Origin of the sequence: Gudongella ferriphila (assembly GCF_046224405.1) — a bacterium.
Lineage (GTDB): Bacteria > Bacillota > Clostridia > Tissierellales > Tissierellaceae > Gudongella.
This window is the reverse complement of the sequence record NZ_JBJXRK010000019.1, coordinates 1-46,229: the sequence shown is the minus strand read 5'-3', so window position 1 is coordinate 46,229 and position 46,229 is coordinate 1. Positions and strand designations below refer to the sequence as shown.

Genomic DNA, 46,229 nt, shown 5'->3' with positions numbered 1-46,229 from the left:
TGATCAATATACAATGAAAACACCTGTATTTGAAGCACTTAAGAACCTTATGGAGGAAAACAGCACCCACTTCCATATGCCAGGCCACAAGGGGAAAAATTCACTGATAGAATGGGGTAAATACGTTCCCTATATAGACACCACCGAGACTGAGGGAATGGATTACCTTCTGGAACCCAGGGGAATAATCAAGGAGTCCCAGGAAAATGCAGCCAAGGTTTTTGGATCAAAGGCAACCTATTACGGGGTAAACGGATCCACTGGAAGCATATATATTGCATTGGCTACAATAACAAAGCCAGGTGACAAGGTCCTCATACAGAGAAACTGTCACAAGGCTGTTTATAACGCCTTGATCCTGAACAGGCTTCAACCTGTTTATGTTTACCCAAACTATAATGAAAATCACAATGTACTAACAGGTCTATATCCTGAGGATGTTGATCAGGCTCTGACTGAAAACCCTGAAATCAAGGCAGTTGTCATGACCTATCCAAATTATTACGGAGTTTGCTCCGATGTGAATAAAATCGCTGAAATAGTTCACAAGCACAACAAGATCCTTATGGTGGACGAGGCCCATGGACCACACATGAGCTTTTCCGACAAGCTGCCCATTTCTGCGATCCAAGGTGGAGCCGACATTGTAATCCATTCAACCCACAAGACGATGCCAAGCCTGACCCAAACATCCTTGATCCATGTGTGCTCAGACAGGGTTGACCTTAACAAGCTAAGGGATAGATACCAGCTTTACACAACCACAAGTCCGTCATACCTCTTCACCCTATCCAACGAGATAGCAACTGCATACATGGATGGAGAAGGAAGGGAGAAGCTTGACTGGAGCATCAAGAAGATTGACCAGGTTATTGAAAGGCTGAACAAAAATCCCAGGATAGAGGTATTTACAGGAGATCCAGAGGATGAAACCATTTTTGACAAGGACAATACCAAGATCCTCATCAACATTGATGGAATAAGGGGAACTGTCCTAAAGAAAATGCTCCTGAGGGACTACAACATAAGAATCGAAATGTCAGATTTCTACTACGCCCTGATCCTGACAAGCGTAATTAACACAGAGGACGAATATGAAACCATAGTAAGTGCATTGGAGGACATTGCAGAGAAGGCACCCTATGAGGAAATAAACTGGGTGGATGTAAAAATGCCCACTCCAAAGATAATCATGCGACCATCAGAGGCATACTACAGCAAGAAGGAGCAGATAAAGCTGGCTGATTCAATCGGAAGAGTTTCTGCCTCACCCATAATCCCTTATCCACCTGGAATTCCACTACTGGTTCCAGGAGAGGAAATAACCCAGGAAATCTACGAGCATCTTCTCTTCCTTATGGAGAACGGTATGGATATCGTTGGCTTAATGGGGTATAATAAGGACTATGTAGTAGTTACTGAATAAGGAGCTGATGGATATGAGGGGCAAGTTTATTGCACTGGAGGGACCGGACGGGTCAGGAAAGTCAACCATGATGAATCTAATAAATCAATACTTGGTTGAGCATCACATTGACCATATTATAACCCGGGAGCCCGGTGGGACAGCAATAGGAGAGAAGATCAGACATCTCATAGTAGACCGGGACAACGCAAACATGGGCCCTGAGACAGAGGCGCTTTTATTTGCGGCATCCAGAGCCCAGCATATCCATGAAAAGATACTCCCTGCCCTTGAGCAGGGGAAAACTGTAGTTTGTGACAGATTCCTACTTTCCAGCCTGGCCTATCAGGGAGTCGGAAGAGGGCTGGGGATCGGGGAGGTCAAGGCCATAAACGACTTTGGTCTTCGGGGAATATACCCGGACCTTATACTATTTTTCCATGTTGATCCTGAGATCACCCTCCTGAGAAAGACAAAGGAAGGTGGAGACAGGCTTGAGGCTGAAGGGGGAATCTTCCACAGGGAGGTCTACGAAGGCTATATGACCCTCTTGAAGAAGTATCCGGAGAACATTACCCTGGTAGATGCGGCAAAGCCCATAGAAGAGGTATACAAACAGACAATAGAAGCCATTGACAACCTTTTGAGATTCAAGGAGGAGAAAAGATGAAACTGATTGTAGCTATAGTTCAGGACCAAGACGCACAAAACGTAATTAATGAGCTGACTGAAAAGGAATATAGGGTCACAAAGCTTGCTTCCACCGGTGGATTTCTTAAGGCTGGGAACACTACTCTTCTAAGCGGTGTCGAAACCGAACAGGTGGATGAGGTTATAGAGATAATTGAAAGAAATTGCAAGACCAGGGAAATCACAACATCACTTTTGACTGTGACCATGCCGGGTGACACATATATACCATATCCTCTGGAGGTAAAGGTAGGAGGAGCAACGGTGTTTGTTCTGGATGTGGAGCAGCATATAAAGATTTAGGAGGTCCCATATGAAGCTTATAATCGCCATCATTGATGAACAATATTCAAACAAGGTAGTAAGAAAGCTTATGTCTGAAAAGATCAGAACCACAAAGCTGGCTTCAACCGGTGGATTCCTCTCCAAGGGGAACACAACACTTCTAATAGGTGTAAATGACGACCAGGTGGATGTGATAAGCGAGCTTATAGCTGGAATTTGCAAGAAGCAGAAGGTTCAGAATGGAGACGAGCAGGTCACTGTGGGAGCCAATCTTTTTGTGGTACCAATTGACAGTTATCAGAGGGTGTAGTCTGGAGGAAGAACATGGATTACAAGGATATAGTGGGCCATGAGCTTGTGGTCCAAAGCCTTAAAAGAGCAGTAAAAAACAATAATATAAGTCACTTCTATCTGTTTGAAGGAGAGGAAGGTCTTGGGAAAAGAACATTAGGTAGGACTTTTGCCAAGACTCTTTTGTGTGAGGAAAAGGGGGAGGAGCCCTGTAACAGCTGCAGCTCTTGCATTAAATTTGACCACCTGAATCATCCTGACTACCATGAGATTGAACCTGAAAAGGGAATCATAAGGAAGGGTCAGGTGGAGGAAATTATTCGGGGTATGTCAATGTCACCGTTTGGGGGGGACAGGAAGGTCTTTCTCATGGACCAGGCACACCTCATGAACAAGGAAGCCCAGAATGCAATGCTCAAATCCCTTGAGGAGCCTCCCATATACGTACATATGATACTGGTCACATCCAGCTCCAAGAATCTTCTGCCAACCATAGTTTCCAGGGGACAGCAGATAAGATTCGGACAGATCCCCATAAGCCTGGTGGCGGAATACCTGGTTCAAAGGGAAGGAATGGCAACGGATGAAGCCAGATTTATTGCGGAGTTTTCCAAGGGCTCCCTGGGGAGGGCCGTCCAGCTGTGCAGCTCCGAAGATTTTTTCCAGATAAGGGATTGGATTATTGAACTTATGGATCTTTTGATAAGGGGTGAGAGTTGGAAGATCTTTTCTGCGGTTGAAAGGTTCACCGAAGAAAAGGAAAGGGTTCAGGAGCTTCTGGACATAATGCTGTTCTGGTTCAGGGACCTTATGGTGTACAAATCCACAGGAGACTTAAGTCTTGTTATTAACAGCGATAAAGAGAAATTGTTATCAGAACAATCTTTCCTGGATTTAGATAGAATAAATGATATAATAAAGAAGATACAGGATACGTCCATGAATTTACAGCTGAATGTAAACTATCAGCTGTCCATAGAGACTATGTTGTTTAAAATACAGGAGGAGTTTTGATGATTAAGGTAGTAGGAGTTAGATTTAAAAAAGCCGGGAAGATTTATTATTTTGATCCCGATGAAATAGAGGTTCAAAACAACGATTTTGTAATTGTTGAAACCGCAAGGGGAATTGAATTCGGTCATGTGGTTGTTGGACCTAAGGAGGTAACTGAGGATGAAATAGTGTCTCCTTTAAAGAAGGTACTTAGGATAGCTCTGGATGAGGACTTTGATACCCACAGGGAAAACAAGAAGAAGGCAAAGGAAGCCCTTGAAATATGTGAAAAGAAGGTGGCTGACCACAATCTGGAGATGAAGCTTGTGGATGTGGAATATACCTTTGACAACAACAAGGTTATTTTCTACTTCACTGCAGACGGAAGAGTTGATTTCAGAGATCTTGTTAAGGATTTGGCATCAATATTCAGAACTAGGATAGAGCTTAGACAAATCGGCGTTAGGGATGAAGCGAAAATGATCGGTGGAGTTGGACCCTGTGGACAGATAACTTGCTGCACCAGATTCTTGGGAGAATTTGCACCTGTATCGATCAAAATGGCAAAAGAACAGAGTCTATCCCTAAACCCAACAAAAATTTCAGGACTCTGCGGAAGGCTGATGTGCTGCCTTAAGTACGAGCAGGACACCTATGAGGAGCTCCTCCAAAAGATGCCCAATGTGGGGGATATAGTCACAACTCCTCAAGGACGAGGAATCATTGTTGATACCTACACACTTCTTGAGAGGGTGAAGGCAAAGGTCAAGCTGGAGGATGGCACGGAGGATATCCTGCAATTTCAGGTTGATGAGATCAAGAGGACCGGAAAGTATGATTCAAGCTATCAAAGATACCATGGCAACAATAACAGAAATTCCAAGGATGAGGATGTAAGAGGCCTTGAGGATTAGCAAGTTTTTAATATATTTTAATGTAATATCTTTTAAAAGGCAGTGATTTCTGTTAAAATATAACCAAAGCAATTTCATTTACAGGAGGTGAAAAGAATGGCTTATGTAATTAGTGATGATTGTATCGCATGTGGAGCATGTGAACCAGAATGCCCAACAGAAGCAATATCTCCTGGCGATATCTATGTTATCGACGCAGATAAATGCATTGACTGTGGCGCTTGTGCTGCTGTATGTCCAGTAGACGCACCAAAGCCAGAGTAGTACTTAGAAGCCTAAAAAGACCCGTATATGGGTCTTTTTTAGTACACATAGAGAATTAGCAAGAGAGGACTTTCCCATGAGAAGAATCGACCAGGTTCCAGGAACTGAATACAAGATAATACAGGACAAGGGTCTCTTTTCCTATGGAATCGATGCAATTCTCCTTTCCCATTTCAGCAAGCCAAGGGGAGTGGTTGTGGACCTGGGAACCGGGACGGGGATCATACCATTGAGAATAGCTGATAAAAAGGGTGTGTCCTTGGTCTATGGAGTTGAGATCCAGACAGAGGTGGCCAGGATGGCCCAGGAAACAGTAGAAATAAATTCCCTTCAGGACAGGATAAGGATTCTTAACACTGACATGAAGGAGCTGCCTGGGATTCTTGGTAAAGCAACAGTGGATACGGTTATCACCAACCCTCCCTACATGAAGCCCGGTGGGGCAATAGTAAACAGGGAGGACAACTTTGCAATCTCGAGACACGAAATAGCGGCAACATTGGAGGACATTGCGGCTGTTTGCGAATACATATTAAAGCCCCTTGGCAAGCTCTACATTGTACACAGGCCAAACAGACTGGTTGATGTATTGTGCACCCTGAGAAGCCATGGACTCGAGCCTAAATACATGCAGTGGGTCTATCCAAAACCTGGAAAGCAGGCAAACCTATTTCTGCTTGAGGCTGTCAAGGGTGGGAGGAGCGACTTTAAGTACAGAGAGCCCATTGTTGTCTATGATGAGAAGGGAAAGTACAATGAAGAGATTTATGAAATCTATGGAATGAGCAGGTGAGATTATGGAAGCAGGAACACTGTATATTTGCCCGACTCCAATAGGAAACCTTGACGATATAACCTTAAGGGTCTTGAAAATCCTTGGAGAAGTGGACCTTATTGCGGCTGAGGATACCAGACATACCCTTAGGCTTCTCAATCACTTTGAGATCAAAAAGCCCATGACCAGCTACCACGAGCACAACATCAGGGAAAAGGGACCCCAGCTTGTACAGCAGATGCAGGAGGGAAGGTCAATTGCCCTTGTATCTGATGCTGGAATGCCGGGGATATCAGATCCGGGACAGGACCTGATCAGGCTGGCCATTCGAGAGGGGATTGAGGTTGTTGGGCTTCCAGGACCGTCAGCAGCACTTCTGGCCCTTGTAATATCAGGGCTGCCCACGGAAAAATTTGCATTTGAGGGATTTCTCCCTTCAAAGGGCACAGATAGAAAAAAGGCCTTGGAAAGGATAAGGGATGAAAAGAGAACCTTGATTTTTTATGAAAGCCCTCACAGAATTGCCAGTAGCCTAAAGGATATGCTGGATATTCTTGGAGACAGACAGGCCTCTCTTTCAAGGGAACTGACCAAGCATTTCGAGGAGACCATGAGAGGTGGACTGGAGAAACTGCTGTCAGTTGCAGAGGAAAGAAACCTTAAGGGAGAGATGGTGGTTGTGGTCAGTGGTGCTGAGGAAGTTGAACCTGAAGAGGTGGATGTAAAGAGGGAGCTTAGGAAACTTCTGGATGGTGGAATGAGCAAGAAGGAAGCCGTCAAGGAGGTTGTTAGGGTTCATGGAGTCCCCAGAAACCAGGTTTATCAGGATAGCCTGGATCTGGATTAGGAGATGAAAATCAGTATAAAAAAACACTCGGAATCACCCGAATGCTTTTTTATGTGGTTCTATTTTGCCGAAAGCTCCTCTAGGCAGCCTTGGCAGATGTTCTTGCCTTTGAAATCCTGAACACCCTTGGATTCGCCACAAAAGATACATGATGGGGAAAACTTCCGAAGAATAACCTTATCCTCATCTACAAATATCTCAAGAGGGTCCTTAACCTGGATGTCTAGATTTCTTCTGAGCTCGATGGGTATAACAACTCTACCCAGCTCATCCACTTTACGGACTATACCTGTGGATTTCATCTAACCACCTCCCAATTAGGTTAACATAATAACCTAGCCAAAATATTACCATACTTACCAAAAAAAGTCAATAACTTTGAAGTGGTATTACAATGAAGTGAGGGAAAAAATGTACTCATTAAACAGTGAACTGAAAACAAAGCTACAGGTCATAAATACCGCCATACAGGAAAAGTATGGATTGATCCTTGATGGCCACAAGGAAAGACTCAGGGATTTTATTGGGGCTGAAATAGGCCTTATAAATGAGATTGAACCCTTGTCGCCAGAAGAGCTTGCAGGACTTGAAAAAAGGGGCGGAATTTGCGGCGTCGACGGGTCAAGCAACCGTGCAGGAGGTAACTACCCGCATTTTATCGAGGTTTATCAGGCCCTTGCCTTGACCACAACTAGGAGAGACGACCCTCTATACCTGGCTGAAATATACACTCCTGTCATCACGGATGAAGAGGATGAGGACGGTGAAAGGAGGGAGGAGCAGAAGAACCAGAAGCTGGCAGGTCTTGAGGTTCAGGCGGCAATAAAGGCAATCCAGCTTCACAGGCCCTATGCAATACTCATGGACGGTGGCCTTATCAGGTACAACATATATGCAGGTGAAGTATGGGATGAGCTGGTCCAACTGTGTGAGGACACTGGAACCATCCTTGTGGGTATCATCAAGGACATAAAGACAGGAGTGATAGGAGAGCAGCTTAAAAGGGACTACCCTGAGCTTAAGGGAAACATCTACGATAGGGAGCTCCTGTTCGGACTTCTGGATTACAGAGAGCTGCTTCTCATAGATGAAGCCGTAAGCAAGAAGGAACCCATGGGCTACAGCTCGGCATTCCTAAGAAGCTCAATTTCTCCAATGACCATTGGTCTTGATATCATCGAGAGCCAAAGAGGACACCTTACTGACATGGCCAGGCTTGTCCTGACACTGACGCCACAGAACAGCCGGGGAGTCCCCCTTTGGATCGATATCGTTGACAAGGAGGTCAAGATTTCCGACCAGATGATGAAGGGTATGCTTGAAAGGTATCTTGATCGGGGAGTCTATGAAAGGTTCTTCGTGTCGGAGAGGGATAAGAGAAGCTGAAAAGACAATTCTCAATTGAGATCCCTCCACTACGGTCGGGATGACAACTCCCTGTCATTTCGAGCTTAGTCGAGAAATCTAAAGTTTTTAAATGGAGGCAATATGTACTACGTCTATATTCTTACCAACAAGAGCAATAAAGTACTTTACATAGGAGTAACCAACAATATTGCTAGAAGGGTATATGAGCATAAAACCAAGATGATTGAAGGATTCACTAAAAAATACAACTTGGACAAGCTGGTCTATTTAGAGGAGACAGATAGTATTGAAAGTGCAATATTGAGAGAAAAACAGTTAAAAAAGTGGAGAAGAGAAAAAAAGATTGCACTTATTGAAAGGCTTAATCCCAATTGGGAAGAACTGATTTGAGATGTCTCGACTACGCTCGACATGACAACACGTCATCCCGACCGAAGTGGAGGGATCACATGACCCGGATTGGAATCCTGAATAGTCTTAACTCTTACTTCTTAATTCTTATATCTTAACTAAGGTAGCTAGATGTTCGGCTACGCTCGACATGACACTAAAAGCCACTATCCATTATTTTACTAACGAAGGAGAATATGTATGAAGGTTGTAGGAATAACAACACAGCAGGAATTTTACGTAGGCTCAAAGGAGAGGAACTTCCGTATCAACGAGTTCCTCTTAATCCAGGATCCCTTCCAGGAGGATTTGATCGGCGAGGTGGTGGAGGCCAGGACCTTCAACCGCTACATTCCCCTGGACATTGGAGGGGACTTTGTGGACAATGCAGTCCTTGAAAGCCTCAGAGCCCTTGGCTATGATGTGGATGAGGACACAATCTACATTGCAAAGGTCAGGCTTTTAAACGAAGCCCTCTATCCAGTGCAGACAGGCTCTGATGTCAGGCTTCCCAAATTCCATGAGATAAGGGACATCATGCTTAAGACAGACCCTGAAAACGGCTTGGTACTGGGAGTCATAAGAAACACTGACGACGTTGCCCAGGATATGGACGAGCACCTGAAGAACATCCTTTATACCTTTGAAGAGGGAGGCCTGAAAAAGCAGCGGGAGCTGCCCTTTATAATGGACTACAGGTCAATGCACCACTATCCTCACATAGGCGTGTTCGGAGGCTCGGGTTCGGGAAAATCCTTTGGACTGAGGGTACTCCTGGAAGAAATCATGAAGAAGGGAATTCCCACTATCGTACTGGATCCTCACTTTGAAATGGATTTTTCGGATACTCCTGAGTACATGAAGGAGGGAGAAGAGGATTTCACTTCCATGTTTTCATGCCTTCAGGTGGGTGCCCATGTTGGTGTAAGGTTTGAAGACCTTTCTGCAGGAGACCTGAAAAACCTTCTGGATGCGGCAAGTCCCCTTTCCGATGCCATGAATGGTGTTGTTGATGTAATGTTCAAAAGAAGGGACTCCTTCACAAGCTTTCTAGGTAGGCTTGAGGGCCTAACCGAAGCCCAGGAGGAGGGCTCTGTGGAGCGTATTGAGAAAAGGATGGCAGCAGCTGGCTCCCAGGGTGAAAGGGATTCATGGGAGGACAAGAAAGACCTGTATCTGTCCTACGACAAGACCTGTCCCTACAATTCAGTCAAGGGAGTTCTCTGGAGGCTTAGAAGACTATCCAATGAAGGTATCTTCTCCAAGGACAGCAGGGATATCGAAAACAGGCTCCAGGACGGAAAGCTAGTGGTAATCCAGGGAAGCACAAGGATTCTGCAGGTATACAGCACATATCTCTTGAACAACATCTACCACAAGAGAAGGGACTACAAGGATTCCCTGTACAAAAGGGAGGCTGGTGACTATTTCCCTCCATTTATAATCGTAACGGACGAGGCTCACAATTTTGCCCCCAAGGGCTATGATTCACCCTCCAAATCAATACTTCGGGAAATTTCACAGGAGGGTAGGAAGTATGGAGTCTTTCTAATACTTGCGACCCAGAGACCGACGCTACTTGATGAAACCATAACAGCTCAGCTGAACACCAAGTTGATTTTCAGGACAGTGCGTGCCTCTGACATAGATACAATCAGGGAGGAAACTGACATAACACACGAGGAGGCTAAAAGACTGCCATATCTAAGGACGGGAGATGTATTCATATCCTCTGCCCTAATGGGAAGAACCCTGTTTGCAAGGGTGAGGGCTGCTTACAGCTCAAGTCCACATACCCTGAACCCCTTTGACGAGCTTGAGAGGCAGACCAAGGAGGATGAGGGAAAATACCTCCAGCTGATTATGAGCAAGCTTCCCATCATGGAAACGGACCTTCTTGGAGTAATCCAGGAGCTTGAAAAGGAGGAGGGAGTGATTCTCACCCTTGGGAGATTGGAAGAAAAGCTCCAATTGTTGGCAAAAAAGAATTATATCCAGAAAGAAGACACATTTTTGGGGTATAGATATACAAAGGTATAACTATACCTTTCTTTGTAATCGTGTAAATTGCAGTGAATGATAACCTGGAAATCGAATGGAGGGCTGGATATGACCGAAAGGAATGAAGTTCAATACTTCTACATAGATGACGGAGAGCTGGATGCGTACCTTTTCCACGAGGGTACCTTCTACAGGGCATATGAATTTATGGGAGCACACCCCTACAAGAAGGGAAGGAAAAAGGGGCATAGGTTTGTGGTCTGGGCTCCAAGGGCCAGAGAGGTTTATCTTACAGGGGACTTCAACGAATGGCATGAGTGGAGTCTCCCAATGGAGAGGATTCCCGGTAGCGGACTCTGGTCAATAGTGGTCCAGGATGTTCAGGAATACGATAAATACAAGTACAGGATAATTGCAGAGACTGGAGAGGTTAGATACAAGGCTGACCCCTTTGCCTTTCATGCAGGGACAAGACCTGAAACGGATTCCAAGGTCTACGATATCAAGGGCTTCAACTGGCAGGATAAAAAGTGGATGAGAAGCAGGAATGAAAATCACCATAATTCCCCTGTTTCAATATATGAAGTGAGCCTGCTCTCCTGGAAGCAGAAGGAGGGAGCGATACCATACTCCTATAGGGAGCTGGCCGACGAACTGGTGAGATATGTTAAGAAAATGGGCTATACCCACATTGAGCTGATGCCCATTGCAGAGCATCCCCTTGACGCATCCTGGGGATATCAGGTCACCGGTTACTTCGCTCCAACCAGCAGATTCGGGACTCCAAAGGATTTCATGTACCTTGTGGACCAATGTCACCAGAACGACATAGGGGTAATCCTTGATTGGGTACCTGCCCATTTCACAAGGGATGACCACGGTCTGGCCAGATTCGACGGAACCTACTGCTTTGAATCACTGGACAGGAACAGGGCAGAGAACGATCAGTGGGGCACATTAAACTTCGACTATTCAAAGCCTGAGGTCCTGAGCTTCCTGATTTCTAACGCGCTGTATTGGCACGACTACTATCATATAGATGGACTTAGGATAGATGCGGTTGCCTACATGCTCTACCTTGATTTTGGTGGGAAGGACATTAGGAACCAATATGGCGGAAGGGAAAACATCGAAGCCATAGAGTTCATAAAGAGGCTTAACTCGATAATATTTGAGAAATATCCCGGCACCATGATGATAGCCGAGGAATCAACTGCCTGGCCAAAGGTAAGCCATCCACTTGATGAAGGTGGACTGGGCTTTAACTACAAGTGGAACATGGGATGGATGAACGATACCTTGAAGTACATGGAGCTTGACCCCATATACAGGAAGGACCATCACCAGGCCCTTACCTTCAGTATGATGTATGCATTTTCCGAAAGGTTCATACTTCCCTTAAGCCATGATGAGGTGGTTCACGGGAAGAAGTCACTCCTGGACAAGATGCCAGGCTTCTATGAGGATAAATTTGCAAATCTTAGGCTGCTTTACCAATATATGTACGCCCACCCAGGAAAGAAGCTCCTGTTCATGGGAGGAGAATTCGGTCAGTTCATTGAATGGAGGGAGTACGAGGGACTTGACTGGCACCTGTTGGATTACGACATGCACCAGAAGCTTCACAAATACGTCAAGGATTTGAACAAGCTGTACATGGAGGAGAAATGCCTGTTTGAGGTGGATACATCCTATGATGGATTCCAGTGGATTGAACACCAGAACTGGCAGGAGAGCATCATCTCCTTTGAAAGAATAGATAAGGAAGACAATAGACTTGTATGCATATTCAATTTTACGCCTGTACCAAGACCCAACTACCCAATAGGAGTATTGGAGAGTGGTACCTATAGGACGGTATTTACAAGTGACCATCAGAGATATGGTGGAAATACCAAGAGAATAAAAAGCTACAAGGCAACAGATGAGAAATTTCACGACAGACCGTACAGCATTAGAGTTGAGCTACCCCCTCTTGGGGCAATGTATCTGAAGCTGAAGGAAGAAAAAAGGACAGGAGGGAAGTAATATGATTGAAAGCAAGGTAGTTGCAATGCTTCTGGCCGGAGGTCAGGGCTCCAGACTAAAGACTTTGACGAAAAAAATAGCCAAACCCGCAGTGCCCTTTGGTGGCAAGTACAGAATCATAGATTTTGCGTTGAGTAATGCAGCGAATTCAGGTATTGATGACATCGGAATACTTACCCAGTACAAGCCCTATCTTCTCAACTCCCACATTGGAATAGGCTCATCATGGGACTATGACAGGAATATGGGTGGGCTAAGGATACTTCCACCATTCACTTCAGAGGACGGTGGACGGTGGTACACAGGAACCGCCAATGCAGTTTATGAGAACATTGACTTCCTGGATGAGATGAATCCAGAGTATGTGCTTATACTTTCAGGGGACCACATCTACAAGATGGACTATTCACAGCTTCTTGTGGCACACAAGGAAAAGGGTGCCGATGTTTCAATCGCGGTTATGGAGGTGCCATGGGAGGATGCATCAAGATTTGGAATAGTGAATGTGAACCAGGAGAACAAAATCGTGGAATTCGAGGAGAAGCCTGATAATCCAAAGAACAATATGGCATCAATGGGTATCTACATGTTCAACTGGAAAGAACTGAGGGAGTACCTCATTAAAGATGACGAGAATCCGGATTCCGACAATGACTTCGGAAAGAACGTGCTTCCAATGATGCTTGAGGAAGGCAAGAAAATGTATGCCTGGGTCTTTGACGGCTACTGGAAGGACGTAGGGACAGTCAAGAGCTATTGGGAAGCAAACATGGACCTTTTGGATCCACTGAATACCTTGGACCTTTACGACAAGAACTGGAGAATCTATACAAGAACAAGAAATCTTCCACCACAATACCTTGCAAGAGGTTCAGCTGTTAAGAATGCCCTGGTAAACGAGGGCTGCTACATCAGAGGGACCCTAAGAAACAGCATACTTTTCAGTGATGTCATAATTGAGGAGGAGGCTGAAGTAATCGACAGCGTGGTCCATTCGGACTGTGTCATCGAAAAGGGTGCCAAGGTCTACAGGGCTGTAATATCAGAGGGGATGAATGTCAAGGCAGGAGAGGTAATCGGACAGAAGGACTCAGAGAAGATTTATCTTGTCTCTGAGGAAGGAATTTCAGTGGAATAAGGAGGCGAAAAGGATGGAAAAATGTCTAGGAATAATTAGCGGTGCAAACATAGAAAACAACTTTGGAGCCCTTTGTGTCCACAGGCCGGTATACATGCTTCCCTTTGCAGGAAGATACAGGCTTATCGACTTTAGTCTATCAAATATGGTCAACTACGGAATCAGGACGGTTGCAGTATATACAGGGGAGAAGGTTAGGTCCACAATGGACCATGTGGAGGATGGAAAGGCATGGGATCTGAACAGGAGGTTCAACGGACTATTCCTTTTTCCTCCCGTAAGCCACGGCTTGTCAGCAAAAAGGACAGGAGAGATTCCCCAGTACTACACCACAAAGGATTTCTTCGAACAGACCAAGGAGAAATATGTATTCATAAACCATCCCAACATACTGGCCAAGGTCAATCTAACAGAGGCCTTCAGGTTTTTCAGGGAGAGCGATGCTGATATAACCTTCATATACAAGAAGCAGCAGGACCCCTTTGGAGAGTATGTAAACACAAACAAGATGAACATCGGGGATGACGGAATGGTTCTTAACATAGGAACAAACCTGGGCACTGAAAGGGAGTTCAACATGTACCTGAAAATGGGCTTTCTGAAGAAGGAGGTTTTCATGAAGCTTGTGAAGGAAGCCATTGAGAGAGGTGAATCCGACAATCTTCTGGAGACCATCCTCATGAACAAGCACAAGTACAAGATCAACAGCTACGAATTCAAGGGACACGTTGAAAACATTAGAAACCTAAAGAGCTTCTATGACGCAAACCTGAACCTGCTGAAAAAAAATATAGCAAGAGAGCTCTTCTACAGTAATGGTACAATATTCACCAAGACAAAGGACGAGCCTTCAACACTCTACACTGAGGATTCCATAGTCCAGAACTCACTTGTTGCAAACGGGTGCGTGATTGAAGGGACAGTTGAGAATTCCATAATCTTCAGGGGTGTTAAGATCAAGAAGGGTGCAATAGTCAAGAATTCAATAATCATGCAGAAATCTGAAATTCATGAAAATGCAGCAGTGATAAATTCCATTATGGACAAGCAGGGAATAGTTGGAGAGGACGTAAGAATAGCCGGAAGCATGCTTATGCCGTTTATAGTGGAGAAAAAGCAGGAAATCAGAAAGGATTGATGGGGAATGAAAATATTATTTGTAGCCTCTGAAATGGCTCCCTTCGCAAAAACCGGAGGGTTGGCAGATGTGGCGGGCTCGCTGCCCTTTGCCCTTCAGAGGGAGGGTCACCAGGTGTCTGTTGTTCTTCCCCTCTATTCAAAGATTGGAGAGAATTTCAGGCAGAAGATGAAAAAGGTCAAGGAGTTTTATGTGGATCTGGACTGGAGACGCCAGTATGCCGGAATTTACCTGTATCAGGAGGATGGTCTGGATGTGTATTTCATAGACAACGAGTATTACTTCCACAGAAATGCCCTTTATGGAATGTATGACGATGGCGAAAGATTTGTATTTTTCAACAAGGCTGTAGTGCATATGATTAAGGAGCTGGACCTTGAAACTGACATAGTCCATGCAAATGACTGGCATACTGGTCTGATTCCCTTGTATATAAGGGACTTTGGAAAGGGTGACCAGTACTACAAAAACATCAAGACTGTTTTTACAATACACAACCTTAAGTACCAGGGGATATTCCCCCCTGAAATTCTTGGGCTTGCGGGGATATCCACGGATTATTTCCACGAGGAAGGTCTGAAGTACTATGAAATGGTCAATTTCATGAAGGCTGGAATCGTCTACTGCGATGCCCTTACAACCGTGTCGCAATCCTATGCCCAGGAGATAAAATACGAATTTTACGGGGAGAGCCTCCAGGGGATAATCAGAAGGCACGAGTACAAGCTGATGGGAATAGTTAATGGAATAGATTACGATTTATACAATCCTGAAACCGACAAGAGGATACCCTATCACTATTCGGTGGAGGATCCAGCCGACAAGGCAAAAAATAAGGAAGTCCTTCAAAGGTCCTTCGGACTTCCCGTCAATGAGGATGTTCCGGTTCTTTCAATGGTATCAAGGCTTGTGGACATGAAGGGACTTGACCTTGTAAGATACATCCTGGATGAGCTTTTACAGGAGGATATCCAGGTTGTTGTCCTTGGAACCGGTGAGAAGGAGTACGAGGATATGTTCAGGCATTTCCAATGGAAGTATCCCGACAAGATGTCAGCACACATCTACTTCAATGAGGAGGAAGCCCATCTGGTATATGCAGGTTCTGACATTTTTCTGATGCCTTCAATGGCAGAGCCCTGTGGAATATCCCAGCTTATTGCCCTAAGGTATGGAACAGTACCTGTGGTGAGGGAAGCGGGGGGACTCAAGGACACCGTGATCCCTTACAACGAGTTCACCCAGGAGGGGACAGGCTTCTCCTTTTCAAACTACAATGCACACGAGCTTCTCCATACAATCAGGAGAGCCCTGGAGGTATATTCCGACAAGGATTCCTGGGATGGCTTGGTAACAAGGACAATGAAAGCAAAACATGATTGGGAAAAGTCCTCAAAGGAATACACCAAGCTGTACAATACACTACTGCACCAGAGGTGGTAATATGACTATTATAGATGAGAAACCGGAGGAAGAAATTCAGAAGATACTTTACCAGCATGGGGCTGTCACCATAGAGGAGGCATCGTCCAAGGAGCTATACAGAGCTGTAAGCTACCACATCAGGGAAACCATAGGAAGGCAGATGTCCCGGACTGAAAAAAACAGCAGAGAGGGAATGACCATGGTGTACATGTCCATGGAATACCTTCCGGGAAGTCTCATGAGAAAAAACATAGATTATCTTGATAAAGGAAAATCCCTCCAGGAAGCCCTTGAAAAAAGAGGCTGTAATCTTCGTGACCTTATTTTGGAGGACAGGGAGCTGGGTCTTGGGTATTCTGATATAGGGTACCTTTCCAACGGACTTATGGATACATTTGCAAGTGGTTCATACAATGCAATCGGCTATGGCCTTCTCTACCGGGAAGGCTATTTCCGTCAGGAAATAGAAAATTTCCAGCAGCTGGAAAAGCCGGACAGCTGGTGGGTAAGGGGCAAGAACTGGCTGTACAAGGGAGACAGAAAATACAGGGTCACAACTGGTGGAAGGGTTGACATATCAATGGGGGACAAGGGTCTGGTCTTTACTCCTGCAGATACAAAGGAGCTGACCCTAAGGTACTATGACCTTCCATATTTAGGCTACAGAAATGGATTTTGCAATCGACTCAGGCTATTTGACCATGAAACCATAACAAGAAGGATAAAGCCTCTTGATGCAACTGCTGAAAACAGAAGGGAAAGGTTCAAACAGGAATATCTACTGGTTTCAGGAGCTCTTCAGGATGTCATAAGTACCCACCTTTCAAATGGGAGGGAGCTGGAAAGCCTCAACGACCACTTCGTCTTCCTGATGATGGACACGAATCTTCTATTGGCAATTCCAGAGATGATGAGGATACTTGTTGACCAATACAAGCTGGAGTGGGACGATGCCTGGGAGATTACATCGGATGCATTTTTCTACACCCCCCTTGTACCTCTTGAGGATACTCTGCTGACCCTGGAAGGAAAGACCTTCAGGGAATGGCTTCCAAGGCTATGGATGGTTCTTGAGGAGATTCACCACAGATACCTTGACAGGCTGAAAAGCACGGGGAAGGCTGAGGATGGAGGCGTAGAGTCATCAGGAATACTCTGGGATGACCAGGTAAGGCTATACAACATACCTGGTGCTGGAGTATATGAAGGACCGCCAATTGGATATCCCTTGGCTGTATCCCACAGAAGGTGGATCCTGTCGGGGAACCCTCCCCTAAGGGACCTTATTGAAGCCTATTTGGGTCAGGACTTTGTTGAGAATCCTGGAGTTGTCAAAGAGCTTCTTAAAAAGGAGGAAGACAGGGAATTCCTGGTTAGGATTTCTGAGGTGAAGGAGAGGAACAAGGAGCTCCTATGCCAGGAGCTGTACAGAAAAGAGGGAATAGTTCTAGATTCAAACACCGTATTTCACGGATATCTCAAGGATGTTTCAGCATCAAACAGGCAGCTTCTCATGCTCCTTTGGATTCTGGACCAATACCTGATGCTAAAGGACAATCCAAACATTGACATGATTCCAAGGACCATATTCATTGGTGGCAAGGCAGCGGCAAATGATTTTGAAGGCAAGGACATAATCAGGCTGGCCAGCAGATTGGCCCATGTAATCAACAGGGACAGGACAATCAAGGAGAAGCTGAAGCTCATATTTGTTCATGACCTTTCCCTGAAGAAGGAGGAATTTGTTTATCCTGCCCTGGATATAACCCACTCCCTTACCACGCCAACAAAGGGAGGACTCCATCTGGCTGGACTAACGGCAATGATTAACGGAGCGGTTGCAATAGGAAGCAATGAAGAGACCAATATACTTCTTGGAGGTCACACAAAGGACAGCTCAATGGAGCTTTTTGGAATAACTGCAGAAGAAGTGGAAAGATGCTATAATACCAAGGAATACAATTCTCAGGAATACTACTATTTGAACAGGGATATCAGGAGGGCTGTGGATGCTCTTCTAGGCAAGAAGGATTTAATAGATGAAGGAGAATTTAGGGGAATCCACGACATGCTCCTTAAGTACAACGACAATAATTTCGTCCTAAGGGACTTTAAAGAGTATAAGAAGAGGATACAGACCATGGAAGCGGACTACCTGACCGGTGATAAATGGACCGCAAAGATGCTGTATAACATAGCCTTGATCAGCGAATTCGCATCAGATGTCGTTGTGGCAAGGTATGCGAAAAAAATGCAGCAGACATCCAAATAGGAGGATCAGATATGTCAGTACACATGAAGATAACAACAGACAAGAAGCTTGGGATGGATTACAGCCCGGAAATGACCATTTTCAGGGTATTCTCCCCTGTAAGAAGTGACATAACCCTGAGGGTCTATGAGGATTCCAAAAGCATCAGAAGAAAGGAATACCCAATGAAAAAGGATGAGGATGGAACCTTTTTCATAGAGATAGAAGGTGACCTGAAGGGCAGATACTACACTTATGTAGTTGAAGGAAAATATGAGGTGACCGACCCCTACAGCATCGGGTCATCCTGCAATTCCTTAAGGTCAGCCATAATAGACCTTAGGGATACTGATCCCGAGGGGTGGCATGACCACCGTGAACCTGGGGAGATATCCCCTGTGGATGCATTCATCTATGAGACCCACATAAAGGATTTTTCGGGAGATGAAACCTCAGGGGCAGGTCGAAAGGGAACATATCTGGGTATGGCTGAAGGAGGAACAAGGTATAAGGACCTGAAGACCGGAATCGATCACCTTGTTGAGCTTGGGATAACCCATGTGCACCTGATGCCTGTTAATGATTTTATTTCCGTTCGTGAGGAAAGGGAGTATGCCAACAGGGATGACAACTATAACTGGGGCTATGACCCGGAGCTATACAACGTGCCTGAGGGGTCCTATTCAATGGATCCTCACAGGGCAGAAACCAGGATCATGGAGTTCAAGACCCTTGTCATGGCACTTCATCAGGCAGGGCTGAAGGTGGTTCTAGATGTTGTTTACAACCACACCTTCAGGAGCAGGGATTCAAACTTCAATATTCTGGTTCCGGATTATTATTACAGAATAACCGAGGACGGTTCCTTCTCAAACGGGTCAGGTGTTGGTAACGAGCTGGACACACAGAACCCCATGACCAGAAGGTTTATACTGGACAGCCTTGAGTATTGGCTAAAGGAGTACAGGGTTGATGGTTTCAGGTTTGACCTGATGGCACTTATTGATATAGATACGGTTGAAATGGCTGTTGAAAGGCTCAGAAAGATAAAGAAGGACGTCCTGATATACGGAGAGCCCTGGATGGGTGGAATAACCACCCTACCTTCACAAAAGACAACCTCTAAGGGTAAGCAGGGACGGCTTCACTTCTCCCTTTTCAACGACAACTTCAGAAATGCAATAAAGGGTGACAACGACGGGTATGAGCTGGGGTTTGCCCAGGGTAATCTGGACCATAAGAGGGCAACTGAAACCGGGATCGCCGGGTCCATATTCTATGACGAGTCAAGGATTGGTTTTGCCTCAATGGCAAGGGAGACCATAAACTATGCCAACTCCCATGACAATCTGATTCTCCAGGATAAGCTCCTTAAGGTGTTTCCAAACAAGACCGGGGAAGAAATCAAGGATTACAACAAGTTTATCCATGCAATCCTGATCCTCTCCCAGGGCGTCCCCTTCATTCATGCAGGAAACGAGTTCCTCAGGACCAAGGGAGGCAGGGAGAACACCTACAATGCCCCACTTTCCATAAATGGAATTGACTGGTCTCTTAAGGAGGAGAACCTGGATTTTTTCAACTACATCAAGGACCTGATCAGCTTCAGAAAGGACAGGGCCGAGTTCAGGATGGACGATCCGGAAGAAATCAGGGAAAAGCTAAGGTTCATAGAGGATGGAGCAAGCTGTCCTGTTATAGCTTATACCATAAGGGGGAATGGAGGGTATCTTCTGGTGATCCACAATGCCACCCAGGCATCCTGCCTCTTGCCCCATTCAGTCATAAAAAGGCACATTCAGGCACAGGATGAGCGGAAGGTCGCTGACCTTTCCATTCGATGTCTTTTCGATCAGGAAGGCCTTGCAAACGGGGGAGGGGAGTTCAGGCACCCCCATGGAATTGAAAACGCCCCTGTCAGCACAAAGGTGTTTGAGCTGAAAATTAGGGAATGAAAAAATAGATATCGCAAAAGCGATATCTATTTCAGTTTAGTCCAGAATATAGACCTTTACATCTCTTCGTCCGAAGCTCATGGCAGCGGCGTTAGAATTGTAAAACAGGTCGATCTTATATCCCTTAATTGCTCCTCCAGTATCTTCAGCTATAGCAAATCCATAATCTCTCGATCCATCCAGGGACTCCACATAAAGCTTGGTCCCCAAGGGAATGACGCGAGGGTCAACTGCCACGGTTCCAGGTCGTGCAGTTGTTCCTGAGGCTGTAATTCCATAGCCCGGGTCACCAGGTCTCTTTCCAGTGCTTGCAAAGGAAAGATCATAGGCGCTGGCATTTAAGATTAGTGCCTCTTTAAATCGCACATCTCCTCTTGATGTGGATACCACATCGTTGACTCCTCTCTCGATTACCTGAGAGACGGGCTCCGACACTACGGTATCAAGGACTACGACAGATGAAGACATTTCACCATTAATGTATATATCCTTAATGTGTGATCTTTTTGATCCGTCTTTTCCTTCCTGGAGAGTATTTGTAATACCCTTGTCCAGTCTTATGTTATTTATTACCTCTGTCTCAAATGGAATAGAGGTGTTTTCCACCCTCAGCTTTTCCTCAACCTGGAAAAACTCTATCGTGGTATTTGTCCTTACTTCTGAATCCAAGGCAGGTGTTGAAAAATCCTTGGGTCCGATATTTATGTCTGCGTCTTCAAGAATGTCTTCAACCCTCGTGTTGTAGGATTTGAGTTCATACACATCATCCTTGAAAACAACTGTGTACGTTTTTGGGTCTGTTACGGTAATCTTTAATCCTGGTGTCAATAGTGTGTCCAGACCGGGCTCAACAAGTGTATCCTTGCCAAACTCAATCTCCTCGTCCATTAGAAGCTCCTCAACTGTTGCTGAATATGAGACCATCTGAACCGTCTCACCCTCCACTGTGAGTGTTATTTCTGCCCCCTGGTAGGAACTAACTCCCAATGATATTGTCATTACTATAGCTAGAAGTAAGAGGACCACTACCTTTTTAGCCGAGTTGGCTCTGGTATTGTCCATAATTCTCCTCCTTTAATTTTGTTACAGATTGTAACCAATTTGTAACTATTTGTGATGCTCCATGTATAATAAACCAAAAAATCCAACTTGTCAAATTTTTGCTAATATATCCGGAATATTCTGACAATGAGATTGGTGTAAAGGTGGCTGTAAGCATTGGTATTGCAACGGTTTGAGGGCATTTAAGCAAAAAACTAATCTACAGGAGATATTGCGATTTCTCAAAAACTTGACTAATTCACCAAATAGGCTATAATATTTAGTAATCGAGACTTAAAGGTAATGAAGGGAAGAGTAGAGGTCTACTTTCTTAAGAGAGCCGGGGATGGTGGAAAACCGGTGAAAGGAAGCTTGTCGAAGATGGTCCCTGAATTTTCCGGCCGATATGTAGGCCGGGACGGCGGCAGTCGTTAAGTTGCAAGGTTAAGAACCTGCTGAGGTCAGCATTGCGAGATGCTGATAATTAGAGTGGTACCGCGAAGTAGCCTTCGTCTCTATTGAGATGGAGGCTTTTATAATTTAAAAATATATTAAGGAGAGGAAGAGGCAGATGAAAAAGACGTTTTATTTGACCACACCCATTTACTATCCCAGTGACAACCTTCATATCGGACATACCTACACTACGGTTGCAGCGGACAGCATAAAGAGATATAAGAAGCTCCAGGGGTACGACGTATTCTTTACAACAGGCTCAGACGAGCACGGCCAGAAGATCCAGGAGAAGGCTCAGGAGAACAACATGACTCCAAAGGCGTATGTTGACAAGATAGTTGCGGACATCAAGGACCTGTGGAAGATGCTTGAGATCGACTACGATTCATTCATAAGGAGCACCGACGAGCACCACGAAAAGGCCATAGCTGACATCTTTACAAAGCTTTATGAAAAGGGAGAAATCTACAAGGACCAATACGAGGGGGCATACTGCACACCTTGTGAATCCTTCTGGGCTGAGTCACAGCTGGTTGATGGCAACAAGTGCCCGGACTGTGGAAGGGAGACCCACCTTGAAAAGGAGGAGGCATACTTCTTCAAGCTTTCCAAATACAGGGACAAGCTTCTTAAGCTTTACGAGGACAACCCGGGCTTCATACAGCCTGAAAGCAGAAAAAACGAGATGATCAACAACTTCCTAAAGGACGGACTGGATGATTTGAGCGTATCCAGAAGCAGCTTTGACTGGGGAATCAAGGTACCCTTTGATGACAAGCACGTTGTATACGTATGGATAGATGCCCTGTCATGCTACCTTACAGCCCTTGGCTATGGAACTGACAATGAGGAGAACTTCAATAAGTTCTGGCCGGCCGATGTACATCTTGTGGGTAAAGAAATAGTTAGGTTCCATACAATAATATGGCCTGCAATTTTAATGGCCCTTGACCTGCCGCTGCCGAAGAAGGTCTTCGGCCACGGCTGGATCCTCTTTGATGATGACAAGATGTCAAAATCAAAGGGAAACATCATCTATCCGGAGCCAATAATTGACCTTTATGGAATAGATGCCTTCAAGTACTTCCTCTTGAGGGAATTCTCATTCGGCCAGGACGGGTCCTTCTCAAGGGAGAAGTTCCTGCAAAGGCTGAACTCAGACCTTGCAAATGACCTGGGCAACCTTGTGAGCAGAACCGTATCAATGGTTGAAAAATACAACGATGGTATTCTTCCATCACCAAAGAAGACCGAGGAGATCGACGATTCACTTATCCAGATGGCAACAGGGACAGTCCACAAGGTGGATGCCTTTATGGAGAACCTGAACTTTTCAAATGCCCTTGAAGAGGTATGGAAGCTGATCAGAAGGACCAACAAGTACGTTGACGAGACCATGCCCTGGAAGGAAGAGAATGCTGACAGACTTGACACAATTCTCTACAACCTGTCAGAAAGTCTGAGGATCGTTTCAATCCTCATCAAGCCCTTTATGGTAATGACATCAGATGAAATCAGAAAGCAGCTTGGAATAGATGAAGAGGTGGTCTGGGACAATGCCAAGGAGTGGGGTCTCCTTATTGAAGGCACCAAGGTGAAAAAGGGCGGCATCATATTCCCAAGACTTGACATCCAGGCCGAGCTTGAAAGACTGAACAACGCCAACAATGCACTTATAGAGAAGAGAATGGCAGCCAAGAATGCCAACAAGCCTGAAGAAAAAGCAGTGGTGGCAGAGGCGGCAGAGGAGACAGAAGAGGAAGAGCTGATCACAATAGACGACTTTGCCAAGGTCAAGTTCAAGGTGGCCAAGGTTGTTGCCTGTGAGGACCATCCTAAGGCCGACAAGCTCCTTGTGCTGACCCTTAAGGTGGGGGATGAGGAAAGACAGGTTGTATCAGGCATAAAGCAGTGGTACGCACCTGAGGACCTTATAGGAAAGAAAGTTATTGTGGTGGCCAACCTGAAGCCTGTTAAGCTGAGAGGCATAGAATCAAGGGGAATGATACTTGCAGCCCAGGATGCTGACGGAAAGCTGACACTCCTTTCAACCCTTGAGGACATTGAAGACGGAGCAACAGTTTCATAGGAGGTAATTTATGTTAATAGACAGTCATGCCCATCTGGATGACCGCAGGTTTGACCCAGACAGGGAGAAACTCATAGGAAGTTTGAAGGACAATGGAATAGATATGGTTATAAATGTAGGGGCTGATGTGGATTCCAGCAGAGCTGCTGTTGACCTTGCAAAAAAACACGATAACATATATGCCGTGGTGGGGGTTCATCCCCATTCGGCAAAGGATCTTGAGGGAGGGGACCTGAGGGAGATCAGGGAGCTCCTAAAGGAGGACAAGGTCGTTGCCATCGGTGAAATCGGCCTTGACTTCTACTATGACAACTCCCCCAGGGATATTCAGAGAAAATGGTTCAAGGAACAGATTGAGCTTGCAAAGGAATTGGACCTTCCCGTCGTTATCCACACAAGGGATGCGGCCCAGGAGACCTTTGACATCCTCAAGGAGGCGGCAGGTGATGGAAGGCTAAAGTGTCTGCTTCACTGCTATTCAGGCAGTGCGGAGATGGCAGTGGAATATCTGAAACTGGGCTTTTTTATTTCCCTTGGGGGCCCTGTCACCTTCAAGAATGCCAGGGTTTCACGTGAGGTTGCAAAGGTGGTACCCCTTGACAGGCTCCTGATTGAGACAGACAGTCCATACCTTACCCCGGAGCCATACAGGGGAAAGAGAAACGAGCCCATGTATGTGAAGTATGTAGCCCAAAGGATTGCCCGGGAAAAGGGAGTCACCTTCCAGGAGGTTGCCCAGGCAACTAGTGAGAATGTGTTCAGGTTCTTTGGAATCCAAAGAAAGGGTCAGTGAAGCATATGATCAAGGAAGTGATAGTGGTTGAAGGAAAAGATGATATCTCAGCGGTAAAGGCAGCCCTTCAGTGCGAAGTGATTGCCACAAATGGATTTGGATATGGAAGAAAGTTGATAGAGACCCTAAAGTCCATCCACAGGAGAAGGGGAATAATAATCCTGACAGATCCCGACTACGGTGGAGAGAGGATAAGAAGAGACCTATCAAAGCACATCCCCGACTGCAAGCATGCATTCCTTCCCCAGGGAAAGGCTCTCAAGAAGGGCAACATCGGTATAGAGAATGCAACTCCTGAGGACATAAGGGAAGCCATAGAAAAGGCAAGGCCAAACCTGGTTGAGGCTGAAGAGAATTTCCAAAGAGAAGATCTGCTTTTGTTTAACCTGGCAGGAGGACCCGGCTCCAAGGAAAAGAGGGAAAAGCTTGGGGAGATTCTCGGAATAGGATACACCAACGGAAAGCAGCTCTTGAACAGACTGAACAATCTTGGGGTGTCCAGGGAGGAATTTTTAAAGGCAATGGAAAGGATAGAAAAGGATGGAGAATAAAAGACTGTATTCCCCAAGCCAGGTAAGGGAGGTTCTGGACCGTCACGGTTTCACCTTCTCTAAGGGGTTGGGACAGAATTTCCTCATAGACGGAAATATCGTAAGAAAAATTGTAAAAAGCGCTGACATAACAAAGGATGACTATGTCATTGAAATTGGTCCAGGCATGGGAACCCTTACAGAGGAGCTGGCCCTCAATGCAAAGAAGGTCATAGCCATTGAGATAGACGAAAGGTTGAGACCTGTCCTTGCTGAAACCCTGGAGCCCTATGACAATGTGGATGTTGTCTATGGAGATGTATTGAAGCTGCCCTTGAAGGAGATAATAGAAGACAAGTGCGAAGGCCAATCTGTGAAGGTTGTTGCCAATCTTCCATACTATGTTACAACCCCCATAATAGGAAGGCTTATTGAAGAGGACCTTCCCCTCCAATCCATCAGTGTTATGGTCCAGAAGGAGGTTGCCGACCGGATGGTTGCAAAGCCCCACACCAAGGACTACGGATCACTTACCCTCTTTGTGGGCTTCTACACTGAGCCCCAGATAATGATGAAGGTTCCAAAGACAGTTTTCATGCCCCAGCCAAAGATAGACAGCTCGGTTATTAAGCTAAATGTCAGGAAGGAGCTTCCGGACACCAACAGGGACAGCTACTTCAAGCTGGTGAGGGCAGCCTTTTCCAAAAGGAGGAAGACCCTTATAAATGCCCTTTCAACCTATGGTCTCCTGGCAGACAAGGAAGCGATCAGGGAAGCGCTGAAGCGTGCGGGAATAGAGGAGTCGGTCCGGGGAGAGGACCTGGAGATGGACGACTACGTCCGCCTTGCAAGAGAGCTACCCAACCTATAACAAGACAAAAAACACAAAAAGAACCGGTCCCTTTGTGTTATTTTTAGGGGACGGTTTATGAATTAGCTTTGTGGGTAGAAAAGAAATAGAGATTTGTTGACAATTATACCCTGAGGGGGTACAATGATGTCAGGAATTAAATTAAGGGGGAATTGATGTGAACGAAGTTATAGTTTATACAAGCAGTACATGTCCTTACTGTACACTTGCAAAGAATCATCTTACTGAAAAAGGTGTTTCCTATGTTGAGAAAAATGTTTCAACTGACAAGGATGCAAGAAAAGAATTGATGGCAATGGGACACATGGGTGTTCCTGTGGTTGTAATCAATGGTAATGAAATAGTAGGCTTTGACAAGGAGAAGATCGACTCACTTCTGGATGCATAAGGTTTAACAGGAAAATAAAAAACGCTGAGATGAATTTCATCCCAGCGTTTTATTTTTGATTCAGTTTTTACTCAATTAGTTGTTCAGAGCTTCCATAAGCTTGTTAAGGTCTAGTCCGTGTACCATGGCTGCTTCTTCCAGACTTTCCATCTGGCTTGAAGGACATCCTACACAACCCATGCCGAATCTAAGTAGAATTTCTATAGCTTCAGGCTTTTTCCTAATAAGCTCACCGATAAGCATATCTTTAGTTACTTGCATTGATACTTCCCTCCTTTTAATCCTTAGTAATATAGTAGCATATAAACTCTGATATTGCTACATTTATTTTTGAACTTTTTCTAAGATATTGACACCTGCTTATGTATCCATAACAAACACCGGGGACGGTTCTTTTTGTTTTTTGACATCTATAGCTCCCAAGGACATCCACCACTAAAGCCCTCCTATTGTTTGAATATCCCTGGAACAGGATATATATAACTGAGGAGGGATGCTTATGAAAAACAGGGGTATATTTGCATTGCTTATTAAGATCCTGGTATCTGCGGTTGTTCTTGGAATAGCTGCTTTTTTCACACCAGGATTCTCCATAGCGGGAGGCTTTGGAACCCTTTTTATAGCAGCTGCTGTAGTTGGACTGTTAAGCTGGGCAGCAGTAGAATTTCTAGGAGTCAAGGCTTCGCCCTTTGGAGCGGGATTGACCGGATTTTTGGTAAGTGCGGCTATCCTTTATCTGACCAGATATATAGTTGACGGATTTTCAATTACCTTGTTTGGAGCTCTGTTGGGAGCATTGGTGCTGGGGATCGTGGACTTCATAATTCCAGGTAGGAGATTTAAATAATTATTTTAAATTTGACTTGACTACAAAAATATTATATTGTAGAATAAAGAAAGCAATACCGTACAGGGGTATATAAAGAAGGAGGAATATGATGAATATCGAAATTACAAGTACAGCCAAGGATGAGCTGAAGAAAGTACTTGCAAATAAGAAGAACGAAGACAAATTGTTGAGAATCTATATCGCAGGCTATGGTTGAGGCGGTCCTACATTTGGATTGGCTCTGGACGAGCTAAAAGATGAGGACATTGAGGTTAAGGTTGAAGATTTCCATTTTGTTATGGAAGATCTAATCACTGAGAATTTCGGAAGCTTTACTGTTGATTTCAGCGACAACTGGTTAAGACGTGGATTCAGCGTTTATCCAGACGGAGTTGCATCAAGCTGCTAATTTGATTTAATTCTGGGACAGGCCAATATGGTCTGTCTTTTTTTGTGTGCCATCAGCCTGGGGATTTCTGGACAAGCTCGACATGGCCCTCTGTCATTCTGAACATCGCGAAGAATCTAATCTTTCACTACAACTTTCCACTTTCCACTTTTTACTTCTTACTTCTTTAGATTTCACCTAAAAGTGTTACCCATGCCCTGGTTAAATCTATCAATCTTGAATTGTGAATTAGTAAAAAACTGTGTTATAATAAAGGATAGACAAGAAACAGAAGGGAGTGATGATTATGGATTCCAGTCCTTTACCCGACAGTTGCATAAAGACATTTTGGAGCCATGGTCAGAGCTCTGACCGGAGGTTCCTCCAATAATACTTAAGGGGGGAATACTATGGATGAACTAAAGACAATTGATGAAATCCTGGAGGAGATTCTGGACTTGATTGAGGAAAAGAAGTATGTCCAGATAAAAAAGACACTACAGGAACTTAACGAGGTAGATATAGCAGATGTCCTGGATGAGCTTGACTTGCACGACACCCTGCTTATATTCAGGATGCTGCCTAAGGATTTGGCGGTTGATGTTTTCGCACATTTTGAACATGATCGACAATTGGAAATAATCGAAGCGATAACCGATAAGGAGGTTAAGAATATCGTAGAGGAGCTGTTCTTTGACGATATGATTGACCTTATCGAGGAGATGCCTGCAAACATTGTCAAGAAGGTGCTGAAACACTCCACTGAGGAAGAGAGAAAGCTGATAAATCAGTTCCTTATGTACCCTCAGGAATCAGCAGGAAGCATAATGACAATAGAATATGTGGATCTGAAGAAGCAAATGACCGTTGGGGAAGCCCTCAAGCACATAAAGGAGACAGGGATAACAAAAGAGACTGTGTACACCTGCTATGTCACTGACCAAAACAGAAAGCTGGAAGGGATAGTGTCCCTGAGGCTTCTTGTTGTATCAGACAAGGAAGCTGTCATAGAGGACCTGATGGAGGACGATATAATATACGCAAACACCCACGATGACCAGGAATCTGTCGCTGGACTCTTTAGAAAGTACGGATTTCTTGCAATTCCAGTTGTGGATAATGAAAAGAGACTAACAGGTATAATTACTGTTGATGATATCATGGAAGTAATGGAGCAGGAGGCGACGGAGGACTTCCAGAGGATGGCTGCCATGGCTCCCTCCGAGGAAGCTTATCTTAACACCAAGGTTATGGTCCTTGCCAAACAAAGGATCCTTTGGCTCCTGATTCTAATGGTTTCAGCCACAATTTCAGGCAATATCATTTCACGCTATGAGGATATATTAAGCGCAGTTGTTGTACTTACATCCTTTGTTCCGATGCTTATGGACACGGGAGGAAACTCCGGCAGTCAGTCCTCAACACTTATAATCCGTGGACTGGCCACTGGGGAAATCCAGATGAAGGACGCCCCAAAGGTTCTATGGAAGGAGTTTAGGATTGCACTTATGGTTGGTGGTGCCCTTGCAGCGGTTAATTTCCTCAGGCTTCTCTTTATTGTAAGAACCGATTATCTGATTGGAATATTGGTATCTCTTACACTCATGTTTACTGTTGTAATAGCAAAGCTTTTGGGAGGGATGCTACCCATAGCCGCAAAAAAGCTTAAGCTGGACCCTGCAATCATGGCAGGACCCCTGATAACTACAATAGCTGATGCATTGAGCCTTATTGTATACTTTTCAATGGCCTCAATCCTATTGGGAATATAGCAAATGGATGATTTAAATCAATATCAAAGCAAATATTAAAACATAAAGTATAGATCCAAACCATTAATCTTGGAAACAAGAATTCGAAAAGGAGTGATGATTGTGGACTCGAGTCCTTTACCCGACAGTTTTAAGAAGACATTTTGGAGCCATGGTCAGAGCTCTGACTGGAGGTTCCTCCAAAAATAACCAAAAAGGAGGAATAATATGGATGAATTAAAAACAATAGATGAAATCCTTGAGGAGATTCTTCAGCTGATTGAGGATAAGAAATACTTCAGGATCAAGAAAATCCTGGAGGACCTTAACGAGGTGGACATAGCGGAAATCCTTGATGAGCTGGATCTGCACAATACCCTACTAATTTTCAGGATGCTTCCAAAGGATTTGGCGGTTGAGGTTTTCGCCCACTTTGAGGCAGAGAGTCAAAGGGAAATAATTGAAGCCATAACCGACAAGGAGGTCAAAAATATAGTTGAGGAGCTGTTCTTTGACGATATGATCGACCTTATTGAGGAGATGCCTGCAAACATAGTAAGCAAGGTACTTAAGCACTCCACAGCTGAGGAGAGAAAGCTGATTAACCAGTTTTTGAAGTATCCACCGGACTCAGCGGGAAGCCTAATGACGATCGAGTATGTGGAGCTGAAGCAATCCATGACCGTCAAGGAGGCCATGGAGCATATCAAGGAGACCGGTCTTGCAAAGGAAACGGTCTATACCTGTTATGTCACAAACAGGAACAGGAAGCTTGAGGGAATAATATCATTAAGGCTACTGGTGGTCTCCCCTGAGGAGGCAGTTATTGCAGACCTGATGGAGGACGATGTAATATATGTTGAAACCCATGACGACCAGGAAACGGTAGCAACCGTGTTCAGAAGATACGGATTCCTGGCTCTTCCTGTAGTGGATAAGGAGAAAAGACTAACGGGTATAATCACAGTTGATGACATCATGGACGTCATGGAGCAGGAGGCCACAGAGGACTTCCAGAGGATGGCGGCAATGTCACCATCTGATGACCCGTATATGACATCAAGCGTATTCAATCTTGCGAAGCAGAGAATCGTCTGGCTCCTGGTGCTGATGGTTGCAGCAACCATATCAGGGCAGATAATCAGCAGCTATGAGGGAATCCTCAGCTCCGCTGTAATCCTTGCATCCTTTATGCCCATGCTTATGAACACCGGAGGTAGCTCCGGAAGCCAGGCTTCAACCCTGGTGATCCGTGGTATGGCAACAGGTGAAATAGAGCTCAGAGATGCGGCCAAGGTCCTCTGGAAGGAGTTCAGGATAAGCATTGTGGTAGGGGTTGCTCTGGCCATAGTAAATTTTGGAAGACTTATGCTAATTACCAGGGCTGGATTTCTGGTATCCCTAACAGTATCCCTAACCCTTGTGGTTACGGTTGTAATCGCAAAGCTGCTTGGAGGACTGGCACCAATGGCTGCAAAGGTATTTAAGCTTGACCCCGCAATAATGGCTGGGCCCCTGATCACTACATTTGTTGATGCAATCAGCTTGATTGTCTATTTTTCAATTGCCACAATGCTTCTGGGAGTTTAGTGAAACATGGGATGTGTCAAGAACAAATATATTAAATATTTTTTAAAAATAAATATAAAGCGTGTAATTGACAAATTAGGGGTATAATAGTATAATAATTCGTTTGCTTGACAATACCTTCCAATTGTGCTATACTACTAACATGATGAGTGTCCCTAACACACTCCTTCTGTCCCCAGAGTTTGGGAGAATAAAATGGAAGGTGGTTCTCTAACCGTATGAATAGTGTAGCTCAGATCAAAAAAGACCTGGAAGGGTGCATAGGCAAAAAAGTAAGACTCAGAGCAAACAGAGGTAGAAAGAAGACAACAGTGAGAGAGGGAGTACTTGAATCAGCCTACCCAAGCTTATTTGTAGTTAGGATAAGCAATGATTATGAAAGCACAAGGACGGTTTCATATACCTATTCCGATGTGTTGACATCAACAGTTGAAGTTACAATCTGTGACGAAGCAGAAAGACTTATAAGTATTTCTTAAGACAACCTACCGCATGGTAGGTTTTTCTATGCCGAAATATATTTATACATGAGCCTTTATGGTATAATGGTCTGGAATAAATCTAGAGAAAATGGAGAGATTCACATTGAGAATAGAAGAGAATGCCTACGGCAAGATAAATCTTGCCCTGGATGTATTATACAAAAGGGATGATGGCTACCACGAAATTAACAGCATCATGCAGCAGATCAGCCTCCATGATACAGTTATCATAGAGGAGAGCGGCTATGGTGTTAAAATAGAATGTGACAACAACCTTGTCCCCCTTGACCACACAAACCTTGTGCACAAGGCCTGGGAAGAGCTAGCTAGGCTTACAGGTACAAAGACCGGCATAAAAGTCAAGATTCATAAGAATATACCCGTAGCTGCAGGCCTGGCAGGTGGAAGCTCCAACGGGGCGGCTGTCCTCAGGGGGCTTAACAGGATGTGGGGTCTTGGAATGACTGGAAGGGAGCTTATGGATATTGGAGCAGGGATTGGAGCGGATATCCCCTTTTGTGTACTGGGAGGGACAGCCCTTGCAGGGGGAATAGGTGAAAAGCTCACAAGCCTTAAATCCTTCAGGGACAAGCATGTACTTTTGGCAAATCCGGGAATTGGGATTTCAAGCGCCTATGCCTACAGCAGACTGATCATCCAGAAGAACCACAGGCCCATGGAGCCCATGCTCCAATGTATAGAAAATGACGACTTGGATTGCCTGGCTGAGGAAATGTTCAATGTGTTTGAAGCTGCCATAATTCCAGAAAATCCAATAATCGGTGAAATTAAAAGAACCATGGAGAAGAACGGAGCACTTGGAGCCCTTATGAGCGGAAGTGGAGCATCTGTGTTCGGGCTTTACGACGATTTTGAAAAACTTGAATTTGCCAAAAAGAAGCTACAGGATAGTATTCCCTATTTATTCCATGTGACTACGATTTAGAACCAAAATGCCCAGGAACCCCTTCCTGGGGATTTTCTAGATGTTCCTGCTTCAATAGGGCTGAAATAGGATAAAAAAATATGAAGGGTTCTTTTTTCATAGAGATTGTCAAAAATACGACAATTTGATATGATAGAACCAGAACCAACAAGGAGGAGATTATTATGGATATGACAAAGCGAATCGAGGACCTCACTGTAGAGCTCACAAATGTGCTGGGCGTTGTGGGAACTCCAGAAGAGAACAATGTTGTCCAATTGGTGCATGACAAGTTTATGGAGATGGACTATTTCAAGGAAAATCCAGAGAATGTCAAGTTTGTTGATGTTATTGAGGATCCCGTTGGAAGAAAATCTCTGATGGCAACAATCAATGGTAAAAAAGGTAACGACAAAAAGACACTGGTTTTCATAGGCCATACTGATACAGTTGGAATAAGCGACTACGGCGAGCTGAAGGAGTTTGCAACTAAACCCTATGAGCTTACTCAGAAGCTGAATGAGGTTACAATATCACCAGAGGCCAAGGAAGACCTTGACTCCGGAAACTACCTTTTCGGCAGGGGTATCTTCGACATGAAGTTCGGAGTTGCAACCCTTATGGTGATGATGGAGGAGTTTTCAAAAAACGTTGACGAGCTTGAAGGAAACCTTATCTTCGCAGCAGTGTGTGATGAGGAAGGAAACTCAGGGGGAATGCTTTCGGTTGTTCCCGAGCTTGTTAAGCTGAAGAAGGAAAAGGGCTATGACTACTTGGCGGTTGTGGACACGGACTACTCCGCTCCAAGATATGTTGGGGATGAAACCAGGTATATATATGTAGGAACTGTTGGAAAGCTTATGCCAAGCTTCTACATCACAGGCAAGGAAACCCATGTTGGGGAGCCATACAAGGGCCTTGACCCTAACCAGATCGCATCTGAGATCACAAGGGAGTTCAACCTTAACATGGATTACTGCGACAATGCTGACGGAGAGGTTTCACTTCCTCCAATAACCCTGAGGCAGCAGGACCTTAAGACTGAATACTCAGTGCAGATAGCAAGATACGCATACCTGTACTTCAACTATGCAACCCATAACTCAACTCCTGACCAGGTAATGAGAAAGATGAAGGATGGAGCCACAAAGGCCTTCCAGAATGTTGTGGACAGTCTGAACAGGGAATATGAGGAATATGCAAAGCAGAGCAGCTACCCATTTGAAAGGCTTCCTTGGGAGCCAAGGGTTATGTCCTATGACGAGCTTCTTGAGAAGGTAAGGGCTGAAAGGGGCGAGGAGCTTGACAGAAGAATCGAGAAGCTGTCAACCGAGCTTCTTGAGGATCCAGATGTAGATGAGAGAATCTTTGCCCTGAAGATGGTTGAAATGGTTCATGGAATGTGGTCAGACAAGGACCCTGTTGTAATAGGATACTTCTCACCTCCATACTATCCACACATCTTTGTCAAGGGAGAGGAAGAAAGGGAGAAGAAGCTAATGGCTGCAGTTGACAAGGCCATTGCCAATGCTGGAGACCAGTACAAGATAGTTAACAAGAAGTTCTACCCATATATTTCCGACCTTAGCTATGCAGCTGCACCAAGGGAGGAGAAGGCGGTGGAGTCATTGAAGGTTAACATGCCGGGCTTCGGTGTCAAGTACAAGCTTCCACTTGATGAAATGCAGGAACTGAGCCTTCCTGTTGTAAACATCGGTCCCTTTGGAAAGGATGCACACAAGTTTACGGAAAGACTTGAGAAGGGCTACTCCTTTGGAGTTCTTCCACAGATCCTTCTGGATACAGTAAGTGAATTGATGAAGTAGAGATAAAGAGAAAACAGGCAGGAAAAATCCTGCCTGATTTTCGGCATCGACTGCCGATTTTCAGGCGCCATAATAGTGGAGGAATATATATGAAGGATATTTTTTTCAAGGAGAATATGATTGAAGTTCTGGATTATCTGGAGGAGGGGCTCCATATAATCGATGCATCGGGGAAAATTGTATATTACAATTCCTTTGCCCAGAAGATCGACGGTGTTGACGTTGAAAAGGCGGTTGGAAGACACCTGATCGAGATATACCCGTCCCTTAACGAGGAGACCAGCACTCTTCTAACGGTAATAAGGACAGGCGAACCAATCCTTAGGAAGGAGCAGACCTTTGTAAACTACAAGGGGGAGAAGATTACCACAATCAACTCATCCATTCCCATAAAGAGCAGAGGAAAGATCCTTGGAGCAATTGAGATTTCAAAGGACATCACCCAGGTAAGGGAGCTGTCGGAAAAGATTGTGGACCTTCAGGACCAGCTCTACAGCACAAAGACCACAAAGAACCCCTCAAGGGAATCGGCTCACTTCACCTTCTTTGACATTGTCGGTCAGAACAGGGAGATACTAAGGCTCAAGGCCCTTTCCAAGAAGGCTGCAGAGGCTGATGTTCCCGTCCTTATCTCAGGGGACACGGGAACCGGCAAGGAGCTCTTTGTCCATGCAATCCACAACGGAAGCAAAAGAAGGCACAACCCCTTCATAACCCAGAACTGTGCAGCCCTTCCATCAAACCTTCTTGAGGGTATCCTCTTCGGAACCACCAAGGGGGGCTTTACAGGAGCGGAGGACCGTCCTGGACTATTCCAGCTGGCAGACGGGGGAACCCTTTTTCTTGATGAGATCAACTCAATGCCCCTGGACCTCCAGTCAAAGCTCCTTCGTGTCCTGCAGGATGGCAACATCAGAAGGGTTGGAGGGACGAAGATAAAGAACGTCGATGTGAGGATAATCGCCGCCACAAACGTGGATCCTGAGGTTGCGGTCCAGAACAAGCAGCTGAGGCGGGACCTTTATTACAGGCTGAATGTAATAAGCTTCAGCATTCCTCCCCTAAGGGAAAGGCTTGATGATATTGAGGTGCTGACCCATTTCTTCATAGAGAAGTTCAACCAGAAGATGGGCAAGTCCGTCAAGGGGGTGGACGGGGAGGTTCTTAGGATATTCAGGGAATACCCCTGGGAAGGCAATGTCCGGGAGCTTGAGCATCTAATTGAAGGAATAATGAGCCTCTATGATATGGAGATGATACAGGAAGACCATATCCCTCCAAAGATCAAAAGGAACCTCCTTCAGAAACCAATTGAGATAAGGGAGATGGCCCTGAACAAGGTGATGCAGGAAACTGAAAAGGCCCTGATACAGGATGCATTAAGGCAGACTGATGACAATATAACCCACGCATCTGAGCTTTTGCAGATACCAAGACAGACCCTTCAGTACAAGATAAGCAAATACAAGCTATAGAGGCTGGGGAGCTTTCCCTGGCCCTTTTTTGCACCTGGTGCCGAAAAACAGGCAGTTGTTTTTGCCCCTGGAAAACGTTCTAGACCCCTAAACCCTGGGATTAGCCATTTTTTTAACAAACTCCGCATTGGCATGGAACTTGCAATAAATATAGGCAAAATGTTTAAAGGAGGAGTACATATGAAAAAAGGAAGTCCATACGGTACGCACAGGGTAATTGAGCCAAAGGGTGTTTTACCACAACCAGCTTTTAAAATTGACAATGACATGGAAATTTACGACAACGAGATTCTCATTGACGTAAAAACATTAAACGTAGACTCAGCAAGCTTCACACAGATCAAAGAACAGGCTGGAGGAGACCTAGAGGAAATCAAGAAAATCATGAAGGGTATTGTTGATGAAAGAGGAAAGCACCAGAATCCCGTAACCGGATCAGGCGGAATGCTTATTGGTGTGGTTGAGAAGATCGGACCTGCACTTGAAGGAAAGACTGACCTTAAGGTTGGGGACAAGATTGCAACACTTGTATCACTTTCACTTACTCCACTTAGAATAGACAGCTTCGGAGATATCAGAAAGGATATCGACCAGGTAGACATCAAGGGTAAGGCGATTCTTTTCGAATCAGGAATCTACTCAATAATTCCAGAGGATATGCCAGAGAACCTTGCACTATCAGTTCTTGATGTAGCTGGAGCTCCAGCTCAGACTGCTAAGCTTGTAAAGCCGGGGGACACAGTTGTTGTTCTTGGAGGAACAGGTAAATCAGGTATGCTATGCCTTTACGAGGCAAAGAAAAGAGCAGGGGTCACAGGTAAGGTAATTTGTGTAGGAAGCAGGGAGAAGACTATCGAGAGAGCCAAGTCAGCAAACCTTGCAGACGAGTATGTTGTTGCGGATGCGACAAATGCAGTTGAGGTGATGGAAAAGATTGCAGCTGTAACTGACGGAGAGATGGCTGATATCGTAATCAACACAGTAAACATTCCAAACACTGAGATGTCATCAATCCTTATCACAAAGGATGACGGAATAGTATACTTCTTCTCAATGGCAACAAGCTTCACAAAGGCAGCACTTGGAGCAGAGGGAGTTGGCAAGGATGTTAACATGATCGTTGGAAACGGATACACCAAGGGACATGCAGCGATCTCACTTAACCTTATGAGAGAATCAGAGGAATTGAAGAAGATATTTACTGAGCTTTACGCGTAGGAATACCAATTAACAATTAACAACTAACAATGAACAATTGAAAAGATAATGAACAGATTCCAATTAAGAAGCAGTTAGGGTATATATTAGGGTCCAGGATCCTTCGCTTCACTCAGGATGACAAATCTTGTCATTCTGAACATAGTGAAGAATCTTGACCCTGAAGTGGGATGTCTCGACTACGCTCGACATGACAATACGTCATCCCGACCAACGTGGAGGGATCTCAGACCCAAAAACCTTACCCAAATCATTGTGAATTGAGAACTGTGATCTGTGAATTTAACTAATAAAGGAGGCTAACCATATGAGACACTATAAAGACATACCCCTATGGAAAGACGTAACCCAGGAGGAGTGGGACGACTGGAAATGGCAGGTAAGAAATAGAATTACCGATGTTGAGAAGCTTAGGGAGGTAATCAAGCTTTCAGACCAGGAAGAGAAGGACATAAGCGAAGTACTTAAGAAATTCAGGGTTGGAATCACTCCATACTACGCATCGCTGATGGATCCGGAGAATCCAAAGTGTCCGGTAAGGATGCAGGCGGTTCCAACAATCATGGAAACACATATAAGCGAATCGGACATGGACGACCCCCTCCACGAGGATGCGGACTCACCGGTTCCAGGACTTACACACAGATATCCTGACAGGGTTCTTTTCCTTATTACAGACCAGTGCTCAATGTACTGCAGACACTGTACAAGAAGAAGATTTGCAGGACAGAACGATTCAGGGGCTCCAATAGACAGAATCGACAAGGGAATCGAGTACATCAGAAACACACCACAGGTAAGGGACGTTCTTCTTTCAGGTGGAGATGCACTTCTTGTTGGGGACGACAGACTTGAGTACATCATCAAGAAGCTTAGGGAGATCCCACATGTTGAGATCATTAGGATAGGTTCTAGGGTTCCGGTTGTTATGCCGCAAAGGATCACGGATGACCTAGTGAACATGCTTAAGAAGTATCATCCAATCTGGCTGAACACACACTTCAACCATCCAAAGGAGATAACACCTGAGTCAACCGAAGCCTGCAGAAAGCTTGCAGATGCGGGAATTCCACTAGGAAACCAGTCTGTTCTCCTTAGGGGCATAAACGACTGTCCACACATCATGAAGGACCTGGTACAGAAGCTAACAACAATCAGGGTTAGACCATACTACATCTACCAGTGCGACCTTTCAATGGGAATCGAGCACTTCAGGACAAAGGTATCAAAGGGTATCGAGATAATCGAGGCCCTAAGGGGACATACATCAGGCTATGCAGTTCCAACCTTTGTTGTTGACGCACCTGGAGGAGGAGGAAAGACTCCTGTAATGCCACAGTACCTGATTTCACAGTCACCTCAGAAGATAGTCCTCAGGAACTACGAGGGAATAATCACAACCTATGCTGAGCCAAACCACGTTGAGGAGGAGTGCCAGTGCGACGTATGCCAGGGCAAGAAGAAATCAACCTCATCAGGAGTTGCTGAGCTTATGGAGGGAACTGAAATCAAGAACCTTGAGCCAAGCTACCTTGAAAGACACGAAAGAAGCAAAAACTACAATAAGTAAGGGGAGACGCCATGTCTTTACTGAGCCTTATAGAAGATAAATACAGAATAGTATCCATAATAGGCATGAGCAAGAACTCAGGCAAGACCGTAACCCTCAACCACCTGATCGGAGAGGCAATGGAAAAGGGGGTCCAGCTTGGACTCACCTCCATTGGCCGTGACGGTGAAAGCCTTGACCGGGTCACTGAAACCGAAAAGCCAAGGATCTTTGCGGAGGAGAACACAATTGTTGCCACCACAACGGCTCTTCTAGCAATGGGGGATGCAAACATCGAGATCATGAAGGTTACACCCTTTCGAACGCCGCTTGGAGAGGTCATAATCGGAAAGGTCAGATCCCCAGGCTACATTCAGATAGCGGGGCCCCAAAGTCTTAAGGATATAAGACAGGTGGCCCAGAACATGCTTGATCTTGGAGCCAAGTTTGTGATAATAGACGGAGCCCTGGACAGAAAGTCCTCTGCAGCCCCTACAATTTCAGACGGGACAATCCTATCAACGGGAGCTGTAATCTCAAGGGACGTAAACAGGGTCCTAGAGGAGACCCTCCATGCACTGAATATCCTTTCGCTGCCCCAGGTGGATGAGGAGGATGTGGAGGTCCTTGAGGGCCTGCTCAGTGAGGACAGGATGGCTGTAGTTTCAAAGGGTGGACAGGTTGAGGAGATAAAGCTTCAGACAGCCCTTGGAGCGGGACACAAGATTGGGGAGTACCTGGATGCGGATTCCAAGTATCTCATGATACCTGGATCCCTTGTGAAGGGAACCCTTGAGGACCTTACAAGGACCACCAGAAAGTACAAGGATGTTGACATTGTTGTTGGAGATGGAACCAGAATATTTATCCCCCCAAAAGACTACCTACAATTTCTAAGGATGGGGATAAGCATAAAGGTCATCCACCCAATAAATGTCATCGGAGTTACAATCAACCCCTACGCACCGGCAGGCTACTATTTTGAACCAAACGAATTCTTGGACCGAATGAGGACATATATAAAGGACATACCGGTAATGGACATAATGCTGGGAGGTGAATAGTATGTTTATGGATCAGGGCACAAAGAATGCAGTGGACTTCCAGTACATTATGAATCAGATAAACGTTCTGACACCCTATGGAACAATGTTCAAGGGCCGCATGAAGCCCCACAAGAGGGGCGGGGAACGGGGCCTCAGAAACCAGCTGGACATGCTGGAAAGCTACATCCCATACATCAAGAACAACACAATCAGAAGGGAATTCAACAACATCCTGAGCCACATGAAGGATTTGAGGCAATCCACAAAGAGGGCCATGGACGGCTTTATCCTCACAGATGTGGAGCTGTTTGAAATAAAGAACTTCCTCTACAACCTCCACCATCTCAAGGACCTTCTGGATGAGTACGGGATACCAGATTTCCCCGAGACAAGGGTTGAAAAGATTCCACAGCTTGAAAGGATTCTTGACCCGGAGGATACAAAAATTGCAACCTTCTATATATACGATGCATATTCAGAGGAGCTTAGGGCAATAAGGAAGGACAAGCGGGAAACAGACAAGGAAATAAGGCTTGAGAAGAAATGGATAAAGGACAAGGTCAAGGAGGACCTTGGACTGGACCTTAGACCTGACAACACGGTTGTGGTTAACAGGGACAACAAGGAACTGCTAAAGACCATCAAGGCTTACCCTTACCTGACCTACTTCTCGGAGACCTACCTGAACATTAAGTTCACCATCGTTCCAACCGACGACCTGTCAAGGGCCGAAAGGACCTTGGAGCTTCTTCGGGACAAGGAAGACCGGGAGGAAATGAGGATCCGTGAGGACCTTTCAAAAGAAGTGGGAAAGCGGAGACGTGAGCTTTACAGAAACATGCTTGCAGTTGGAAAGCTTGACCTGGTGCTTGCAAAGGCAAAATTGGCAATTGATATGGATGCCGCAAAGCCTGTGATACTTGATGAGCACATCATAAGCATAAAGAGGGGAAGGCACCCAAAGATCGAGGACCTTCTTCGTGAGAGGGGTCTCTTTTTCACACCCATCAGTATAAACCTGAAGGAGGGTGTTGCCTGCATAACGGGAGCCAACATGGGGGGAAAGACCATAAGTCTTAAGCTTGTGGGGCTGTTATCGGCAATGGCCCACTACGGACTCTATGTTCCTGCAGAAGAGATGGAGCTGGGGCTTAGCCTCTACATCAAGTCCTCAATCGGGGACATGCAGTCAACTGACAGTGGGCTTTCAACCTTCGGTGGAGAGGTTGAGGTTGTAAGCGATGCTATGAAAAGGTCGGACGAGCAGGGTCTGATCCTTATAGACGAGCTGGCCAGGGGGACAAACCCCGAGGAGGGCTATGCCATCTCAAAGGCCATCGCAATCTACCTTATGGACAAGCCGGCAATATCCCTTATCACAACCCACTACGACAACGTTGCTGACATCGAGGGAATCCAGCACCTGCAGGTTGTCGGACTGTCAGAGCTTGATGTGGAAACCCTTTCAGAGGAAATCTCCGAAGGGGATGGAATGGGCATCATAAACAAGTACATGGACTACCGTCTGAGGGTTGTGGACAAAACCACAGGAATCCCAAGGGATGCCATTAACATAGCAAGGATAATGGGACTAAGACCTGAGATACTTAAGATAGCGGAGAATATTTTATTAAAGGAAAACTAATGGTTAAGAAGTAATATCTAAGAGGTTTGTCATCCCGACTGTAATGGAGGGATCTCTGACCCTGGAGCTATTATATAGATGTCATGTAGAGCTTTTGGAGACATCTCAAGAGCCTGACTTGCATTTTAGGGAGTTATTGGTTCTTAACTCTTAGATCTTAACTATTAACTGTATGGAAAGGAGTTGATACCTTGTCAAAATTAAATCTGGACTTGAAAAAAATTGAGGCATCCAGAGCCTCAGCAAGAAACATAGCAGAAGACATACAAAACTTCATTGACGAACATACAACCGTATCCACTGAAAGAACAGTAGTGAGGCTTCTTGGAGTGGACGGGGTGGATGAAATCGAAAAGCCGCTGCCAAACGTTGTTGTGGACAACATCGTCGAGGGAGGCGGACTTGAAAGGGGAGCGGCATACTGGATAGGAAACGCAATGCTTAACCTCCAGATCTCACCACAGGAGATAGCTGAAAAGATTGCCACAGGAGAGTTGGACATCACAAGACTTCCTGCCAAGGACGAGCAGGAGATCAGGGATGTGATCCACACCGTTGCAGAGGAAACAGTGGAGAAGATACTTGCCAACAAGAAGGTGAGGGACGACTACATAGCGGACTTTGGGCCTGCAAAGACTCCAAATCTTTATGTAATCGTTGCAACAGGAAACATCTACGAGGATATCGTACAGGCAAAGGCAGCTGCAAAGCAGGGAGCTGATATCATCGCGGTAATAAGGACAACTGGACAGTCGCTTCTTGATTATGTGCCTTACGGAGCTACAACAGAGGGCTTTGGAGGGACCTATGCAACCCAGGAGAACTTCAGGCTCATGAGAGAGGCTCTTGATGAGGTTGGAGAGGAAATCGGAAGATACATCAAGCTGACAAACTACTGTTCAGGACTTTGCATGCCTGAGATAGCCGCCATGGGAGCCATTGAAAGGGTGGACATGATGCTTAACGATGCCCTTTACGGAATACTTTTCAGGGACATCAACATGCAGAGAACCCTTATTGACCAGTACTTCTCAAGGGTCATCAACGGCTTTGCGGGAATCATAATAAACACAGGTGAGGACAACTACCTTACAACTGACGATGCGGTTGAGGCTGCACATACAGTGCTTGCATCCCAGTTCATAAATGAGCAGTTTGCACTTAAAGCTGGACTTCCGGAGGAACAGATGGGTCTTGGACATGCCTTTGAGATGGAGCCAACAATCGAGGACGGCTTCCTTTTGGAGCTTGCACAGGCTCAGATGGCAAGGGAGATATTCCCCAAGGCGCCGCTTAAGTACATGCCACCTACAAAGTTCATGACAGGAAACATATACAAGGGACACGTACAGAATGCAATGTTCAACATGGTATCAATAATGACGGACCAGGGTATCCAGCTTCTTGGGATGCTTACAGAGGCTATCCACACCCCACACCTTCACGACAGATACCTTTCAATCGAGAATGCACAGTATGTATTCAACAACGCAAGACACCTCAGCGATGAGATAGAGTTCAAGAAGGATGGAGTGATCCAGAAGAGAGCCCATGCTGTACTTGATGAGGCAAGCGAGCTTTTGGAGCAGATTGAAAGGGAAGGACTTTTCCAGACAATCGAGCAGGGCAAGTTCGGTGGAGTGAGAAGGATGAGAACCGGAGGAAAGGGTCTAGCAGGAATTGCCAGAAAGGACTCAGGCTACTTCAATCCATTTATTGAAATGATGCTTGGAGGTGACAGATAATGAGTGAAATTCAGAAAGTCGACCTTACAAAAGTCAAGCCATACGGAGATACGATGAACGACGGAGCCGTGCAGCTAAGCTTCAGCCTTCCTGTCCCATATGGAGACGAGGCAAACGAAGCGGCAAGACAGCTTGCAAAGAAAATGGGCTTTGAGGAGCCGGCTGTTGTCTACTCCCATGACCTTGGTATAGACTACACCTACTTTGTTGTCTACGGAAAAACAGTCCACACGGTTGACTACTCATCAATCGAGGTCCCCAAGGTGGATGTTGATGTCATGGAAAAGCATGATATCGAGGACTACATCAAGGACAACATCAAAAGGGACGTTGTGATCCTTGGAGCCTGTACAGGAACCGATGCCCACACTGTTGGGATAGATGCCATCATGAACATGAAGGGCTACGCCGGACACTACGGACTTGAAAGATACGAGGGAATCCAGGCCTACAACCTGGGCAGCCAGGTTCCAAACGAGGAGCTTGTTGCAAAGGCCATCGAGATGAAGGCGGACGCACTTCTAGTGTCACAGGTTGTCACCCAGAAGGATGTCCACATCCCAAACCTTACTGAGCTTGTTGAGCTCCTTGAGGCAGAGGGAATCAGGGACAGGATTGTCCTTGTATGCGGAGGACCGAGGCTTAGCCATGAGCTGGCAAAGGAGCTTGGCTACGATGCAGGCTTCGGGTCAGGAAGCTACGCCGAGGATGTTGCAACCTTTGTTGTAAATGAGATAGTTAAGAGAAATCTGGTTTAGTGATAGGACCCAGGAACAGTCAGAAATGATTGTTCTTGGGTTATTTTTAATTATTATAATTCTGAGTCCGCGAAGAGTCTTAAATTCCAAACCCTGACCCAAACCAATTTTAATCTGAGAATTGTGACCCGCTATATCTCATATTTGTCATCCCGACCGTCAGTGGAGGGATCTCCTGCCTCATAGCTTATCCACCAAATAACGATTGTTCGTTGTACACTATTCACTGTTCATTGCTTCCCCTGTCACATTTATTGCCAAAAAATATTTACAAAAAATGAAAAAACTTGACCATTTACTCGTTAATTGGGTATAGTAATAACCATAGGGGTGGGTGAGATTATGAAGCTGTATATTACAACACTTGGTGACTTCGATATGCTGGTGGAAGGCAAGTCCATAATGCAGGATGCAAGCCGCTCATACAAGCTTTTCAAGCTTCTTGAGTACTTTTTGACGTTCAAGAACAAAAAGCTTATTCCCGAGGTGATAATTGAAAACCTATGGCAGGACCAGGATTCAATGGACCCCAAGAACATGATTCGGGGGCAGATATTCAGGCTCCGTCAGATTCTCAAGGACATACTCCCAGGTGATGATTACCTTACAATAACCTTCAGCAATGGCTATTACACCCTGGAAGTGGGGAATGATGTGGTTCTTGATACGGATGAGATGGAGATGTGGATCAAGGAAGGGGACCAGCAGCTGGAGTTCGACCAGGACCAGGCTATGCTTGCATACAGCAAGGCCATAGATCTATACAGAGGTGGATACCTGGCAGAAAACCCTTATGAGATATGGCTGGTACCGGTTCGAAGCTACTACAAGCGCCTCTATGTGAAGACCCTTGAGAAGCTGGTTGACCTGTGTTCCGAGAAGGGTCGTGATGAAGATATTGTAAAGCTTTGTGAAAAGGCCATAACAATTGAGCCCTACGAGGAAATCCTTCACAAGTTTCTGATCGAGAGCATGCTAAGGCTTGGAAAGATACAGAATGCCCACAATCATCTGGAGTTTATGCAGGTAGCCTTTGAGAAGGAAATGGGAATAACCACAACCTCCCTGATGAGGGAAATGCAAAGAAAGATTCAGAGCTATTCTGCAGACAAGGGAGAGCTTACAATTAAGGATATAAGCAGAAAGCTTGACGAAACTGGAGTGAACGGACCGCTGAAATGCGAGTCGGAGTACTTCAAGCTTCTGTACAACAGCCATAAGAGAAGAAGAAGAAACGACCAGGAGGACAATGACTACATCAGCCTGGTGACCCTTGACCAATCGCAGGAGGAAAGCTTTGAAAAGTGGCAGAGCCTTATGACAAAGGTTCTTCAGAACACCCTTAGAAAGGGTGACATCTACACTCTTTGGAATGACTCCCAGATACTTATACTCCTACCTGAAGTGAAAAATGGAGGAATCAAGGTTGTGGAGAAAAGGATCAAGGATTACATCAAGGACAACAACGGGAATCAATATGATATGACATTCAAGTTCATACCTATAGAAAACAAGACCAAATTGGATTTTTATAATCAATAAAACCTTACCAACGAAATAAGCTCGCAAGAGCTTATATTTTTTGACCAATTAATCCATAAAATTGAAATAAAACTGAAATAAAACTGGTATAAACGCTAAATAAAACTGGACAATGGTATATTTGAATTAACAAGCAACAAACTACTGGAGAGAAGGAGGGGATGGTATGGAATACCCTTCAAAAAACGACTTTTTCATAAGATTCAAGGCGCTTATCAATGAAAGAGGCAGATTTTTAGACTACGTTTTGGTGGAGGTAAGTGATAATTTTTATTTTGCATCTGGGATGAATTCCGACAGGGTTTTAGGTGAAAAGCTATCAAGCATGGTAATTGAAATGGAGAATCCGGTGTTGGGATTAAAGAATTTCCACTACCATATGCTTCCAAGAACAAGAAGAAAGTTCGAATATTATGTGGAGAAAGAGGATCGGTGGTATCTGGTCAGCCTCTATAGTGATGAAAGGGATTACCTTATGATGGTCTATACAGACATCTCAAGGTACAAGGAAGAACAATCAAGAACCAAAAAGCATAGGTTTGGCAATGATGAAAAAGATGATGGCAACAGGAAACTAGGTTAAGGGGGAAAGAGTAATGGGTAAAACGAGATCGAGATTTTTGACATTTTTAATTGTTTTTTCAATGATAATGAGTATGGGGGTAAGTTTTGCTGAAGGGGTTTATGAGCTCAAAGAACCACCAGGATTATTAGATATAACTGGTAACTCAACTAATACACATACAAAACTGATTTATGCCTGGAATGACGATTCGGCATCTTATGTAGCAGTAGCATCAACCCATGAATTAAAAGAAACTATGACCTTAGGGGATGATTCATCAACAAAAAGCATAAAATACTCTGCTCTTGAGGAAATAAAAGTCGGTACTAAATTCTATAGCCCTTCTGGTTGGGGATTGATAGGTAACACGAATAGTGCACATTGGACTGTGTTTGAGTTTGCCGGATTTGAATTAGCCCCTGGAAATTATACTATTAGTGTTGATGGTATTGGGGGCGGTCATTCAGTGGATGCGGCATTATTCACCATATCAGATCCAACACCAGTATATTGGACAGTAACTTTTGTAGATTGGGATGGCAGCTTTATAGATGATGAAGAGGTCCTTG

Annotated in this window: 43 protein-coding genes and 1 other annotated feature; of the genes, 40 read left to right on the top strand and 3 right to left on the bottom strand. The window is 45.1% G+C overall.

Annotated elements, in window-relative coordinates; translation table 11 throughout:
* The 9 genes from ACKVDP_RS09995 to rsmI all read left to right on the top strand — a co-directional run.
* The coding region (locus ACKVDP_RS09995; RefSeq protein WP_409228698.1) for an aminotransferase class I/II-fold pyridoxal phosphate-dependent enzyme at positions 1 to 1,426 on the top strand (1,426 nt) is incomplete at its 5' end.
* A gap of 13 nt (positions 1,427 to 1,439) precedes the next feature.
* The gene (tmk, locus tag ACKVDP_RS09990; protein ID WP_409228697.1) at positions 1,440 to 2,075 is read left to right on the top strand and encodes a dTMP kinase; all 636 of its coding nucleotides are present in this window, start codon (positions 1,440 to 1,442) and stop codon (positions 2,073 to 2,075) included.
* Entirely contained in the window at positions 2,072 to 2,398 is a 327-nt protein-coding gene (locus tag ACKVDP_RS09985) for a cyclic-di-AMP receptor (RefSeq protein WP_409228696.1), read from the top strand. The genes tmk and ACKVDP_RS09985 overlap by 4 nt, the downstream gene beginning before the upstream one ends.
* A gap of 10 nt (positions 2,399 to 2,408) precedes the next feature.
* Positions 2,409 to 2,690 (top strand): cyclic-di-AMP receptor, encoded by a 282-nt coding sequence (locus ACKVDP_RS09980; RefSeq protein ID WP_409228695.1) that lies wholly within the window; start codon positions 2,409 to 2,411, stop codon positions 2,688 to 2,690.
* Positions 2,691 to 2,704: 14 nt separating this feature from the next.
* Positions 2,705 to 3,685 carry a DNA polymerase III subunit delta' gene (holB, locus tag ACKVDP_RS09975; protein ID WP_409228694.1) on the top strand — a complete coding sequence of 327 codons (981 nt, stop codon included), beginning with the start codon at positions 2,705 to 2,707 and terminating at the stop codon, positions 3,683 to 3,685.
* A complete protein-coding gene (locus tag ACKVDP_RS09970) occupies positions 3,685 to 4,578 on the top strand; it encodes a PSP1 domain-containing protein (protein ID WP_409228693.1) in 894 nt (297 codons plus the stop codon). Before holB ends, ACKVDP_RS09970 begins: the two co-directional genes overlap by 1 nt.
* Before the next feature lie 96 nt (positions 4,579 to 4,674).
* Positions 4,675 to 4,842 (top strand): 4Fe-4S binding protein, encoded by a 168-nt coding sequence (locus ACKVDP_RS09965; RefSeq protein WP_409228692.1) that lies wholly within the window; start codon positions 4,675 to 4,677, stop codon positions 4,840 to 4,842.
* A gap of 76 nt (positions 4,843 to 4,918) precedes the next feature.
* Entirely contained in the window at positions 4,919 to 5,635 is a 717-nt protein-coding gene (locus ACKVDP_RS09960) for a tRNA1(Val) (adenine(37)-N6)-methyltransferase (RefSeq protein ID WP_409228691.1), read from the top strand.
* A gap of 4 nt (positions 5,636 to 5,639) precedes the next feature.
* Positions 5,640 to 6,464, top strand: coding sequence for a 16S rRNA (cytidine(1402)-2'-O)-methyltransferase (gene rsmI / locus ACKVDP_RS09955; RefSeq protein WP_409228690.1), 825 nt, complete (start codon positions 5,640 to 5,642; stop codon positions 6,462 to 6,464).
* Between the two features lie 59 nt (positions 6,465 to 6,523).
* Here the strand turns inward: rsmI and ACKVDP_RS09950 are convergent, their stop codons facing one another.
* Positions 6,524 to 6,766 carry an AbrB/MazE/SpoVT family DNA-binding domain-containing protein gene (locus ACKVDP_RS09950; RefSeq protein ID WP_409228689.1) on the bottom strand — a complete coding sequence of 81 codons (243 nt, stop codon included), beginning with the start codon at positions 6,764 to 6,766 and terminating at the stop codon, positions 6,524 to 6,526.
* A gap of 109 nt (positions 6,767 to 6,875) precedes the next feature.
* Here ACKVDP_RS09950 and ACKVDP_RS09945 point away from each other — a divergent pair, with 109 nt between their 5' ends.
* The 9 genes from ACKVDP_RS09945 (at position 6,876) to pulA (ending at position 20,158) form a co-directional block, all read left to right on the top strand.
* Positions 6,876 to 7,850: a DNA double-strand break repair nuclease NurA gene (locus ACKVDP_RS09945; RefSeq protein WP_409228688.1), complete on the top strand. Its 975-nt coding sequence runs from the start codon at positions 6,876 to 6,878 to the stop codon at positions 7,848 to 7,850.
* A 102-nt stretch (positions 7,851 to 7,952) separates the two neighbouring features.
* The gene (locus ACKVDP_RS09940; protein WP_409228687.1) at positions 7,953 to 8,222 is read left to right on the top strand and encodes a GIY-YIG nuclease family protein; all 270 of its coding nucleotides are present in this window, start codon (positions 7,953 to 7,955) and stop codon (positions 8,220 to 8,222) included.
* Between the two features lie 201 nt (positions 8,223 to 8,423).
* Positions 8,424 to 10,262: an ATP-binding protein gene (locus ACKVDP_RS09935; protein WP_409228686.1), complete on the top strand. Its 1,839-nt coding sequence runs from the start codon at positions 8,424 to 8,426 to the stop codon at positions 10,260 to 10,262.
* A gap of 69 nt (positions 10,263 to 10,331) precedes the next feature.
* A complete protein-coding gene (gene glgB, locus ACKVDP_RS09930; protein ID WP_409228685.1) occupies positions 10,332 to 12,251 on the top strand; it encodes a 1,4-alpha-glucan branching protein GlgB in 1,920 nt (639 codons plus the stop codon).
* A gap of 1 nt (position 12,252) precedes the next feature.
* Positions 12,253 to 13,389: a glucose-1-phosphate adenylyltransferase gene (locus tag ACKVDP_RS09925; protein WP_409228683.1), complete on the top strand. Its 1,137-nt coding sequence runs from the start codon at positions 12,253 to 12,255 to the stop codon at positions 13,387 to 13,389.
* 13 nt (positions 13,390 to 13,402) lie between these two features.
* Positions 13,403 to 14,527: a glucose-1-phosphate adenylyltransferase subunit GlgD gene (gene glgD / locus ACKVDP_RS09920; RefSeq protein ID WP_409228682.1), complete on the top strand. Its 1,125-nt coding sequence runs from the start codon at positions 13,403 to 13,405 to the stop codon at positions 14,525 to 14,527.
* A gap of 6 nt (positions 14,528 to 14,533) precedes the next feature.
* On the top strand, positions 14,534 to 15,970 hold the full coding sequence (glgA, locus tag ACKVDP_RS09915) for a glycogen synthase GlgA (protein WP_409228681.1): 1,437 nt from the start codon (positions 14,534 to 14,536) through the stop codon (positions 15,968 to 15,970).
* 1 nt (position 15,971) lies between these two features.
* Positions 15,972 to 18,224 carry a glycogen/starch/alpha-glucan phosphorylase gene (locus tag ACKVDP_RS09910; RefSeq protein WP_409228680.1) on the top strand — a complete coding sequence of 751 codons (2,253 nt, stop codon included), beginning with the start codon at positions 15,972 to 15,974 and terminating at the stop codon, positions 18,222 to 18,224.
* Between the two features lie 11 nt (positions 18,225 to 18,235).
* Complete coding sequence (gene pulA / locus ACKVDP_RS09905) at positions 18,236 to 20,158, top strand: type I pullulanase (protein WP_409228679.1); 1,923 nt, start codon at positions 18,236 to 18,238, stop codon at positions 20,156 to 20,158.
* Between the two features lie 36 nt (positions 20,159 to 20,194).
* On the opposite strand, the gene ACKVDP_RS09900 is transcribed toward pulA, so the two are convergent.
* Positions 20,195 to 21,220: a 3D domain-containing protein gene (locus tag ACKVDP_RS09900; protein WP_409228678.1), complete on the bottom strand. Its 1,026-nt coding sequence runs from the start codon at positions 21,218 to 21,220 to the stop codon at positions 20,195 to 20,197.
* Positions 21,221 to 21,493: 273 nt separating this feature from the next.
* Positions 21,494 to 21,719, top strand: a binding site (T-box leader).
* 51 nt (positions 21,720 to 21,770) lie between these two features.
* Between ACKVDP_RS09900 and metG the strand changes: the two genes are divergently transcribed.
* From metG to ACKVDP_RS09875, 5 genes are all read left to right on the top strand, one after another.
* Positions 21,771 to 23,744 (top strand): methionine--tRNA ligase, encoded by a 1,974-nt coding sequence (metG, locus tag ACKVDP_RS09895; RefSeq protein WP_409228677.1) that lies wholly within the window; start codon positions 21,771 to 21,773, stop codon positions 23,742 to 23,744.
* Positions 23,745 to 23,754: 10 nt separating this feature from the next.
* Positions 23,755 to 24,537 carry a TatD family hydrolase gene (locus tag ACKVDP_RS09890; RefSeq protein WP_409228676.1) on the top strand — a complete coding sequence of 261 codons (783 nt, stop codon included), beginning with the start codon at positions 23,755 to 23,757 and terminating at the stop codon, positions 24,535 to 24,537.
* Positions 24,538 to 24,542: 5 nt separating this feature from the next.
* Positions 24,543 to 25,088, top strand: coding sequence for a ribonuclease M5 (rnmV, locus tag ACKVDP_RS09885; protein ID WP_409228699.1), 546 nt, complete (start codon positions 24,543 to 24,545; stop codon positions 25,086 to 25,088).
* The gene (gene rsmA / locus ACKVDP_RS09880; RefSeq protein ID WP_409228674.1) at positions 25,078 to 25,938 is read left to right on the top strand and encodes a 16S rRNA (adenine(1518)-N(6)/adenine(1519)-N(6))-dimethyltransferase RsmA; all 861 of its coding nucleotides are present in this window, start codon (positions 25,078 to 25,080) and stop codon (positions 25,936 to 25,938) included. The genes rnmV and rsmA overlap by 11 nt, the downstream gene beginning before the upstream one ends.
* A gap of 157 nt (positions 25,939 to 26,095) precedes the next feature.
* Positions 26,096 to 26,326 (top strand): glutaredoxin family protein, encoded by a 231-nt coding sequence (locus ACKVDP_RS09875; protein WP_409228673.1) that lies wholly within the window; start codon positions 26,096 to 26,098, stop codon positions 26,324 to 26,326.
* Between the two features lie 75 nt (positions 26,327 to 26,401).
* Here the strand turns inward: ACKVDP_RS09875 and ACKVDP_RS09870 are convergent, their stop codons facing one another.
* Entirely contained in the window at positions 26,402 to 26,587 is a 186-nt protein-coding gene (locus ACKVDP_RS09870) for a DUF1858 domain-containing protein (RefSeq protein WP_409228672.1), read from the bottom strand.
* Between the two features lie 238 nt (positions 26,588 to 26,825).
* On the opposite strand from ACKVDP_RS09870, the gene ACKVDP_RS09865 reads away from it, so the two are divergent.
* The 17 genes from ACKVDP_RS09865 to ACKVDP_RS09785 all read left to right on the top strand — a co-directional run.
* On the top strand, positions 26,826 to 27,173 hold the full coding sequence (locus ACKVDP_RS09865) for a phage holin family protein (protein ID WP_409228671.1): 348 nt from the start codon (positions 26,826 to 26,828) through the stop codon (positions 27,171 to 27,173).
* 91 nt (positions 27,174 to 27,264) lie between these two features.
* Positions 27,265 to 27,564 (top strand): iron-sulfur cluster biosynthesis family protein, encoded by a 300-nt coding sequence (locus tag ACKVDP_RS09860; RefSeq protein ID WP_409228670.1) that lies wholly within the window; start codon positions 27,265 to 27,267, stop codon positions 27,562 to 27,564.
* 389 nt (positions 27,565 to 27,953) lie between these two features.
* On the top strand, positions 27,954 to 29,315 hold the full coding sequence (gene mgtE / locus ACKVDP_RS09855; RefSeq protein WP_409228669.1) for a magnesium transporter: 1,362 nt from the start codon (positions 27,954 to 27,956) through the stop codon (positions 29,313 to 29,315).
* A gap of 207 nt (positions 29,316 to 29,522) precedes the next feature.
* A complete protein-coding gene (gene mgtE / locus ACKVDP_RS09850; protein WP_409228668.1) occupies positions 29,523 to 30,884 on the top strand; it encodes a magnesium transporter in 1,362 nt (453 codons plus the stop codon).
* Between the two features lie 218 nt (positions 30,885 to 31,102).
* Positions 31,103 to 31,363 (top strand): Veg family protein, encoded by a 261-nt coding sequence (locus tag ACKVDP_RS09845; protein WP_409228667.1) that lies wholly within the window; start codon positions 31,103 to 31,105, stop codon positions 31,361 to 31,363.
* A gap of 106 nt (positions 31,364 to 31,469) precedes the next feature.
* Positions 31,470 to 32,312, top strand: coding sequence for a 4-(cytidine 5'-diphospho)-2-C-methyl-D-erythritol kinase (ispE, locus tag ACKVDP_RS09840; protein ID WP_409228666.1), 843 nt, complete (start codon positions 31,470 to 31,472; stop codon positions 32,310 to 32,312).
* Positions 32,313 to 32,476: 164 nt separating this feature from the next.
* Positions 32,477 to 34,117: a M20/M25/M40 family metallo-hydrolase gene (locus ACKVDP_RS09835; RefSeq protein ID WP_409228665.1), complete on the top strand. Its 1,641-nt coding sequence runs from the start codon at positions 32,477 to 32,479 to the stop codon at positions 34,115 to 34,117.
* 89 nt (positions 34,118 to 34,206) lie between these two features.
* Entirely contained in the window at positions 34,207 to 35,592 is a 1,386-nt protein-coding gene (locus ACKVDP_RS09830) for a sigma-54 interaction domain-containing protein (protein ID WP_409228664.1), read from the top strand.
* A gap of 180 nt (positions 35,593 to 35,772) precedes the next feature.
* Positions 35,773 to 36,810 (top strand): L-erythro-3,5-diaminohexanoate dehydrogenase, encoded by a 1,038-nt coding sequence (gene kdd / locus ACKVDP_RS09825; RefSeq protein WP_409228663.1) that lies wholly within the window; start codon positions 35,773 to 35,775, stop codon positions 36,808 to 36,810.
* A 307-nt stretch (positions 36,811 to 37,117) separates the two neighbouring features.
* A complete protein-coding gene (gene kamA, locus ACKVDP_RS09820) occupies positions 37,118 to 38,380 on the top strand; it encodes a lysine 2,3-aminomutase (RefSeq protein WP_409228661.1) in 1,263 nt (420 codons plus the stop codon).
* A gap of 11 nt (positions 38,381 to 38,391) precedes the next feature.
* Positions 38,392 to 39,423, top strand: a complete 1,032-nt coding sequence (kamB, locus tag ACKVDP_RS09815) for a lysine 5,6-aminomutase reactivase subunit KamB (protein WP_409228660.1) — start codon at positions 38,392 to 38,394, stop codon at positions 39,421 to 39,423.
* A gap of 1 nt (position 39,424) precedes the next feature.
* Positions 39,425 to 41,050, top strand: coding sequence for a lysine 5,6-aminomutase reactivase ATPase KamC (gene kamC, locus ACKVDP_RS09810; RefSeq protein WP_409228659.1), 1,626 nt, complete (start codon positions 39,425 to 39,427; stop codon positions 41,048 to 41,050).
* Positions 41,051 to 41,241: 191 nt separating this feature from the next.
* Positions 41,242 to 42,795: a lysine 5,6-aminomutase subunit alpha gene (kamD, locus tag ACKVDP_RS09805; protein WP_409228658.1), complete on the top strand. Its 1,554-nt coding sequence runs from the start codon at positions 41,242 to 41,244 to the stop codon at positions 42,793 to 42,795.
* Positions 42,795 to 43,553, top strand: coding sequence for a lysine 5,6-aminomutase subunit beta (kamE, locus tag ACKVDP_RS09800; RefSeq protein ID WP_409228657.1), 759 nt, complete (start codon positions 42,795 to 42,797; stop codon positions 43,551 to 43,553). The genes kamD and kamE overlap by 1 nt, the downstream gene beginning before the upstream one ends.
* Before the next feature lie 342 nt (positions 43,554 to 43,895).
* Positions 43,896 to 45,095 (top strand): BTAD domain-containing putative transcriptional regulator, encoded by a 1,200-nt coding sequence (locus ACKVDP_RS09795; RefSeq protein ID WP_409228656.1) that lies wholly within the window; start codon positions 43,896 to 43,898, stop codon positions 45,093 to 45,095.
* Positions 45,096 to 45,261: 166 nt separating this feature from the next.
* The gene (locus ACKVDP_RS09790) at positions 45,262 to 45,678 is read left to right on the top strand and encodes a hypothetical protein (protein WP_409228655.1); all 417 of its coding nucleotides are present in this window, start codon (positions 45,262 to 45,264) and stop codon (positions 45,676 to 45,678) included.
* A 13-nt stretch (positions 45,679 to 45,691) separates the two neighbouring features.
* Positions 45,692 to 46,229 (top strand): hypothetical protein (locus tag ACKVDP_RS09785; protein ID WP_409228654.1); only part of this gene is annotated, 538 nt, incomplete at its 3' end.

Coding starts and splice junctions, on each gene's coding strand:
- tmk (WP_409228697.1), top strand. CDS start 1,440: ATGAGGGGCAAGTTTATTGCACTGGAGGGACCGGACGGGTCAGGAAAG.
- ACKVDP_RS09985 (WP_409228696.1), top strand. CDS start 2,072: ATGAAACTGATTGTAGCTATAGTTCAGGACCAAGACGCACAAAACGTA.
- ACKVDP_RS09980 (WP_409228695.1), top strand. CDS start 2,409: ATGAAGCTTATAATCGCCATCATTGATGAACAATATTCAAACAAGGTA.
- holB (WP_409228694.1), top strand. CDS start 2,705: ATGGATTACAAGGATATAGTGGGCCATGAGCTTGTGGTCCAAAGCCTT.
- ACKVDP_RS09970 (WP_409228693.1), top strand. CDS start 3,685: ATGATTAAGGTAGTAGGAGTTAGATTTAAAAAAGCCGGGAAGATTTAT.
- ACKVDP_RS09965 (WP_409228692.1), top strand. CDS start 4,675: ATGGCTTATGTAATTAGTGATGATTGTATCGCATGTGGAGCATGTGAA.
- ACKVDP_RS09960 (WP_409228691.1), top strand. CDS start 4,919: ATGAGAAGAATCGACCAGGTTCCAGGAACTGAATACAAGATAATACAG.
- rsmI (WP_409228690.1), top strand. CDS start 5,640: ATGGAAGCAGGAACACTGTATATTTGCCCGACTCCAATAGGAAACCTT.
- ACKVDP_RS09950 (WP_409228689.1), bottom strand. CDS start 6,766: ATGAAATCCACAGGTATAGTCCGTAAAGTGGATGAGCTGGGTAGAGTT.
- ACKVDP_RS09945 (WP_409228688.1), top strand. CDS start 6,876: ATGTACTCATTAAACAGTGAACTGAAAACAAAGCTACAGGTCATAAAT.
- ACKVDP_RS09940 (WP_409228687.1), top strand. CDS start 7,953: ATGTACTACGTCTATATTCTTACCAACAAGAGCAATAAAGTACTTTAC.
- ACKVDP_RS09935 (WP_409228686.1), top strand. CDS start 8,424: ATGAAGGTTGTAGGAATAACAACACAGCAGGAATTTTACGTAGGCTCA.
- glgB (WP_409228685.1), top strand. CDS start 10,332: ATGACCGAAAGGAATGAAGTTCAATACTTCTACATAGATGACGGAGAG.
- ACKVDP_RS09925 (WP_409228683.1), top strand. CDS start 12,253: ATGATTGAAAGCAAGGTAGTTGCAATGCTTCTGGCCGGAGGTCAGGGC.
- glgD (WP_409228682.1), top strand. CDS start 13,403: ATGGAAAAATGTCTAGGAATAATTAGCGGTGCAAACATAGAAAACAAC.
- glgA (WP_409228681.1), top strand. CDS start 14,534: ATGAAAATATTATTTGTAGCCTCTGAAATGGCTCCCTTCGCAAAAACC.
- ACKVDP_RS09910 (WP_409228680.1), top strand. CDS start 15,972: ATGACTATTATAGATGAGAAACCGGAGGAAGAAATTCAGAAGATACTT.
- pulA (WP_409228679.1), top strand. CDS start 18,236: ATGTCAGTACACATGAAGATAACAACAGACAAGAAGCTTGGGATGGAT.
- ACKVDP_RS09900 (WP_409228678.1), bottom strand. CDS start 21,220: ATGGACAATACCAGAGCCAACTCGGCTAAAAAGGTAGTGGTCCTCTTA.
- metG (WP_409228677.1), top strand. CDS start 21,771: ATGAAAAAGACGTTTTATTTGACCACACCCATTTACTATCCCAGTGAC.
- ACKVDP_RS09890 (WP_409228676.1), top strand. CDS start 23,755: ATGTTAATAGACAGTCATGCCCATCTGGATGACCGCAGGTTTGACCCA.
- rnmV (WP_409228699.1), top strand. CDS start 24,543: ATGATCAAGGAAGTGATAGTGGTTGAAGGAAAAGATGATATCTCAGCG.
- rsmA (WP_409228674.1), top strand. CDS start 25,078: ATGGAGAATAAAAGACTGTATTCCCCAAGCCAGGTAAGGGAGGTTCTG.
- ACKVDP_RS09870 (WP_409228672.1), bottom strand. CDS start 26,587: ATGCAAGTAACTAAAGATATGCTTATCGGTGAGCTTATTAGGAAAAAG.
- ACKVDP_RS09865 (WP_409228671.1), top strand. CDS start 26,826: ATGAAAAACAGGGGTATATTTGCATTGCTTATTAAGATCCTGGTATCT.
- mgtE (WP_409228669.1), top strand. CDS start 27,954: ATGGATGAACTAAAGACAATTGATGAAATCCTGGAGGAGATTCTGGAC.
- mgtE (WP_409228668.1), top strand. CDS start 29,523: ATGGATGAATTAAAAACAATAGATGAAATCCTTGAGGAGATTCTTCAG.
- ACKVDP_RS09845 (WP_409228667.1), top strand. CDS start 31,103: ATGAATAGTGTAGCTCAGATCAAAAAAGACCTGGAAGGGTGCATAGGC.
- ACKVDP_RS09835 (WP_409228665.1), top strand. CDS start 32,477: ATGGATATGACAAAGCGAATCGAGGACCTCACTGTAGAGCTCACAAAT.
- ACKVDP_RS09830 (WP_409228664.1), top strand. CDS start 34,207: ATGAAGGATATTTTTTTCAAGGAGAATATGATTGAAGTTCTGGATTAT.
- kdd (WP_409228663.1), top strand. CDS start 35,773: ATGAAAAAAGGAAGTCCATACGGTACGCACAGGGTAATTGAGCCAAAG.
- kamA (WP_409228661.1), top strand. CDS start 37,118: ATGAGACACTATAAAGACATACCCCTATGGAAAGACGTAACCCAGGAG.
- kamB (WP_409228660.1), top strand. CDS start 38,392: ATGTCTTTACTGAGCCTTATAGAAGATAAATACAGAATAGTATCCATA.
- kamC (WP_409228659.1), top strand. CDS start 39,425: ATGTTTATGGATCAGGGCACAAAGAATGCAGTGGACTTCCAGTACATT.
- kamE (WP_409228657.1), top strand. CDS start 42,795: ATGAGTGAAATTCAGAAAGTCGACCTTACAAAAGTCAAGCCATACGGA.
- ACKVDP_RS09795 (WP_409228656.1), top strand. CDS start 43,896: ATGAAGCTGTATATTACAACACTTGGTGACTTCGATATGCTGGTGGAA.
- ACKVDP_RS09790 (WP_409228655.1), top strand. CDS start 45,262: ATGGAATACCCTTCAAAAAACGACTTTTTCATAAGATTCAAGGCGCTT.